Source organism: Marinomonas sp. G8-14 (genome assembly GCF_055808935.1).
In genome coordinates this window covers 3,205,475-3,252,500 of sequence record NZ_CM147891.1, presented here as the reverse complement: position 1 = coordinate 3,252,500, position 47,026 = coordinate 3,205,475, and the positions used below count along the sequence as shown (strand labels likewise).

Sequence of the window (47,026 nt, the reverse complement as noted above, 5' to 3'; positions counted from 1 at the left end):
AAGCAAGACACTAAACAAAGCGTCACGCAAGTGATGGTTTAGTCTCTGACTTAGTGCTTTGCACTAAACTTGCTCTTTAACAATTCGAATTTTGAAATAGACGATAATCAAGCGTCAAACCGGTGGAAAGCATCTTTAACCTAGATGACTTTCTAAATCGTAAATCCAGAGGGGTACAAAAGCCCTTTGGTATGTGATCCGAAACTATTTTGGGTTATATGGTCAAGTGACCAAGCGTGCACGGTGGATGCCTTGGCAGTCAGAGGCGATGAAGGACGTGGTAATCTGCGAAAAGGTTCGGGGAGTCGATAAACAGGCTTTGATCCGAACATGTCCGAATGGGGGAACCCACTCTACTTGTAGAGTATCCCACAGTGAATACATAGCTGTGAGGAGGCGAACGAGGGGAACTGAAACATCTAAGTACCCTTAGGAAAAGAAATCAACCGAGATTCCCTAAGTAGCGGCGAGCGAAAGGGGATTAGCCCTTAAGTGGTTTTGGTGTTAGTAGAAGGCTCTGGAAAGTGCCGCGATAGAGGGTGATAGCCCCGTATACGAAAACACCTTAATCATGAAAACGAGTAGGACGGGACACGTGTTATCCTGTCTGAATATGGGGGGACCATCCTCCAAGGCTAAATACTCCTGACTGACCGATAGTGAACCAGTACCGTGAGGGAAAGGCGAAAAGAACCCCTGTGAGGGGAGTGAAATAGATCCTGAAACCGTGTACGTACAAGCAGTGGGAGCGGACTTGTTCCGTGACTGCGTACCTTTTGTATAATGGGTCAACGACTTATTTTCAGTAGCAAGGTTAAACATGTAGTGGAGCCGTAGGGAAACCGAGTCTTAATAGGGCGTTTAGTTGCTGGGAATAGACCCGAAACCGGGCGATCTATCCATGAGCAGGTTGAAGGTTGAGTAACATCAACTGGAGGACCGAACCCACATCCGTTGAAAAGGCTGGGGATGACTTGTGGATAGGAGTGAAAGGCTAATCAAGCTCGGAGATAGCTGGTTCTCCTCGAAAGCTATTTAGGTAGCGCCTCGTATCTCACCATTGGGGGTAGAGCACTGTTTGGGCTAGGGGGTCATCCCGACTTACCAACCCCATGCAAACTCCGAATACCAATGAGTGCAATTACGGGAGACACACGGCGGGTGCTAACGTCCGTCGTGGAAAGGGAAACAACCCAGACCGTCAGCTAAGGTCCCAAAGTTACAGTTAAGTGGGAAACGATGTGGGAAGGCTTAGACAGCTAGGAGGTTGGCTTAGAAGCAGCCATCCTTTAAAGAAAGCGTAATAGCTCACTAGTCGAGTCGGCCTGCGCGGAAGATATAACGGGGCTAAAACTGTACACCGAAGCTACGGATGCTTAGTTTACTAGGCATGGTAGAGGAGCGTTCTGTAAGCCGTTGAAGGTCAAGCTGTAAGGCAGGCTGGAGGTATCAGAAGTGCGAATGTTGACATGAGTAACGATAAGGGGAGTGAAAAACTCCCCCGCCGGAAGACCAAGGTTTCCTGTCCCATGTTAATCAGGGCAGGGTGAGTCGGCCCCTAAGGCGAGGCAGAAATGCGTAGTCGATGGGAAACAGGTTAATATTCCTGTACTCGTGCATATTGCGATGGAGAGACGGAGAAGGCTAGGCCAGCACAGCGATGGTTGTCTGTGTTTAAGGCGGTAGGTTTAGGGCTTAGGCAAATCCGAGCCCTTTTAAGACCGAGAACTGATGACGAAGCCCTCTTTTGGGCGAAGTGGTTGATGCCATGCTTCCAGGAAAAACTTCTAAGCTTCAGATATGCAGGAACCGTACCCCAAACCGACACAGGTGGTCAGGTAGAGAATACCAAGGCGCTTGAGAGAACTCGGGTGAAGGAACTAGGCAAAATGGTACCGTAACTTCGGGAGAAGGTACGCCGGCCGGTGTGAAGGACTTGCTCCGTAAGCACTAGTCGGTCGAAGATACCAGGTGGCTGCGACTGTTTATTAAAAACACAGCACTCTGCAAACACGAAAGTGGACGTATAGGGTGTGACGCCTGCCCGGTGCTTGAAGGTTAATTGATGGGGTTAGCGCAAGCGAAGCTCTTGATCGAAGCCCAAGTAAACGGCGGCCGTAACTATAACGGTCCTAAGGTAGCGAAATTCCTTGTCGGGTAAGTTCCGACCTGCACGAATGGCGTAACGATGGCCACACTGTCTCCACCCGAGACTCAGTGAAATTGAAATCGCAGTGAAGATGCTGTGTATCCGCGGCTAGACGGAAAGACCCCGTGAACCTTTACTATAGCTTCACAGTGAACTTTGAACCTACTTGTGTAGGATAGGTGGGAGGCTTTGAAGCGGTGACGCCAGTTACCGTGGAGCCACTCTTGAAATACCACCCTGGTATGTTTGAGGTTCTAACTCAGGTCCGTAATCCGGATCGAGGACACTGTGTGGTGGGTAGTTTGACTGGGGCGGTCTCCTCCCAAAGAGTAACGGAGGAGCACGAAGGTGTGCTCAGCATGGTCGGAAATCATGCATAGAGTGTAAAGGCAAAAGCACGCTTAACTGCGAGACAGACACGTCGAGCAGGTACGAAAGTAGGTCTTAGTGATCCGGTGGTTCTGTATGGAAGGGCCATCGCTCAACGGATAAAAGGTACTCCGGGGATAACAGGCTGATACCGCCCAAGAGTTCACATCGACGGCGGTGTTTGGCACCTCGATGTCGGCTCATCACATCCTGGGGCTGAAGCCGGTCCCAAGGGTATGGCTGTTCGCCATTTAAAGTGGTACGCGAGCTGGGTTTAGAACGTCGTGAGACAGTTCGGTCCCTATCTGCCGTGGACGTTTGAGATTTGAGAGGAGCTGCTCCTAGTACGAGAGGACCGGAGTGGACGAACCTCTGGTGTTCCGGTTGTCACGCCAGTGGCATTGCCGGGTAGCTATGTTCGGACGGGATAACCGCTGAAAGCATCTAAGCGGGAAGCCTCCCTTAAGATAAGATCTCACTGGAACATAAGTTCCCTAAAGAGCCGTTCGAGACTAGGACGTTGATAGGTTGGGTGTGTAAGTGCTGTGAGGCATTGAGCTAACCAATACTAATTGCTCGTGAGGCTTGACCATATAACACCAAAGTGGTTTTTAAAGCGGAAACGCTACAATCACAGACACAGATTACGATAAAGCATCAGCAATGATGAGCATCGGTTTGATACTTGGTTATCACTATTTCAAAATGAATTGTTAAAGATCCAAGCACGTATTCGCGTGTTGTGGTGAGACGAAAAGAGTCCAGCCAGAACAAAACGCAAAACGAATTGCTTGACGATCATAGAGGCGTTGAACCACCTGATCCCATCCCGAACTCAGAAGTGAAAAGCGCCATCGCCGATGGTAGTGTGGGAGATCCCATGTGAGAGTAGGTCGTCGTCAAGCTTTATATTAAGAGAAACCCCATCCTACTCAGTAGGGTGGGGTTTTTTCGTTTCAGGGACGTAGCATGACCCTTCCCACGTGCGTGTGGGGCTCTTTATCAAAGACACGCATGTGAGAGTAGGTCGTCGACAAGCTTTATATTAAGAGAAACCCCATCCTACTCAGTAGGGTGGGGTTTTTCGTTTCAGGGACGTAGCATGATCCTTGCCACGTGCGTGTGGGGCTCTTTATCAAAGACACGCATGTGAGAGTAGGTCGTCGTCAAGCTTTATATTAAGAAGGCCCTGATAGCTAACGCTGTCAGGGCTTTTTTTCGTCTCAAGGAAAGGGGCCGAGGTGCATCACCATCACCTTAGTATTCGCTTCGCTTTTGACGGCCTAAAGGCCGACAGGTTATTCGATTTTTGTAGGTCGTGGCCTTAGCCCGATAATATAGGCCGTTTTTTCGTTAAATTCGTTTTGTTACGATCAAAAAACAAATGAAATGAACAAAAGAGGGCTATGGGACTTTGAAAACTAAACTTAGCTCAAACACAAATTATGGTTGATCCGCTAATTGTCGGGGTCTAATAAAATCGCTTAACTTGATGAATTAAACAAGTTTATGGAGATAGCGCTCAAGAGTTTGATGAGGCCTGAGCGATCCGCCTACCTTGAATCTGCTCAATCTAGTAATAAAGCCAATGGTTATCGTGCTATTAATGGATTCAGTATTGGATTTATTGGGACTACAAATACAAATTGACTGTCTGAGTCTATTTAAAACGAGGCTATTCTATATTAATCATGAAGGACTAAAGTGATAGAATAGGTTTTACTCATTTATCTAATCATTGCTTAATGAATGTTTTGTTAACACTTATTTTGTCTAAAAAAACGGCCCATTTAGGACCGTTTAATTTGAACTGTTTCTTATCAAAGCGCTAGTTTTCTATTTGTGCTTTATCGACGATATGGTTATCACCGATATCTTTTGGCAGTATTAAGTTCAATACAATGGCGACGATACCGCAAAGACTGATACCTTGAAGGCTGAACTCACCAATACCAAATGCCATACCACCAATGCCGAATACTAATGTAACACCAACAATGATGAGATTACGTGATTTATGCAAGTCGACTTGATTTTTGATTAGGGTGTTTAAACCCACAGCAGCGATAGAACCAAACAATAGAATCATAATGCCACCCATGACAGGTAATGGTATCGTTTGCAGGGCCGCGCCCAGTTTCCCTACCCAAGCCAGTACGATAGCGGCAATGGCGGCCCATGTCATGATGACAGGGTTGAATGCCTTCGTGAGCATCACGGCACCAGTGACTTCACTGTAAGTCGTATTTGGTGGTGCGCCTACCATAGCGGCCGCCATGGTAGCGATACCATCACCGGTAATGGTGCGATGTAGTCCCGGCTTTTTAAGATAGTCTTTTCCCGTTACGTTCGAGATGGAAAGAATATCACCTACGTGTTCAACCGCTGGTGCAATTGCAACAGGTAGCATGAATAATATCGCGTTAATGTTGAACTCGGGTGCGGTAAAGTTTGGCATGGCAAACCATGCTGCATTATGAATGGGCTGGAAGTCGACAATGCCGAAAAATAAACTTAATGCGTAGCCAACGATAATACCTCCGAAAACAGGCAGTAGCCTAAAAAGCCCTTTTGCGAATACACTAATCAAAATGGTAGTTAGCAAGGAGGCTAAGGCAATCCAGATGGCAATATCGGCGTCAATAACTTGAGTGTCTCCTGCTTTGCCAAGTGCCATATTGACCGCAACAGGCGCCAGACCAAGACCTATTACCATAATGATCGGGCCAATAACAACGGGAGGTAGTAGGGTGTGAATGAAGCCTGCACCTTTAAGTCGAATCAAGCCACCCAGTACAACATAAACAAAGCCTGCTGCAATCAATCCTCCCATGGTAGCGGGAATTCCCCAAGTTTGAACGCCATACATAATAGGAGCAATAAAAGCAAAAGAAGAGGCAAGAAAAATGGGGACCGTGCGTTTTGTAGTTAATTGAAATAACAGCGTTCCAACGCCAGCACCAAAAAGAGCAACGCTAGGGTCCAAGCCAGTTAATAGCGGGACAAGTACAAGAGCGCCAAATGCAACAAACAGCATTTGAATGCCTAAGACGGCATTTTTCATAATTTTAATCCTTGGAATGGTTTAAGTGCGAGAATTTTATAGACAAGTAGATGCGAGCGCCATGGTGATTTAACCTCAGCCGTTACTTCTTGGATTTTAGATTTTTTTAAGAAAATGGCGGGTAAATTCGTCTGCAGGAATGGGACGACTAATGTGGTAGCCTTGAATGTCATCACAGCCAAGTTGTTTGAGTAAATCGAGCTGTTCTTGGTTTTCAACGCCTTCTGCAATGGTGGTCATCTCTAACTGTTGAGCCAGAAGAATAATGATGCCAACAATGACATAGTCATTTCTATTGGTTGTCATGTTGCGTACAAAAGATTGATCTATTTTGAGTTTATAAACAGGGAAGCGTTGTAGGTAGCTTAAGGATGAGTAGCCAGTGCCAAAATCATCAATGGCGGTTTTTATTCCGTATCGTTGGAACGACTCTAGTATTGTAATAGTGTGCTTGGGATTTTTGGTGGCAATATGTTCTGTTAGTTCCAATTCTAGATATTCTGCAGGTACGTCGTATTCATTGAGAATAGCGTTCACAATCAAAGGAAGATCATTTGCTTGGAATTGGGCATAAGATAGGTTGACTGCTATTCTAACAGGCTCGATTCCGTCGTCGAGCCATCGCTTAATCTGGCGGGCTGTTTCTCGTAACACCCATTCACCAATGGCTAAAATTTGTCCGCTTTCTTCTGCAAGAGGAATAAATTCAGCAGGGCTGACGTTGCCAAGTGTCTTGCTGTGCCATCGAATAAGAGCCTCTGCACCGATTATTTTACCTGTTGAGAGGGATACTTGTGGTTGATAATGCAAGTAAAACTCTGATTGCTCTAAGGCGTCATGGAGAGCATTGCCTAGGGAGAGGGCACGTGTGGAAATAGCCTGCATTTCTTCGCTAAAAAAAACGAACTGATTTCGGCCTGAATGTTTTGCATAGTACATTGCAGTGTCAGCTCGTTTATACAAGGTATCGAAATCTTTGCCGTTTCTTGGGTACAGGCTCACGCCAATCGAAGGCGTGATGAAAAACTGATGCTGATCAATATGATAGCGAGCAGCCAAGCCCTCTTTGATTAGAGTGATTCTTTTGGTTAGTTGTGCTTCTTGCTCAGCGGGTAGCAGGATAATAAACTCATCTCCGCCTTGTCGAGCAACATAGCCGTCAGAAGCTACTAAGGTACGCATTCGGTCTGCTACGGCAAGCAGCAGTTGATCACCGATCGAATGGCCAAGGGAATCGTTGATGTTTTTAAAGTGGTCCAGATCAATAAACAGTAATGCCAGCTTGGTATCGGGCGTCATAATCTTATGGAAGGTCTTATGGAGTGCGACTCTATTGGAGAGTTTGGTTAGAGGGTCATGATGAGCCAGCCACTCTACTTGAGAGTGCGCTTTTTGAATGTCGTCAATGTCGATACGAACACCCAGCATACGTGATGGTTTATCCTCTTGATCAAACTCAGTCACGATACAGCGTACACCAATCCAGCGGTAGTCTCCGTTACTGTGTCGAATACGTGCTTCGTACTTGTAATAGTTCGTAGTGGTTTTACTGTTTAAGATACTTTTAATGGTATTTAATACGTACTCACGATCGTCGGGATGAATTTTTTCCAATTCTGCTTGGCGGTCTGCTGGGCCTTCAACCGGTACATAACCAAGCATGGTGAAATAAGAAGGTGTAGCAAACCAAACATCTGTTGCCACGTTCCACTCCCAAATGCCAACTTTGGTGAGTTTGAGTGCTTCATTTACTCGAATCTCGGCTTCAATAAGTTCACTTTCTCTTTCTTTGAAAGAGGTGGTTCTTTGAGCATGTCCGATTGATGAAAAAAATTGTCCCGATGTATTGTATGTTAGAGCGCATTTTATTTGAAAATAATCTATTCTTCCGCAGGGTAAGCAGACATATTCTTCTGTTGTGCCTGTTGTCTTTTTTGAAGTTATATTAGGAATGATGTGTTGGTTGTGCTGGGCGTGAATGTCTTCGTCTTTATAGCCGATTATCTCGGCTTTTGAGAGACCGAGTAGGCGTTCAAATGACGCGTTACAATATAGATAGGCTTGTTCTTCATCTTTGATCCAAATCGGATCAGGGAGACTATCGAGAGACGATGTTAATTGGTTTGCATAACGCTCGCAGAGCGCAAGCTTTTGCAGAATAATACCATTGCCAGCCTTCATCCTAAGGTAGGTTTTTACAAATTTGAGTATAAGACATAAGGCTAAAAAGGAACCGAGTATTGCTACCCAATGATAAAGCGTCATTTGTCACCTTAATAATCTGATTATGTAGTAGAAGCCGTTTTTGAAGCTCCTACATGAGTGCTGTTGTGAGCATTCTAATCTAAAGCAGACTTGTCGGCTGTATAACATGTGATGCTACTCTGTAGTCTTATGTAATCAACCTGAGAGGCTGTTTTAAATTAAAAAGAGCGTGCTGTCATAGCAACATAATATTGATTAGCACAGGTTCAGATCTCAAATAAACTGTAAGGTTTTATGCTGAGTTTTCCATATGAATATATTAAATATTTACTCTATCTGAACACTCGGTATGGTCGTAATTAGCTAATATAGATATTAATTTTTTAATTGATAGGGTCATGTTATATGCTTCCTCGTTGTTTTTCTGAGTCCATGAAGGGTTCAAACTTGGTTGTGCCACAGACAATGCACAATCCCCATAAAATAGATGCCTCTCATCGCTTACAAAGATTAGTGAGTCGATCACTGGTCGCTGTTGGCGTGTTGTTTAGCCTCACGGCTTGTGCCGCCCAGTCACAGACGTCACCGTCTCAGGCCACACAATCTGCTGCTCAGCCGGAAGAAGGACAGGCGTTCAGCTATGCTTGGTTAAAAGGATATGCGCGCCAATTGGCGACAACGCCTTATAAAAGTCATCAAGGTGAATTACCTGAGAGCTTAAAACGCCTTGACTGGGATGATTACCAAGAAATTCGTTTTAATAAAGACGCGGCCTTGTGGCGTGATCAAAAATCGGAGTTTCGTACAGAGCTTTTTCATCTTGGGTTAGGTTTTGACACGCCCATTCATATGAATGAGTTGGAAAATGGTAAATCAACGCCTATTCCTTACATGCCTTCTGAATTTACCTACGGTAAGTCCAAGGTAGATGGTAATAAGCTTCCTAAAGATCTTGGTTTTGCCGGATTTAGAATGCAATTTGCGACAGACTGGCAGCGTGATGTTGTCGCTTTTTTAGGGGCGAGTTACTTCCGTGCGGTAGGTAGCGAAATGCAATATGGCCTTTCTGCTCGTGGTCTAGCGATTGATACGGCGATGCCGCACCCTGAAGAGTTTCCAATTTTTACGGACTTTTGGTTAGAGAAGCCAACGCCAGGCTCGGATCTAGTGACGGTGTACGCATTAATGGACTCTCCAAGTGTGACAGGTGCCTATCGTTTTGATATGTCACCAGGTGAACCGTTTAAAATGCGAGTAGATTCGGCCGTTTACCCACGTAAATCGGTTGAGCGTTTGGGTGTTGCGCCAATGACCAGTATGTTTATGGTCGGCGAAAATGATCGTAGAACCAATTACGATTGGCGCGCTGAAATTCATGACTCTGATGGCTTGGCCATGCAAACGGGTAACGGAGAGTGGATCTGGCGCCCTTTAAGCAACCCTGCTAATTTGCAGTTTAATGCTTACAGCGATGAGAATCCAAAGGGCTTTGGTTTGCTACAGCGTGATCGCAACTTTGACCACTATCAAGATGACGGTGTTTTTTATGAGAAGCGCCCAAGCTTATGGATTGAACCGATTGGTAACTGGGGTAAAGGCTCTGTACAATTGGTCGAGATTCCAACTCTTGATGAAACATTCGATAACATCGTTGCTTTCTGGAACCCCGCGGCACCAGTTGAAGCGGGTCAAGAGCTACTGTATAGCTACAACATGTATTGGGGAAGCCATCCTCCGGTGCAATCTAATCGAGCGCGTGTCGTTGATACCTTTACGGGCATTGGCGGTGTGATTGGTAAGAAGCGTCAATATTATAGCAAGCGCTTTGTGGTCGACTTTGCTGGTGGTTCTTTAGCAATGCTAGGCAATGATACGAAAGTAAAAGCCGTCATTACCTCTTCGGAAGGAAGAGTAGAGATTGAGTCTGCTCGACCACTGCATTCTATTGATGGTTATCGAGCAATGTTTGATTTGGTGCCACCAAAAGGCGAGCCTAAGCCGATTAACTTACGGGTTTATTTAGAAGCTAATGGTCAGCCGTTGACTGAGACTTGGCAGTATCAGTGGACTCCGCCAGCAGAGAGTGATAGAGAGCTTCATAATGCCGGCCATTTGAAGTAGTTTTCTATTAAATACTCGTCGCTAATGAAGTGATAAATAAAAACGCCCGATGTTATACGTCGGGCGTTTTTTATTCAATAATATGTGCCTAAATTGCTAACCTTTGCGGCTATTTAGAAAATCACGGTATGCATAACCACTCTGTTTTATGGTTCTTTCCTGAGTTTGATAATCAACGTAGATGAGACCAAAACGCTTGCTGTACCCCTCAGCCCATTCAAAGTTATCCATCAAGCTCCAAGCAAAATAACCTCGAATATCAACACCATTTTCAATGGCTTTATTAACCGCGTTTAAATGGCTATCTAAATAGCGTACGCGTTGCTCATCGTTGACTTCGCCATCCACGATGTGATCCGCGCAAGCGGCGCCATTCTCGGTAATGTACATAGGCGGTAAGTGATATTGTTTGTGTAAATTCACTAATAGTTCGGTAAAAGCGTGTGGTGCGATTTCCCAGCCGATATCAGTGTACTCAACCGCTTGGCTATTTTTTACATTTTTGAACAGGTTATCCGCGTCGTAAGCGTTATGATTACAGGTGTAGAAGTTCATGCCCAAGAAATCAATCGGTTGAGCAATGATGTCCATGTCACCTGGCAAAACCGTTGGTAGGTACTGCGGTGCGACGGTTTTGAGTAATTTGGGATACTGGCCGGTCATCAGAGGCTCAATAAAGAATTGGTTGTCCAAAGTGTCACGCATCAAGCAAGCGAATTGATCTTCGGCCTTTTCGCTGGCGGCATAGGAGCGATTCATATTGAGCACAATGCCCACTTGTGAGTTTGGGGCGTTTTTACGGATGACGGGTAAAGCCAAACCATGGGCCAGTAAAATATGGTGAGCGGCTTGTCTGCCGTATTCTGGCTTGCTTAAACCAGGGGCGTGTATGCCCAGTTCATAACCTAAAATTGCAGCGCAGAAAGGTTCATTGAATGTCGCCCAACTGTCGACCCATTCAGCGAGTTCTTGGGTCACTAAATCGGCGTATTTTTTGAATTGATAGGCGGTTTCTCTATTTAGCCAGCCACCTTTGTCTTCTAAGTGTTGTGGTAGGTCCCAATGGTAGAGAGTGACAAAGACGGTTAGTCCTTCTTCTTTAAGTTTTTTGAGTAAATGGCGATAAAAGTCGAGTCCCAGCTTGATTCGCTTTGCCGTTTTCGTCCATGACGCGAGGCCATGCAATCGAGAGTCGATAAGCATCAACACCGAGTCGTTTGATCAACTGGATATCTTGCTCCCACAATTGGTAGTGATTGCAGGCTATGTCGCCATTATCCATGTCTTTTACTTTGCCAGGCGTAGCGCAAAACGTGTCCCAAATAGAGGGCAGACGATTATCAGATTGGGTCGCGCCTTCGATTTGAAACGCCGCTGTCGCTACGCCAAAAATAAAATCTTGGCTTAGCATTTTCGAGTTTGTAGGTAAGGTGATAGACATGATTTCCTCGGTATTCTTATTGGTTTCTTATGGCAAGGTCAGTAATGTTCTCAAAGGTACTGGAGGATAGGAAAAAGGGTCAACAATGATCGAAGTATTTTAGTAATTTAAGGTATTTTAAGTGCTTTTTAAGTCTGTTTTAGCGGAGAATATAGTGCATAGGTGTAATGCTTCTGCCTTGAGATGTGTAGGCTTGAAAACGTTTTTGGAGTTCTGCTGGTAACATTTCGACGCTGATAGTCGTAAAATGATTTGCATGATAAAAAGGCACCAAATGGGTGAAGGCAAAGCAATAAGTCGGTCTGTCATTTAATGCGGAATGAATGTTGTTGATTAGGTGACTGCCGAGGCCGATGTTTCGATGGCTTGGTTCGGTCACCATGGCGGTGAGCAGTTGATATTCTGCAATCCGTTTGAGCCGAAGGGCACAAAGAATGGCGTTTTTATGGTTGCGTATGACCCAAATTGGATCTGCTTTATTAGGTTTTCCACTTGGGTAATGGGACTGGTAAAATTTTTTCACCAGTGGAAACCAAAGAGAAAGTACTTGTTCAGCATCAGGGTAAGGTCTTTTCATATGGAATAGATGTGACGATCAAATATTGAATGTTAGCATAGTTTGCTGTGTGTAAAAAAACATGGGTTAGATTGAATTACTTAATAATGAGAGGATTGGTATGTGGCAAAAAGTTATGTTGTGGAGCGTGTGTCTTTTGACATTGCCCATTTCTGGGATGTTAAATGCGGCGGAGAAACAAACAGCATTTGTTTTTGCAGCAGGCGAGTCATTTGAGCAATACCTAGTGCGTGCAGAGGAGTATCTTGTAAAAAATAAGCGATGGCTTAATCCTGCCAATAAGTTTAGAGAGCTGGATGCGGTGATGCCTTTTGAATTGTTGCCGGATCCAGAAGCGTGTGCCGGACGAGCTAATATTGGTGTGCTTTTGTCTCATGGCTTATCGGACTCTCCTTTTTCTATGCGCGACCCTGCCATGGCGTTACAAGCGGCTTGTTATCACGTTCGTGTGATTTTATTGCCAGGACATGGTACGAAAGCGGAGGATTTATTGGATATATCCCGTGACGATTGGCGTGCTACCTTCCGAAATGCGGCTAATGGGTTCAGTCAAGAAGTGGATACCTTATATGTAGGCGGCTTTTCTACAGGTGGCGCATTGGCAACAGAGTACGCTTGGCAGCATGCTGATCAAGTTGCAGGGGCCATCTTGTTTTCACCTGTATTTAAAGTAAACAGCGGTATAGATTGGCTTGCACCTTGGTTGGCGTTAGTGACAGACTGGTTAGACAATGATCCTAGTGATGATTTTGCGAAATACGCTTCAATCCCTCTACCAGCGATTGCCGAGGTGTACGAATTAGCAGCGGAAGTGCGTGATTTAGTATTGGATCAGCCTAAGCGTTTACCCGTATTTATTGCCTTGTCTGAAGACGATCAGACGGTTGATTCCTCTGTCACGGAGGAGGTATTTAAGGAAGGGATGATAGGCTCCAAGAGTCAAATGGTGCTGTACAGTAAAGATCAAATGAGTGTGAATACTGACCGAATCAAGGTTTACAATACCAATTGGCCTAAGGATAGAATTCTCGGTCTGTCGCATATGGCTGTACATGGTAATCCTGAGAACACTTATTATGGCGAGTCTGGTATCTATCGTGTTTGTGGTTGGTATGTGTCAGATGAGGACTTATATGAGAGTTGTCGTACTGATCAAGCGAATTGGTTTGGCGAAAAATCAGATGCTTTGCTAGAAAAAAGCCCCCATGCCGCAAGGGTTTCTTGGAATCCTCATTTTAACACATTAATGCAAGAAATCGTGTTCTTCATAAGAGCCAATGCAGACAGCAATGGGTAAAGGGAAGGTATATGATGAATCAAATAGATCTTAAGCTTAACACTATTGAACTTACTCAATTGCAAGTGGATCAATATCATAATAACGGATACTTGGTATTGGAATCGGTTGTACCTGAGTCAATTTGTAATGCATTGAAATCCCGCATGACGCAGCTAATGGCAGCATTTGAGCCAGAAGTGGTGCGCTCTATTTTTACAACGAATGAACAGTCTCGTCATACTGATCGTTATTTTATGGAGTCAGCCGATAAGGTGTCTTTTTTCTTCGAAGAGGAAGCCTTTGATGAAACGGGAGAGCTGAAGCAGCCGCTCGAATTGTCTATCAATAAAGTGGGTCATGGTTTGCATTCCCAAGATACCTTGTTTAGCGAGTTTTCATTGTCTCCAGTATGGTCTGCACTGTTGCAACGGTTAGGCATGAAAGATCCGCGAGCCGCACAATCTATGTACATCTTTAAGCAGCCTGGAATTGGGGGAGAAGTTAATTGTCATCAAGACAGCACGTTTCTTTATACCTCGCCAATGAGTGTGATTGGGCTGTGGTTTGCTATCGAAGAGGCGACACTGGAGAATGGCTGCCTTTGGGGAATACCAGAGGGGCATAAACAAGGGCTATTAAAACGATTTGAGCGTATGCACCCTAGGGCAATTGAGACCCAAATGGTCACTCTGAAAGAGCATAGTTGGGATTCTGATGCCCTAGTGCCACTACCTGTCCCTAAAGGGTCTTTGGTTATCCTCAATGGCGAGTTTCCACATCTTAGCTATGCAAACCGTTCCGATCGCTCTCGTCATGCTTATGCTATACATGCCGTTGATCAAGTTTGTGAATACCCTGAATTGAATTGGCTACAGGCGCAACAGGGTCAGTCGTTTTTGCCCTTTCGGCAGGTTTAGCCCTTAATATATAGACAAATTGGAGAGCGTCGATGCATGCCGTTTTAGCGCTGCTTAGTGATAACGAATTTCACTCTGGTGAAGAGCTTGGAGCCGTATTAGGCGTGACTCGTGCTGCTGTATGGAAAAAACTGAAAAAGCTTGAGTCTATAGGGGTGAACGTTCACTCCGTAAAGGGACGTGGCTATCGGCTGCCATCACCTTTTGAATTATTGTCGGAAGAGGCGCTGCGTAAGAATGGTGTGCCGGATGAGGTCGCGATTAACCTAGCGTTTGAAACGGAATCTACAAATGGTGATGCAAAGCGTTATATTTCACAGGGGGCTTCATTACCTGTGTTGATTTCGGTTGAGCGTCAGACTCAGGGAAAAGGGCGTCGTGGTCGCCAATGGGAATCGGGTGTTGCTAAAAACATTACCTTTTCGTTTGTGTGGCGTTTTGATAATGGTCCAAGCGTTGTGGAGGGGTTAAGCCTTGCGACAGGAGTGGCTGTTGCTCGGGTATTAAAAAAACTAGGCGTGCCAAACCCTGGGCTAAAATGGCCAAACGATGTGCAGGTTGATGGCCAGAAAATCTGCGGTATTTTACTAGAAATGGTTGCGGATCAGGATGTTTGCCATGTCATTATTGGCATCGGTCTTAATGTCGAGATGGATAAGAGTGTTATGACGCACGTTGATCAGCCATGGACAGACCTTGTGTCTCGATTAAAGTCAAGGCCTAGCCGAAACCTGATATTGGCTGAGCTTACTAGGGAGCTTATAGAGGTTTGTAGACTCTTCGAAGATGGCCATGGCATGAAGCACTTCCAACATCATTGGCAGGCGTATGACGTGTTATTTAATCAATCAGTCACAGTAAGCAGTGTGTCTCAGCAACGCCAAGGTATTGCTCGAGGGATTGATCAAAAGGGGGCGCTGTTATTGGAAGAAAATGGTGAGCTGGTGGCGTTGCATGGGGGAGAAATTAGTGTCCGTCGAGTCTAATTTACTGGTGGTTGACGCAGGCAATACGAGTATTAAATTTACTGCTTTATTGGGTGAGCAAGTATTATGGGTTAGTCGTGGTGACACTTATCCTGTTGATACAGACTTTGTGCCAGATGTGATCTATTTTGCCAGTGTTCGTTCCAAAGAGTTGAGTGCTTTGTTGCGCGCAGATATTCAAGCAGAGTTTCCGCAAAGTCAGTGGTTGACATTAAAAAGTCAGGATTACGCGTGTGGTGTGCGCAATGCTTACATTGAGCCTGAACGCTTAGGGATAGACCGTTGGTTAGGTGTTATTGCAGCGCATCATTTGGTGAAAGGCGATGTGGTTATCGTCGATGCAGGAACGGCGATTAAAGTGGATGTAGTAAACCAGGCTGGTGTGCACCTTGGCGGCTACATAGCTCCAGGGCTCGCTATGATGGAGGATGCCTTGCTTTCTAAAACGGCGCGTATTCGTTATGAGGCGCATGAAGTGGTCGCTGGGCAAGGCTTACCTAACTCAACGGCCAGGGCGGTAACGGAAGGGTGTCATGAAATGGCGCTGGGTTTCTTGGAGCGTATTTATCGCCGTTACTCTACTTTCAAATGGGTTGTGACGGGTGGGGATGCGCGAAGATTGCTGGATGTATTGGGTATTGCGTTGGAGTGTCAGCCCAATCTTGTCGCTTTGGGTGCGAAGCTGGTGGGTGATGAGCGTTTGAGAGGCGACAAATGAAGTGGCTATTTTTGTGTGTGGTGTTGCTTAATGCAGGATTTCTCGGCTGGCATGGTTTTGTAAAAGATAAACCAAAGGTGGCTCAAGAATCCATTTACGCCCCTCCTGTAAGTGAAAAGATCCATTTGTTGTCCGAGGTGCCAGCAATTAACGAACAAAACCTCAAGGTGAATACGTCATCGAATGAAAGTTTAGAAGAGGCGCTGAATCGAGTCATAGATCAAACGGTTGCTAAGTCACCTGCATTATTATGTCCACGTCTGGAGACAGAGCGACAAGAGGATAAAAAACAAATCACCCAAGTGCTGACAGATTTTGGTTGGGCTTACAAAGAGCAGGAAGTGACAGGTAAGCGCCCTAAATTTTGGTTGTACATTGCAGCGCCTGACACGCCTGCCACGGCGGCAAAAATTGTCAAAGATCTTGCGTCTAAATCGGTTGATAGTTTTGTTATTAACCGTGCTGAGATGAAAAATCGCATTTCATTAGGTCTGTATTCTTCGCAGGAGAGGGCTGATCAAGCGAAGCAGCGAATACAAAATATTTCCGGTTATACTGTTGATGTCTATGAACATATGCGAAATGTGTCGATTCAGCAGATTGATATAGCTCAGCCTGTTAGTGAGAAAGACTGGGAGCGGTTTGTCTCACGCTTTGATCTGACCAAGATGATGATAAAATTAGAAAAAAATCCTTGCTAGTGCTTGCAATTGGCAAAGCGATTCATATAATGGCTCCCACCTTTTGGGGTGTTGCGTTGTAGCGCTGAGTACGTGGAGGGGTTCCCGAGTGGCCAAAGGGAGCAGATTGTAAATCTGCCACGAGAGTTTCGGTGGTTCGAATCCACCTCCCTCCACCAATTGCGGGTATGGTATAGTGGCTATTACCTCAGCCTTCCAAGCTGAAGAGGCGGGTTCGATTCCCGCTACCCGCTCCAAGCTCATGTAGCTCAGTTGGTAGAGCACACCCTTGGTAAGGGTGAGGTCGGCAGTTCAAATCTGCTCATGAGCCTCCAGCATTTTCAATGCAAAAGATAGGTGGGTTAGCCGCCTTTTTTATTGTCTGTTTTTTGGGCAGATACCCTTGCTAAGTTTAGCTTGTTCAGGTATCATCCTCCGCCCATACGAATGTAGGCCAATAGTTCAATTGGTAGAGCACCGGTTTCCAAAACCGGCTGTTGGGGGTTCGAGTCCCTCTTGGCCTGCCATCTTTCGTATCCTATTTCTTAGTTAGGGATCACCTGAAGTATGAGTTCGAGTACTGAAGCTCAAGCGTCTCGCGGAGATGTGTTTAAGTGGGCGATTGTTGTTCTGCTAGTTGCGGTAGGCGTGATTGGTAATAACTATTATTCTGCTGAGTCACTATTGTATCGTTTAATCGCTATTTTGGTGTTGGCCGGTGTCGCTGGTTTTGTTGCGTTACAAACTGTTAAAGGTAAGGCTTTTTTTACTCTTGCAAAAGAAGCTAAAACCGAAATTCGCAGAGTTGTATGGCCAACGAGACAAGAAACCGTGCAAACGACCTTGATTGTGTTAGCGGTTGTTGTTTTTATGTCTCTCGTGCTATGGGGGGTGGATTCGCTCCTTGGCTGGATCGTTTCCTCGGTAATTAGTTAGGAGTTGCTCGTGACCAAACGATGGTATGTAGTACAGGCGTACTCAGGGTACGAAAAGCACGTAATGCGTTCGCTTATTGAGCGAGTGCAGGTTATGGGGCAGGAAGAGAATTTTGGTGACATCTTGGTGCCGACCGAAGAAGTGGTTGAAATCCGAGATGGTAAAAAGCGCAAGAGTGAAAGAAAATTCTATCCAGGTTATGTGTTGGTTCAGATGGATATGAATGATGCCTCTTGGCATTTGGTTAAAGGCACCTCTCGTGTATTGGGTTTTATTGGTGGTACGGCTGATAAGCCATCACCCATTACCAGTCGCGAAGCGGATGCCATTCTGCAGCGTGTTAGTGACGGCGTCGATAAGCCTCGTCCTAAAACCTTGTTTGAAGTGGGTGAAGTGGTTCGTGTTAACGAGGGCCCGTTTGCCGACTTTAATGGCGTTGTGGAAGAAGTGGATTACGATAAAAGTCGAATCAAAGTGGCGGTGCTTATTTTTGGGCGCTCAACGCCAGTTGATTTGGAATTTAGTCAGGTTGAAAAGGCCTGATTTTGTTGAACGGGTAGCCTTAGGGCAGTGACCCAATTGGAGTTAAAAAATGGCTAAGAAAGTCCAAGCTTATATCAAGCTGCAAGTTAAAGCGGGTCAAGCGAACCCAAGTCCACCAGTTGGTCCAGCACTTGGTCAACACGGTGTGAATATTATGGAGTTCTGTAAAGCGTTCAATGCGAAAACTCAAGGTCTAGAGCCTGGTCTTCCAACGCCTGTTATTATCACTGTATACAGTGACCGTAGTTTTACGTTCGAAACTAAGTCTACTCCAGCGGCTGTATTGCTTAAGAAAGCAGCAGGCTTGAAGAGTGGTTCTCCACGTCCAAACACCCAAAAAGTTGGTACGGTTACTCGTGCTCAACTAGAAGAGATTGTTGTTGCTAAGCAGGCTGATTTGACTGCTTCTAACATGGATGCAGCAGTTCGTACTATTGCTGGTAGCGCACGCGCTATGGGTCTAGAAGTTGAGGGTGTTAACTAATGGCTAAATTAACGAAACGCGCTCGCTTGATCGCTGAAAAAGTAGAAGCGACTAAGCTTTACTCTGTTGAGGAAGCGGTTGCTCTATTGTCTGAGCTTTCTACTGTTAAGTTCAAAGAATCTATCGACGTATCTGTTAACCTAGGCGTTGACCCACGTAAATCTGATCAGGTTGTTCGTGGTTCTACTGTATTGCCTCACGGTGCAGGTAAAAATGTTCGTGTTGCTGTGTTTGCGCAAGGTGCAAACGCTGAGGCGGCGAAAGCGGCTGGCGCGGATGTTGTTGGTTTTGAAGATTTGGCTGAACAAGTTAAAGCTGGTAACCTTGATTTTGATGTTGTTATTGCTTCTCCAGATGCAATGCGCATCGTTGGTCAACTAGGTCAGGTTCTAGGCCCTCGTGGTCTAATGCCTAACCCGAAAGTTGGCACAGTAACGCCTGACGTTGCGACTGCGGTTAAAAACGCAAAAGCAGGTCAAGCTCGTTACCGTACAGATAAAAATGGTATCATCCACGCTGCTGTTGGCTCTATTGAGTTTGCTGCGGATGCTATCAGAGGTAACCTTGAAGCGCTTTTGACCGACTTGCGTCGTGCGAAACCTGCGTCTTCGAAAGGTGTTTACCTTAAGAAAGTGACTTTGTCCTCTACAATGGGGCCTGGTCTACAAATTGATCTAGGTGCGCTTAACGCTACTAAGTAAGCATATTTAGATCATGAGCTTTGGGGTCTGCCTTCATTAATTTGTTGAGTAGGCCGTCAAAGACCGCAGGAACCTCACGGTTTAATAACAACGTTGAAAAATGTTTGTCCTGCGCAGATGGTGTGGCCCGATTCAGATATACTTGGATCTAACTCACCAGCAAGTACTTCGAGCAATCGGAGAGTTGGTAAAAATAGGGGAATTTATTCCCTGCTAATCCAGGAGAAAACCAGTGGCATTAGGTCTAGAAGACAAAAAAGCCATTGTCGCCGAAGTTAGCGAAGTTGCTAAAACTGCGTTGTCTGCGGTTGTGGCTGATTCTCGCGGTGTTACCGTGAGCAGCATGACTGCACTACGTAAAGAAGCGCGCGAAGCAGGTGTTTATGTACGTGTAGTACGTAACACTTTGGCTCGCCGTGCAGTTGAAGGCACTGACTTCGAATGTCTAGCTGAGAGCTTTGTTGGTCCTACGCTAATTGCTTTTTCTAACGAGCACCCAGGTGCGGCGGCTCGTTTGTTGAAAGCGTTTGCAAAAACGAACAGCAAGTTTGAAGTAAAGGCGTTGGCGTTCAACGGTGAGTTGATCCCAGCTGGCGACATTGATCGTTTGGCAACACTGCCTACATACGACGAAGCTATTGCGAAACTGATGAGTGTTATTCAGGGCGCAACAAGCAAGTTGGTACGTACTCTTGCAGCGGTTCGCGATCAAAAAGAGCAAGAAGCGGCTTAATACGGTTTACCGTATCCCTTCTTGATAAATATTTTGTTTTATTACCTTCGGGTAATTTTAAAGAATGCTAGGAATCTGAGTCATGGCTCTAACTAAAGAAGATATCATCAATGCAGTAGCAGAAATGTCTGTGATGGACGTTGTTGAACTAATTTCTGCAATGGAAGAAAAATTCGGCGTATCTGCAGCGGCTGCTGTAGCGGCAGGTCCTGCTGCTGACGCTGGCGTTGCTGCTGAAGAACAAACTGAATTTGACGTTGTTCTGACTGCTGCTGGCGATAAGAAAGTAAACGTAATCAAAGCTGTTCGTGCAGCGACTGGCCTAGGCTTGAAAGAAGCTAAAGCAATCGTTGACGGCGCTCCAATGACTGTTAAAGAAGCTGCTTCTAAAGAAGATGCTGCTGCTCTTAAAGCGGCTCTTGAAGAAGCTGGTGCATCTGTCGAAATCAAGTAATGATACTTGCATTTCCAGATTTCGACCAATAGTCGAAATGGCTGGTGACATTTTTGTCACCGGCCTTTTTGGGTTTCTGAAACTCAAATAAACCTTAAAAGAATTTTCAAATGGGAGATAATGCTCCCATATATGGTAAGGCCTGATTTGGGCCTTTTGCGTCAATGTGCACAAGCTGGGGAATGCTGATGGCTTACTCATACACTGAGAAAAAACGTATCCGTAAGGATTTCGGTAAACTGCCGCCCGTTTTGGATGTGCCATACTTGCTGGCAATTCAGCTTGAATCCTACCGTAATTTTCTGCAGGAAGGTAAAAGTCTTGCGGAGCGTGGGGAATTAGGTCTGCATGGGGCCTTTAAATCTGTCTTTCCAATGGTCAGCTTTTCCGGCAATGCGGCGCTTGAATACGTCGATTACCGTTTAGGCAAGCCAGTCTTTGATGTTAAAGAGTGTCAGTTGCGTGGTGTTACTTACGCGGCACCTTTACGTGTTCGTGTTCGACTCATCATTTATGATAAAGAGTCGTCCAACAAGGCAATCAAAGACATTCGCGAGCAAGAAGTCTACATGGGCGAAATTCCGCTGATGACAGACAATGGTACCTTTGTAATTAACGGGACTGAGCGCGTTATTGTATCTCAATTACACCGCTCTCCTGGTGTGTTCTTTGACCACGATCGTGGTAAGACACACTCTTCAGGCAAGTTACTACATTCTGCTCGTATTATTCCTTACCGCGGTTCATGGTTGGATTTCGAGTTTGATCCAAAAGATTGCGTATTTGTTCGTATTGACCGTCGTCGTAAGTTGCCAGCAACTATTTTGTTGCGCGCTTTGGGTTACGGAACTGAGCAAATTCTAGATACTTTCTTTGAGTCTACTCGTTTTTATTTGAAGCGTGATGGTTTTGAAATGGATCTAGTGGCGAACCGTCTACGTGGCGAGACGGCGCTATTTAATATTGCTGATGCGAATGGCGAACTGATTGTAGAAGAAGGTCGTCGTATTACGGCTAAGCATATTCGTGTAATGGAAAAATCAGGTCTTGAGCGTCTTTCTGTACCGCTTGAGTATATGCTTGGTAAAGTCACGGCGAAAAACTTGGTCCACCCTGCGACGGGTGAGTTGATTGCGGAAGCAAACACTGAGTTGTCGGTTGATTTGCTAGAAGCGTTGGTTTCTTCCGGTATTACCGAAGTGGATACGCTTTATACGAACGATTTGGATAATGGTCCATTTATTTCTGATACGCTTCGTATTGATCCAACCAGTAATCAGTTAGAAGCTTTGGTTGAAATTTACCGCATGATGCGCCCTGGTGAGCCACCGACCAAAGAGTCGGCTGAAGGCTTGTTCCAAGGTCTGTTCTTCTCAGAAGATCGTTATGATTTGTCGAACGTTGGTCGAATGAAGTTCAACCGCCGTTTGGGTCGTGAAGAAGATACGGGTCCAGGTGTTCTTGATAATAATGACATCGTAGATGTATTGAAAACCTTGCTAGATATCCGTAACGGTAACGGCATGGTCGATGACATCGATCACTTGGGTAACCGTCGAGTTCGTTCTGTTGGTGAAATGGCCGAGAACCAATTCCGTGTTGGTCTTGTGCGTGTTGAGCGTGCCGTAAAAGAACGTCTATCTATGGCAGAGGCAGATGGCCTTATGCCGCAAGATCTTTTGAATGCGAAGCCTGTGGCTGCTGCAATCAAAGAGTTTTTTGGTTCCAGCCAATTGTCTCAGTTCATGGACCAAAACAACCCGCTTTCTGAGGTTACTCACAAGCGTCGTGTTTCTGCGTTAGGCCCTGGCGGTCTTACACGTGAGCGCGCAGGCTTTGAGGTTCGTGACGTGCATGCGACTCACTACGGTCGTGTTTGTCCTATCGAAACGCCAGAAGGTCCAAACATTGGTTTGATCAACTCGCTATCAACTTATGCGCGTACTAACAGCTACGGCTTTTTAGAAACGCCATACCGTAAGGTTATTGATGGCAAGATGACTGACGAAACGGTTTATATCTCTGCGATTGATGAAGCGAAATATGTTATTGCCCAAGCGTCTGCTAACGTGGATGCGGAAGGTCGTTTGGTTGATGAGTTGGTTCAGGTTCGTCACATGCACGAAACTACTCTGATTCCAAAAGAGAAAGTAAACCTAATGGACGTGTCTCCTCGTCAGGTTGTTTCTGTGGCGGCGTCTTTGATTCCGTTCCTAGAGCACGATGATGCTAACCGTGCATTGATGGGTTCGAACATGCAACGTCAGGCTGTACCGACGCTTAAGGCTGATAAGCCTGTTGTAGGTACGGGTATGGAGCGAAATGTAGCAAAAGACTCTGGTGTTTGTATCGTTGCGAATCGTGGCGGTGTGATTGAGTCAGTTGATGCAAGTCGTATCGTTGTGCGTGTGAACTCAGAAGAAACGATTGCTGGTGAGGCGGGTGTAGATATCTACAACCTAACCAAATACGTGCGTTCTAACCAGAACACGTGTATTAACCAGCGTACTTTGGTGATGAAAGGTGAGAAGGTGGCTTCTGGCGACATTATGGCCGATGGTCCTTCTGTTGATATGGGTGATTTGGCGCTTGGTCAAAACATGCGTATCGCTTTCATGCCTTGGAATGGTTATAACTTCGAAGACTCGATTCTGGTTTCTGAGCGTGTGGTTGAAGAAGATCGATTCACGTCTATTCACATTCAAGAGTTAACGTGTGTTGCACGTGACACTAAGCTTGGGCCTGAAGAGATTACAGCCGATATCCCTAACGTGGGTGAAGGCGCGCTTTCTAAGTTGGATCAGTCTGGTATCGTTTACATCGGTGCTGAAGTGGAGCCAGGCGACATTCTAGTTGGTAAAGTAACACCTAAGGGTGAAACTCAACTGACGCCTGAAGAGAAGCTTTTGCGTGCTATCTTTGGTGAGAAAGCGTCTGATGTAAAAGATACGTCGCAGCGCGTTAAGACGGGGACTCGCGGTACCGTTATCGACGTTCAGGTCTTTACTCGTGATGGCATCGAGAAAGATGAGCGAGCTAAGTCTATCGAGAAATCGCAACTTGATCAGGTCCGTAAAGACTTGAATGAAGAGTTTCGTATTGTCGAAAAGGCAACGTTTGAGCGTTTAGCTGAAGCCCTAATTGGCCAACAAGCTGAGGGTGGTCCTGGTCTAGCTCGTAATGCGATCATTACAGAAGAGTTCTTGGCGAATTTAGATCACCCTGAGTGGTTCAAAATTCGTGTTGCGAACGAAGAAGCGAGTGAGCAACTTGAAAAAGCACAAGCCGCTTTGATTGAACGCCGTAAAGAGCTTGATGCTAAATTTGAAGATAAGAAACGCAAGTTACAAACAGGTGATGATCTAGCGCCTGGCGTTCTTAAAATCGTTAAAGTTTATGTTGCCATTAAACGTCGCATCCAGCCAGGTGATAAAATGGCCGGTCGTCATGGTAACAAGGGTGTAATTTCTAAAATTATGCCAGTTGAAGACATGCCGTACGATGAAAACGGTGATCCAGTTGATATCGTATTGAACCCACTAGGTGTTCCTTCACGTATGAACGTTGGTCAGGTCTTGGAGACTCACTTAGGTGCAGCATCTAAAGGCTTGGGTCGTAAGATCAACGAAATGCTTGTTGCAGAGCGTGAGAAAGCTGAAGCAGTTGCAGAATTGCGTAGCTTCCTTGATGAAATCTACAACGGCTATGAAGGCGATTTGCGCTGTGCTCGTACAGAAGATTTAGACAGCTTTACAGATGAAGAAATTTTAACCTTGGCATCCAACTTAACCGGTGGTGTTCCAATGGCGTCTGGTGCCTTTGATGGTGCAAAAGAGTCTGAAATCAAACGTATGTTGCGCTTAGCTGGAATCAACGAAAGTGGCCAAGTTAAATTGTTTAACGGTCGCACTGGTGATGCTTTTGAACGTCCTGTAACCGTTGGTTACATGTATATGCTGAAGTTGAACCACTTGGTTGATGACAAAATGCACGCACGTTCTACTGGTTCTTACAGCTTGGTTACTCAGCAACCGCTGGGTGGTAAAGCTCAGTTCGGTGGTCAGCGTTTCGGGGAGATGGAGGTATGGGCACTAGAAGCATACGGTGCTGCTTACACGCTTCAAGAGATGTTGACTGTTAAGTCCGATGACGTGAATGGCCGTACTAAGATGTACAAAAACATCGTAGACGGTGACCACCGTATGGAACCTGGCATGCCTGAGTCCTTCAACGTGTTGGTGAAAGAGATTCGTTCTCTTGGTATCGATATCGAGCTGGAAAACGAATAAGCACGAATCACATTTGACCTGCTGGGGAGCAAGACTCCCTGGCCTTACGAGTGGGGCGAATATCCATGAAAGACTTATTAGGTCTTCTAAAATCACAGGGACAATCTGACGAGTTTGATGCGATCCGCATTGGCTTGGCATCACCAGATATGATTCGTTCATGGTCTTACGGTGAAGTTAAAAAGCCAGAGACCATCAACTACCGTACGTTCAAACCAGAACGTGACGGTTTGTTCTGTGCAAAAATCTTTGGTCCTATTAAGGACTATGAGTGCTTGTGTGGCAAATACAAGCGCTTGAAACACCGTGGTGTTATCTGTGAGAAGTGTGGCGTTGAAGTGGCTCTGTCTAAAGTGCGTCGTGAACGCATGGGTCACATTGAGCTTGCATCGCCTGTTGCACACATTTGGTTTTTGAAATCTCTTCCGTCTCGTATCGGTCTTATCTTAGATATGACGTTGCGTGACATTGAGCGTGTTTTGTATTTTGAATCTTTCATCGTGATCGATCCAGGTATGACGACGCTTGATAAAGGCCAATTGCTAAACGATGAACAGTATTTTGAAGCGCTAGAAGAGTTCGGTGACGAATTCGATGCCCGTATGGGTGCGGAAGCGGTTCAGATGTTGCTTCGCGATCTAGACATGCCTGTAGAAATCAACAGCATGCGTGAAGAGCTAAACAGCACGAATTCAGAAACTCGCATTAAGAAGCTTTCTAAGCGTCTTAAGCTGGTTGAAGCATTCTATCATTCTGGTAACAACCCAGAGTGGATGGTGCTTGACGTATTGCCTGTTCTTCCGCCAGATCTTCGTCCATTGGTGCCACTTGAAGGTGGTCGTTTTGCGACGTCTGATTTGAACGATCTTTACCGTCGTGTGATTAACCGTAACAACCGTCTAAAGCGCCTGTTAGAGCTTTCTGCTCCAGATATCATCGTACGCAACGAAAAGCGTATGTTGCAAGAATCTGTTGATGCATTGCTTGATAACGGTCGTCGTGGTCGCGCCATTACAGGTTCGAACAAACGTCCTCTAAAATCTTTGGCTGATATGATCAAAGGTAAACAAGGTCGTTTCCGTCAGAACTTGCTAGGTAAGCGTGTTGACTATTCTGGTCGTTCTGTAATCACAGTAGGTCCATCACTGCGTCTACATCAGTGTGGTCTACCTAAGAAAATGGCACTTGAGCTATTCAAGCCATTCATTTTCTCTAAGCTTGAACTTCGTGGCATGGCGACGACGATCAAAGCAGCGAAGAAAATGGTTGAGCGTGAAACGCCTGAAGTGTGGGATATCCTTGATGAGGTTATCCGTGAACATCCAGTGATGTTGAACCGTGCGCCAACACTTCACCGTTTGGGTATCCAAGCGTTTGAACCAATGTTGATCGAAGGTAAAGCGATTCAGTTGCACCCACTAGTGTGTGCGGCATACAACGCTGACTTCGATGGTGACCAAATGGCGGTTCACGTTCCGTTGACGATTGAAGCACAGCTTGAAGCTCGTGCCTTGATGATGTCTACGAACAACATTCTATCGCCTGCAAACGGCGAGCCGATCATCGTACCTTCTCAGGACGTTGTATTGGGGCTGTACTACATGACGCGTGAGAAAATTAATGCCAAAGGCGAAGGCATGGCATTTTCTGACATTAAAGAAGTACACCGTGCGTATGGTGCGAAACAAGTTGAATTGCATGCCAAAGTAAAAGTACGTATCAGCCAAGTTGATACTACTCTAGATGGCGAAAAAGTGCCGTCTACTTTCATTGCGGATACAACAGTTGGTCGCGCTTTGTTGTTTGATATTGTTCCTGATGGTCTACCGTTCTCTGTGGTTAACCAAACCATGAAGAAGAAGGCAATCTCTAACTTGATCAACGAGTGTTACCGTAAAGTCGGCTTGAAAGAGAGCTGTATTTTTGCTGACCAATTGATGTACACGGGTTTTGCTTACGCAACAGCGTCAGGCTCTTCTGTAGGTGTTGATGACTTTGTTATCCCACCAGAAAAAGCAGCGATCATTGCCAAAGCCGAAGCCGAAGTTAAAGAAATTGAATACCAATACGCTGACGGTCTTGTAACGCAAGGCGAGAAGTACAACAAGGTAATCGACTTGTGGTCTCGTACTAACGAAACCGTAACTGAAGCCATGATGAAGAACTTGGCGAAAGAGATGACTGTCAACAAAGCAGGTGAAACGGTTGAGCAACAATCTTTCAACTCTGTTTATATGATGGCCGACTCTGGTGCTCGTGGTAGTGTGGCTCAGATGCGTCAGTTGGGTGGTATGCGTGGTCTAATGGCGAAACCAGATGGTTCTATCATCGAGACACCAATCACTGCAAACTTCCGTGAAGGTCTGTCTGTACTTCAGTACTTTACTTCTACACACGGTGCTCGTAAGGGTCTTGCTGATACGGCGTTGAAAACAGCGAACTCCGGTTACTTGACGCGTCGTCTAGTAGACGTAGCGCAGGATTTGGTTATCACTGAAATTGATTGTGGCTCGACAAATGGTATTTCCGTTGCGGCTATGATTGAAGGTGGTGATGTCGTTGTGCCACTGGGTCATCGCGTATTGGGTCGTGTAGTGGCTCAAGATGTTATGGACGCAAAAGGTGGGCTAGTACTTGAGGCTGGTAAGCTAATCGATGAGCACGATGTGCGTACTATCGAAGCGGCCGGTGTGGATGAAATGATCATTCGTTCTGTTATCACTTGTAATACACGTCATGGTGTATGTGCTAAGTGTTACGGTCGTGATCTTGCTCGTGGTCATCAGGTTAATATTGGTGAGGCGATTGGTGTTGTTGCAGCACAGTCCATCGGTGAGCCTGGTACACAGTTAACAATGCGTACCTTCCACATCGGTGGTGCGGCATCTCGAGCATCTGCTGTAGATAGTGTTCAAGTGAAGAGTGCAGGTACGGTTCGTTTTAATAAAATGAAGAGTATCGAGCGTCACACTGGGCACCTAGTGGTTGCCTCTCGTTCTTCTGAATTAGCAATTGCTGACGAAGCAGGTCGTGAGAAAGAGCGTTATAAACTTCCTTACGGTGCGGTATTGAGTGTACGTGAAGGTGACCAAGTAACGGCGGGTCAAATCGTCGCTAACTGGGATCCACATACACACCCAATCGTATCTGAAATGGAGGGTCGTCTTGAATTCAGTGGTATGGAAGAGAACGTGACTATTCGTCGTCAATCTGACGAAATGACGGGCTTGACTACGATTGAAGTTATGGAGATGCGTGACCGTCCTGCTGCTGGTAAAGACATACGTCCGATGATTGCCGTTGTTGATGCAGAGGGTAACCCTGTATTGATTCCTGGTACTGAATCACCAGTACAGTACATGCTTCCTGAAAAAGCATTGTTAAGCCTAGATCATGGTGCGACAGTGAAATCCGGTGAGGTTCTTGCGCGTATTCCTCAAGAATCTATTGGTAACAAGGATATTACCGGTGGTTTGCCACGTGTGGCCGACCTGTTCGAGGCGCGTCGTCCGAAAGATCCTGCTGTTATGGCAGAGACAAGCGGTGTGGTTAGCTTCGGTAAAGAGACAAAAGGTAAGATTCGTTTGGTGATCACGCCACAAAATGGTGATGAGCCAGTTGAGACATTGATTCCTAAATGGCGTCAAATCAACATCTTTGATGGTGAAGAAGTGGCAAAAGGTGAAATTATCGCCGATGGTCCATTGAGTCCTCATGACATTCTGCGTCTTCAAGGTGTAGAGGCTTTGGCTGATTACATCACAAATGAAGTGCAGGAGGTTTACCGCTTACAAGGCGTTGTGATTAACGATAAGCATATTGAAGTTATTGTTAACCAAATGTTGCGTAAAGTGGAAATCACAGATTCTGGTGATACGGATCTTATCCAAGGTGATCAGGTTGAGTTTACTCACCTGCTAGATGCAAACGAAAAAGCTCTCGCTGAAGGTAAGTTTCCAGCGAAGTATGAACGCGTGCTTCTAGGTATCACGAAAGCTTCTTTGGCTACTGAGTCCTTTATATCAGCAGCATCTTTCCAAGAGACAACTCGAGTTCTTACGGAAGGTGCGGTAACTGGTAAGAAAGATCACTTGCGTGGCTTGAAAGAAAACGTTGTTGTAGGTCGTTTGATACCAGCAGGTACGGGCTTGGCTTACCACAATGAGCGCAAGAGAAAGAAAGAGCTTGCGCAAGCAGCAAAAGAAGGAAGTTCAACAGTGAGTGCATCCGATGTGGAAGAAGCATTGAGTGCGGCACTGAAAGACTAGTTATTTGCTGTTAAATCGTAAGGGAGGTGATTTTTTAGTCGCCTCCCTATTGACTGTTTTATAGGCGCAAATTAAACTTGCGCCTCCTTAATTTTGGCGATTTCCGTCATAAGAATTGGATTTGTGGAGCTTGTCTAATGGCAACCGTTAACCAGTTGGTTCGTAAACCACGTAAACGTAAAGTGGCAAAGAGTGACGTTCCTGCGTTACAAGCTTGTCCGCAACGCCGCGGTGTCTGCACTCGCGTATATACTACTACTCCTAAGAAGCCTAACTCGGCTTTGCGTAAAGTATGTCGTGTTCGCTTGACCAACGGCTTCGAAGTTACTTCCTACATCGGTGGTGAAGGTCACAACCTGCAAGAACACAGCGTCGTGCTGATTCGTGGCGGTCGTGTAAAAGACCTTCCTGGTGTTCGTTACCACACAGTACGTGGTAGCTTGGATACTTCAGGCGTACAAAAACGTAAGCAAGGCCGTTCTAAATACGGTACTAAACGTCCTAAGTAAGCAGAAGCTACTTAATTCATCGTTTAGACATAATTTTTTAATACAGTAAGGCCGAGCAATAATTAAATTGTCTCGGGCGAACCTGAAGAGGATGTAGATATGCCTAGAAGACGCGTCGTCGCTAAGCGTGAAATCCTTCCGGATCCTAAACACGGAAGCCAACTTCTCGCTAAATTTATTAACCATGTAATGGTTAGTGGTAAAAAATCTGTAGCAGAAAGCATTGTGTATAATGCATTGAATACTGTTGCAGCACGCGCTAAAACAGAAGAGCCAATGGCTATCTTCGAAAAAGCACTAGAATCTATCCAGCCAATGGTTGAGGTTAAATCTCGCCGTGTTGGTGGTGCGACTTACCAAGTACCTGTTGAAGTACGTCCTGCTCGCCGCGCTGCATTGTCTATGCGTTGGTTGGTTGATGCTTCACGTAAGCGTGGTGAAAAATCCATGGCTTTGCGTCTTGCAGGCGAAATTTTAGATGCTGCCGAAAACAAAGGTTCTGCTGTTAAGAAACGTGAAGACGTTCATCGCATGGCAGAAGCTAACAAAGCATTCTCTCACTACCGTTTCTAATCATCCAGAGAAGGATACACAGTGGCACGTAAAACCCCTATCAACCGCTACCGTAATATCGGTATTTGTGCGCATGTTGATGCAGGTAAGACGACGACAACTGAACGCGTTCTTTTTTACACTGGTCTGTCTCATAAAATTGGTGAAGTGCACGATGGTGCTGCCACCATGGATTGGATGGAGCAGGAGCAAGAGCGTGGTATCACGATAACTTCAGCGGCAACAACTTGCTTCTGGAGTGGAATGAACAAGCAGTTTGAAGAGCACCGTATTAATATTATTGATACGCCTGGGCACGTAGACTTTACTATTGAAGTAGAGCGTTCTTTGCGTGTGCTAGATGGTGCTGTTGTTGTGCTTTGTGGTTCTTCGGGTGTGCAGCCTCAAACTGAGACAGTTTGGCGTCAGGCGAATAAATATGAAGTGCCTCGTATGGTCTTTGTTAACAAGATGGATCGTACGGGGGCTAATTTCTTTTCGGTTGTGCGTCAATTAAAAACTCGTCTTGGTGCAAACGCTGTTCCTATACAGATTAATATTGGCGCTGAAGAAGACTTTAAAGGTGTTATTGATTTAGTCTTGATGAAGACAATAATGTGGAACGAAGAAGATCAGGGTATGACTTTCTCTTTGGAGGAAATTCCTGAAGATCTGCTTGATGAAGCATTAGAGTGGCGCGAACAGATGGTAGAGGCGGCAGCAGAAGCAAATGACGAATTGATGGATAAGTACCTTGAAGAAGGTGAGTTATCTGTTGAGGAGATTAAAAGCGGCCTGCGAGACTCGTACACTGTCTAATGAGATAGTGTTGGTAACCTGTGGCTCAGCCTTTAAAAATAAAGGCGTGCAAGCTGTTTTGGATGCGGTTGTTGAATATTTGCCTTCTCCGCTTGAAGTTAAAGCGATTGAAGGGACGCTTGAAGATGGTGAAACTGTTGTGACTCGTATTGCGAATGATGAGGATCCGTTCTCGTCGTTGGCGTTTAAGATAGCGACAGACCCATTTGTAGGTACGCTGACATTTATTCGTGTCTATTCCGGTGTATTGCGTTCTGGCGATGCGGTTTATAATTCTGTTAAGCAGAAGCGTGAGCGTATTGGTCGAATGGTTCAAATGCATGCGAATAACCGTGAAGAGATTAAAGAAGTATTGGCGGGCGATATTGCCGCTGTTGTGGGTATGAAATACGTGACGACAGGCGATACGCTTTGCGATATGAATGATGTCGTTGTGCTTGAGCGCATGGAGTTTCCTGAGCCTGTTATATCTGTTGCGGTTGAGCCTAAATCTCAGGCGGATCAAGATAAAATGGGTGTTGCGCTGAGTAAATTGGCGCAAGAAGACCCGTCTTTTAGAGTGGAAACACATGAGGAGACTGGGCAAACAATTATTTCCGGTATGGGTGAGCTGCATCTTGATATTCTCGTTGACCGTATGCGTCGCGAGTTTAAGGTGGAGGCGAACATTGGTAAGCCTCAGGTTTCCTATCGGGAGAAAATTCGCAAAGAAGTGGTGGTTAATCACAAGTTTGTGCGTCAATCCGGTGGTCGTGGTCAATACGGTCATGTCGTGATGAAGTTGATTCCAACCGATAAGGATGGACTTGAGTTTGTTAACGAGATTGTTGGTGGTGCTATTCCTAAAGAATACATCCCTGCAGTAGAAAAGGGTGTTTCAGAGCAAATGAAGAATGGCGTGATCGCTGGTTACCCTTTATTGGGTATCAAGGTTGTGCTGATCGATGGTTCGTTCCATGATGTTGACTCTAATGAAATGGCCTTTAAAATTGCAGCTTCTCAGGGCTTAAGAAAAGGAGCGGCTGACGCTGATCCTTGTGTTCTTGAACCTGTAATGAAAGTGGAAGTTGTAACCCCTGAAGAATACATGGGCGATGTAATGGGTGACCTGAATCGTCGTCGTGGTCTTGTTCAGGGGATGGACGATTCCCCGTCAGGGAAGATTATTCGTGCTGAAGTTCCTCTTGGGGAAATGTTCGGATATGCAACTGACGTGCGTAGCTTGTCGCAAGGGCGTGCAAGTTATGCAATGGAGTTTGAGAAATACGCTGAAGCACCGGCTAGTGTGGCAGACGCGATCATCAAAAATGAAGATTAATCATCATACTTACTAATTCTTAAGGTGTATGTATCATGGCAAAGAGTAAATTCGAACGTAATAAACCACACGTTAACGTTGGCACTATCGGTCACGTTGACCATGGTAAAACAACGCTAACAGCAGCATTGACTCGTGTATGTGCAGAAGTGTATGGCGGTACAGCCGTTGCTTTTGACGGTATCGATAATGCTCCTGAAGAACGTGAGCGTGGTATCACTATCTCTACTTCTCACGTAGAGTACGATTCTCCAGTTCGCCACTATGCGCACGTAGATTGTCCTGGACACGCCGATTATGTTAAAAACATGATCACTGGTGCTGCTCAAATGGACGGTGCGATTCTAGTTTGTGGTGCGACTGACGGCCCAATGCCTCAGACTCGTGAGCACATCCTTCTTTCTCGCCAAGTAGGTGTTCCTTACATCGTTGTTTTCTTGAACAAGTCTGACTTGTTGGCTGAAGATTGTGGTGGTGCGGATTCTGAAGAATACGCAGAGATGCTAGAATTGGTTGAGATGGAATTGCGTGACCTTCTATCTGAATACGACTTCCCAGGTGATGACACTCCAATCATCCCAGGTTCTGCGCTAATGGCGTTGAAAGGCGAAGACGACAACGAAATGGGTACAACGGCTGTTCGTAAACTAGTTGAAACGCTAGACTCTTACATCCCTGAGCCACAACGTGCTATCGACGGTGCATTCTTGATGCCTATCGAGGACGTGTTCTCTATTCAAGGTCGTGGTACGGTTGTTACTGGTCGTGTTGAGCGCGGTATTATCAAGATCCAAGAAGAAGTTGAAATTGTTGGTATCGTTAATACTACCAAGACTACTTGTACTGGTGTTGAGATGTTCCGTAAGCTTCTTGACGAAGGTCGTGCTGGTGAGAACTGTGGTATTCTTCTACGTGGTACTAAGCGTGAAGACGTTCAGCGTGGTCAAGTATTGGCTAAGCCTGGTTCAATCACTCCTCACACTCAGTTCGAAGCTGAAGTATATGTGTTGGGTAAAGATGAAGGTGGTCGTCACACTCCATTCTTCAAAGGTTACCGTCCACAGTTCTACTTCCGTACAACTGACGTAACTGGTGCATGTTCTCTTCCTGAAGGCGTAGAAATGGTTATGCCTGGTGATAACATTCAAATGACTGTTGAGCTAATTCACCCAATCGCGATGGACGAAGGTCTACGTTTCGCGATTCGTGAAGGTGGTCGTACAGTTGGTGCTGGTGTTGTAGCTAAAATCCTTAAGTAATTAGATAGTAATATCTGCTTACTTTGATTTGGAAAAGGCCACTCGCATATCGGGTGGCCTTTTTATTTTATGGTTTATTTTGTTTGTTCAGAAATTGGTTACTTGACAACCAGTTTTTGAATGGCTAATATTCGCCGTCCTTAAAAAAGGATTGTGGCTTAATAAATGTACAGTTAAGTCATTAAAACATTGTATTTGGAGTTGGAAATGCAAAGCCAAAAAATCCGTATTCGTCTGAAAGCGTTTGATCATCGTCTGATCGATGCTTCAACACAAGAAATTGTGGACACAGCGAAACGTACAGGTGCGCAAGTGCGTGGACCGATTCCACTTCCTACTCGCAAAGAGCGTTATACAGTATTGATTTCTCCACACGTAAACAAAGATGCGCGTGATCAGTATGAAATCCGTACACACAAACGTGTTCTAGACATTGTTGAGCCAACTGAAAAAACAGTTGATGCTCTAATGAAGTTAGATCTTGCGGCAGGCGTGGAAGTACAAATTTCTTTGGGTTAATAGCTCAAAGTTTGGGGTGCGACAACCGGCTGGTTATCAGTCGGCTATATGCACAATAGTGGAATGATCTGGAATGATCAGCCGTAGCGGGTGATAGCCCCATACACAACTGGCAAATGAGGTAAAAAATGGCTATTCAATTAGTCGGACGCAAAGCCGGAATGACACGTATCTTCACTGAAGAAGGTGTATCCGTGCCAGTAACCGTCATCGAGGTTGAACCGAACCGCGTTACTCAGGTGAAAACAGCAGAAACTGACGGCTACCAAGCTGTTCAAGTCACTGTTGGTACTCGCCGTTCGAGCCGCGTTAACAAAGCTGCTGCAGGTCATTATGCAAAAGCAAATGTTGAAGCAGGTCGTGGTTTGTGGGAGTTCCGCCTGTCAGGTGATGAAAAAGAAATCAATGTTGGTGATGAGCTAACTGTAGCTGATTTCGAATCTATCCAAATGGTTGATGTAACTGGTCAATCAAAGGGTAAAGGGTTTCAAGGTGCCATTAAGCGTCATAATTTCCGTACGCAAGATGCTACACATGGTAACTCATTGTCTCACCGTGCACCTGGTTCTATCGGCCAATGTCAAACACCTGGTCGTGTTTGGAAAGGCAAGAAGATGGCTGGCCATATGGGTGCTGCACAAGTCACTACGCAATCACTAGAAGTGGTTCGTGTAGACACAGAACGTAACCTTATCCTAGTGAAAGGTGCCGTGCCTGGTGCTGTAAATGGTGATGTTATTCTTCAATCAGCTGTTAAAGCTCGCTAAGAGGGGTAGACAATGAACTTGAATCTAACAGGCGCGGAAGGAACGGTAGAAGTTTCTGATGTAGCCTTTGCTCGTGAATACAACGAAGCGTTGGTTCACCAAGTAGTTACATCTTACTTGGCTGGCGCTCGTCAAGGCTCACGTGCACAGAAAACACGCTCTGAAGTAGCAGGTGGTGGACGCAAACCTTGGAAACAAAAAGGTTCTGGTCGTGCGCGCGCAGGTACTATCCGTAGCCCTCTATGGCGCTCTGGTGGTGTTACTTTCGCTGCTAAACCACAAGATCACTCTCAGAAAGTGAACAAGAAGATGTACCGTGCAGCAATGCGCACCATCTGGTCTGAACTTGTACGTCAAGACCGTCTTGTTGTTGTTGAAGAACTTAAATTGGAAGCTCCAAAAACTAAGCTCTTCATAGCAAAAATGGCAGAATTGAATATTGAGAACGCTTTGATTGTTTCTGATCAATTGGATGACAATTTATTCCTAGCGGCTCGCAACATTCCTAACGTAGATGTACGTGATGCAGCGTCTATCGACCCTGTTAGCTTGATTGCTTACGACAAAGTGTTGGTGACAGTTGGTGCTCTGAAACAAGTTGAGGAGGCACTAGCATGATCGGCGAACGTATTTATAAAGTTCTGTTGGGTCCGCACATTTCCGAAAAAGCAACGATCGTGGCCGAAGGCAATGGTCAGTATGTTTTTCGTGTAACTGGTGATGCAACGAAACCTGAAATCAAACAAGCTATCGAAGCGCTTTTTGAAGTCAAAGTTGAGTCTGTTCGCACGTTGAACCATAAAGGTAAAACAAAGCGTACAGTTCGTGGTCTAGGTAAGCGTAAAGACGTGAAAAAAGCGTATGTACGTTTGGCTGAAGGTCAAGACATTGATTTCATGGTCGCTGAATAAGGGGAGATAGGTCAATGGCTGTTGTTAAAAGTAAGCCAACGTCTGCAGGCCGTCGTCACGTTGTTAAAGTTACCAACAACGATTTGCACAAAGGCGCGCCATATGCACCTTTGCTAGACACAAAAAGCAAATCTGGTGGACGTAACAATAACGGACGCATCACTACGCGTCACGTAGGTGGTGGTCATAAGCAGCATTACCGTATGGTTGATTTTCGTCGTAACAAAGATGGAATTTCTGCGGTAGTTGAGCGTTTGGAATATGATCCAAACCGTTCTGCAAATATTGCATTAATTAGATATGCTGATGGTGAGCGTCGTTACATTATCGCTTCCAAAGGTATGGTTGCTGGCAATGTTGTTTTTAGTGGTGCAGATGCGCCTATCAAATCAGGTAATACTTTGCCTCTGCAAAATATTCCAGTTGGTAGTACCGTACACTGTGTCGAGCTTAAGCCAGGTAAGGGTGCACAAGTTGCGCGTTCCGCTGGTGCTTCTGCTCAGCTAGTTGCTCGTGAAGGTCGTTACGTTACTCTTCGCCTACGTTCAGGTGAAATGCGTAAAGTATTGACAGAATGTCGCGCTACTTTAGGTGAAGTATCAAACTCTGAGCATAGCTTACGAGTTCTTGGTAAAGCTGGTGCTACGCGTTGGCGTGGTGTTCGTCCTACCGTTCGCGGTGCGGCGATGAACCCAGTGGATCACCCACATGGTGGTGGTGAAGGTCGTAGCAAAGGTGGTCGTCACCCAGTTACGCCATGGGGTGTGCCTACTAAAGGGTACAAAACGCGCAGCAACAAGCGTACTGATAAACTTATTGTACGTCGCCGTACTAAGTAATAAGAGGAAACGACTGTGCCACGTTCACTAAAAAAAGGTCCTTTTATCGACCTTCATTTGTTGAAAAAGGTAGAGGCTGCGGTAGAGAAAAATGATCGTCGTCCAATTAAAACTTGGTCACGCCGTTCTACTATCTTCCCTGATTTTGTAGGGTTGACTATCGCTGTCCATAATGGTCGCCAGCATGTTCCAGTTCTAGTAACTGAAGATATGGTCGGTCATAAATTGGGTGAGTTCGCTCCGACCCGTACATATCGTGGTCATGCTGCGGACAAGAAAGCCAAACGGTAATAAGGGGTATTAACATGAGTGAAGTAAGCGCTTCATTGAAGGGTGCTCGCCTCTCAGCGCAGAAGGCCCGTTTGGTTGTAGATCAAATCCGCGGCAAATCTGTTAGCGAAGCACTGAACATTTTAACGTTCAGTCCTAAAAAGGCGGCAGTAATTGTCAAGAAAGTACTAGAGTCTGCTATAGCTAACGCTGAGCATAACGAAGGTGCTGATGTAGATGACTTGCGTGTGTCTACGGCTTACGTTGATGAGGCTATGACTCTGAAACGTATTATGCCACGTGCCAAAGGCCGTGCTGACCGTATTCTAAAACGCGGTTGCCATATTACAGTTAAAGTCGCTGACTAATTAGGAGAAACCCAATGGGTCAGAAGGTTCATCCAACTGGTATACGCCTAGGGATAGTTAAAGATCATACTTCTACTTGGTATGCGAATAATCAAAACTACTCTAAGCTGTTATTAAATGATCTTCGAGTTCGTGAGTACTTGGAGAAAAAATTGGTTCAGGCTTCTGTTTCTCGTATCGAGATTCAGCGTCCTGCTCAGACAGCCCGTATTACAATTCACACTGCCCGTCCGGGTATCGTGATTGGTAAGAAAGGCGAAGATGTTGAGAAACTACGTAATGCAGTTTCTGAAATGATGGGCGTACCTGTCCACATTAACATCGAAGAAATTCGTAAGCCTGAAATGGATGCGAAATTGGTTGCGCAGAATATTGCAAGCCAACTTGAGCGTCGCGTTATGTTCCGTCGTGCTATGAAGCGCGCAGTACAAAATGCTATGCGTGCAGGCGCAAAAGGGATCAAGGTTCAGGTAAGTGGTCGTTTAGGCGGTGCAGAGATTGCACGTGCTGAGTGGTACCGTGAAGGCCGCGTGCCTCTACACACTCTACGCGCTGACATTGACTACGCTACTTATGAAGCATCTACAACTTACGGCATCATTGGCGTTAAAGTGTGGATCTTCAAAGGCGAAATCTTGGGCGGTATTGAACAAGTGCGAGCTGATAAAGGCGCACAAAAGAAGAAGTCTAAGTAGGGGGTAAGTCATGTTACAACCGAAACGTACTAAGTTCCGTAAGATGCAAAAAGGCCGTAACCGCGGTCTTGCTCTTCGCGGAAACCAAGTTAGCTTTGGTGAATTCGGATTGAAGTCCACTGAACGTGGTCGTCTTACTGCTCGTCAAATTGAAGCGGCGCGTCGTGCAATGACTCGTCATATCAAACGTGGCGGTAGAATCTGGATTCGTGTGTTCCCTGATAAGCCGATTACTCAGAAGCCTCTTGAGGTTCGTCAGGGTAAAGGTAAGGGTAGCGTAGAATACTGGGTTGCGCAGATCCAACCAGGAAAAATGCTTTATGAAGTTGAGGGTGTTTCAGAGCAGTTAGCACGCGAAGCGTTTGCGTTAGCTGCAGCTAAGCTTCCTCTGTCCACAACTTTCGTAACGCGTACGGTGATGTAGATGAAAGCAAAAGAAATGCAAGAAAAGTCTGTAGCTGAGCTACAAGCGACCTTGATTGAACTACTACGTGAGCAATTTACTCTGCGTATGCAGAAGGCCACTGGTCAGTTAGCGCAAACTCATTTGCTCTCGCAAGTTCGCCGCAATATCGCACGTGTTAAAACCGTGCTTAATGATAAGGCAGGTAACTAAGATGGCAGAAACAAAAGCGCGTACCGCTACTGGTAAAGTAGTTAGCGACAAGATGGATAAAACCATTACGGTACTTGTTGAGCGTACAGAGAAACACCCTTTATACGGTAAGTTTGTTCGTCGTTCGACTAAATTACACGCTCATGATGAAAACAATGAATGTCAGATCGGTGATACCGTTAAGGTTGTGGAAACACGCCCTTACTCTAAGTCTAAGACTTGGAATCTGGTTCAAGTTGTTGAGAAAGCAGCAGCTGTATAAGCTGCTCCTTCCTTCGTGAGACTTGTTATCTAATTTGATTGGAGAGCAGAAATGATTCAAACAGAATCGATGCTTGATGTTGCAGATAACAGCGGCGCAAAGCGTGTTCAGTGTATTAAAGTACTGGGTGGCTCACATCGTCGTTATGCTGCTATCGGTGACATTATTAAGGTCACAGTGAAAGAAGCGATCCCTCGTGGTCGTGTTAAAAAAGGGCAGGTTCTTAACGCAGTTGTCGTTAGAACTAAGAAAGGTGTTCGTCGTTCTGATGGCTCAGTAATCCGTTTTGATGTAAACTCTGCGGTTCTATTGAATGCTTCAGGACAGCCTATTGGTACTCGTATCTTTGGCCCTGTAACACGTGAATTGCGTACAGAGCAGTTCATGAAAATTGTTTCTCTTGCACCTGAAGTGCTGTAAGAGGGAGAGGGGACATTATGCGTAAAATCAAACGTAACGACGAAGTTATCGTGATTGCTGGTAAAGATAAAGGCAAACGCGGTAAAGTTGTTAAGGTAGTAGACGAAAACCGAGTTCTTGTTTCTGGCATTAATACTGTTAAGAAACACGAGAAACCAAACCCTATGAAGGGTTCAACTGGTGGTATCGTTGAACAAGAAGCACCTATCCAGGTTTCCAACGTAGCCATTTTTAACAGTGCTACAGGTAAAGCGGATCGCGTCGGCTTTAAATTGAACGAAGACGGTACGAAAGTGCGTGTTTTTAAATCAAATAGTGAAGCGATCGACGCCTAAGAGCGAGAATTATAGCCATGGCGAGACTTAAGCAAGTTTATAAAGATCAAGTTGTAGCAAAACTTACAGAAGAGTTTGGTTACAAAAACGTGATGGAAGTGCCTAAAATCACTAAAATCACTTTAAATATGGGTGTTGGTGAAGCAATCGCAGACAAGAAACTTCTTGAGCATGCGGTAAATGATCTTCAAGCACTTAGCGGCCAGAAAGTAGTAGTAACTAAGGCTCGTAAATCTGTAGCAGGCTTTAAAATCCGTGACGGTTACCCGATCGGTTGTAAAGTGACGCTACGTGGCGACCGTATGTGGGATTTCTTTGACCGTTTGGTTGATGTAGCTATCCCACGTATTCGTGACTTCCGTGGACTTAATCCTAAGTCTTTTGACGGTCGCGGTAACTACAGTATGGGTGTTAAAGAGCAAATCATCTTCCCTGAAATCGACTACGATAAAGTAGACCGTGTACGTGGTATGGATATTACCATTACAACGACTGCTCGTACCGACGAAGAAGGTCGTGCTTTGCTAGCCGCCTTTAGTTTCCCTTTCAAGAAATAAGAGGTAGGAATCATGGCTAAAGTATCAATGATTCAGCGCGAAGCAAAACGTACCAAATTAGTAGCTAAGTTCGCTGAAAAGCGTGCTGCTCTAAAAGCGATCATTAGCGACGTTAATGCATCGGACGATGAAAAGTGGGAAGCGACGCTTAAATTGCAAGCGCTTCCACGCGATTCATCTTCTTCTCGTCAGCGTAATCGTTGCCAAATCACAGGTCGTCCGCACGGTGTATACCGTCGCTTCGGTCTGTCTCGTATCAAACTGCGTGAAGCAGCGATGCGTGGTGACGTACCAGGCTTGAAGAAAGCTAGTTGGTAAGCAAGTAGAGCGCGATCATAATACATGGCAGTGAGTGGGGTGTCTAAATACTGGACATTCTGCTCGCTGCTGTGTACTATGCGCGAGCCTCTATTTGCTGCACAATGGTTTTTAAATTAGGAGCCTCTTAAATGAGTATGCAAGATACCCTTGCGGATATGTTTACACGTATTCGTAATGCCCAGATGGCTGCGAAGTCTTCTGTGAGTATGCCTTCATCAAAAATGAAAGCATCTATTGCTGCTGTTCTACGCGAAGAAGGTTACGTAGGTGACTTCTCTGTAGACGAAGCAGTGAAACCAACGCTTACAATCGAGTTGAAATACTACGAAGGTAAGCCAGTTATCGAACAAATCAAACGCGCATCTCGCCCAAGTTTGCGTCAATACAAAGGCACAGCATCACTACCTAAAGTAGAAGCTGGTCTTGGTGTTGCAATCATCTCTACCTCTAAAGGTGTGATGACAGACCGTGCAGCTCGTGCTGCTGGTATCGGTGGCGAAGTAATCTGCACAGTATTCTAGGAGTTAGTATGTCTCGAGTTGCTAATAGTCCCGTGACGCTTCCTAGTGGTGTAGATTTAACCCTAAATGGACAAACTGTCGTTGTTAAAGGCGGTAAAGGTTCTTTAGAGTTTAATGTTCACACAAGCGTACAAGTGTCTAAAGAAGAAAATGTTATTACCTTCGCTGCGCGCGATGGTGCAAAACAAAGCCGTGCCTTAGCTGGTACAACTCGTGCTTTGGTTAACAACATGGTTGTTGGTGTTAGTCAGGGTTTTGAGAAAAGATTGCTTCTTCAAGGTGTTGGTTACCGTGCTGCGCTTAAAGGCAACGTGCTTAACCTATCTCTGGGTTTCTCTCACCCAGTTGATTATGAACTACCTGAAGGCATCACAGCTGAATGTGCTTCTCAAACAGAAATCGTGATTCGTGGCATTGATAAACAAGCCGTTGGTCAGGTTGCTGCAGAAGTTCGCGGTTTCCGTCCACCAGAGCCATATAAAGGCAAAGGTGTTCGCTATGCTGACGAGATTATTCGTCGTAAAGAAGCTAAGAAGAAGTAGGTAGACATTCATGAACACTAAAAAACAATCTCGGATTCGTCGTGCACGTCGTGCTCGTTTGCATATTCGTGACTTAGGTGCGAATCGTCTTACTGTACATCGCACACCACGCCATATGTATGCTCAAGTGATTTCTCCTTGTGGAAGTAAAGTGCTAGCAAGCGCTTCTACACTTGAAGAAGCTCTTCGTGGCTCAGCGACTGGTAACAAAGCAGCGGCTAAAGAAGTCGGTACTTTGATTGCTGCTCGCGCTAAAGAAGCAGGTGTCACTTCGGTCGCTTTTGACCGTTCTGGCTTCAAATATCATGGTCGCGTTCAGGTTCTTGCTGACGCTGCACGTGAAGCCGGTCTAGAGTTCTAAGGGGTAGCAAATGGCAGTTAATGATCAACAAACTAGCGACCTCCAAGAGAAGCTAGTACAAGTAAACCGCGTTGCTAAAGTAGTGAAAGGTGGTCGTATCTTCTCTTTCACAGCTTTGACAGTCGTTGGTGATGGTAAAGGTAAGGTTGGCTTCGGTCGCGGTAAAGCGCGTGAAGTTCCTCAAGCAATTCAAAAAGCTATGGAACAAGCTCGCCGTAACATGATTTCTGTTAAGCTTGATGGCGATACACTTCAGTATCCAGTTAAAGCAAATCATGGTGCGTCTAATGTTTACATGCAGCCTGCGTCTCAAGGTACTGGTATCATAGCCGGTGGTGCAATGCGTGCGGTTCTAGAAATCGCTGGCGTTCACAACGTATTGGCAAAATGTTACGGTTCTACAAACCCAGTAAACGTAGTTCGCGCTACGATCAAAGGTTTGCAGGATATGAAAGCACCTGAACAAATCGCGGCTAAACGCGGTAAGTCAGTCGATCAAATTTTGGGGTAATGTGTTATGGCGAATAATACCATCACAGTTCAACTAACCCGCAGCCCGATCGGTCGTCTTCCAAAGCACCGTGAAACTGTTAAAGGCTTGGGTTTGCGTAAAGTTGGCCAAACTCGTCAGTTGGAAGATACTCCTTCTGTACGTGGTATGGTTAATAAAGTTTATTACATGGTTAAAGTGGTAGGGGAATAACATGTTCTTAAATACACTTCGTCCTGGCGAAGGTAGCAAGCATGCTCCTAAACGTGTTGGTCGCGGCATTGGTAGCGGCTTGGGCAAAACCGGCGGACGAGGCCATAAAGGTCTTAAATCTCGCTCTGGTGGCTCAGTAAAACCTGGTTTTGAAGGTGGTCAAATGCCTTTGCAGCGTCGTCTGCCAAAATTCGGTTTTACTTCACGTCAGGCAAAGTATGTTGCTGAGGTTCGTTTAAACGAGCTTGCTGCTGTAAATGCTGAAGTTGTAGATTTGGCTGCTCTTAAAGGCGCCGACATTCTTGGTCATCAGATTAAGACAGCTCGTGTAATCTTGTCAGGCTCAATCGACAAAGCGGTTACCGTTCGTGGTCTTAAAGTGACTAAAGGTGCTCGTGCCGCTATTGAAGCAGCTGGCGGAAAAGTCGAGGAATAAATGGCAAAGCGTGGCTCACTACCAGCTGGAATGCAAAACGGATTAGGCGAGCTTTGGGCATCGTATCCGTTTCGTGTTTTTGGCAATTATTGTATACCGAATTGGTGCACATATTCCTGTTCCGGGTATTAACCCTGATAGGTTATCAGCCCTGTTTGATCAAAATGAAGGCACTATTCTGAGTTTATTTAACGTATTCTCAGGGGGCGCGCTCGAACGCATGAGTATTCTTGCGCTTGGGATTTTGCCCTATATTTCTGCTTCAATTATCATGCAGTTATTGACGGTTGTGAGTCCGCAGCTAGAGCAGCTTAAGAAAGAGGGTGAAGCGGGTCGTCGTAAGATTACTCAGTACACTCGTTACGGTACGGTGCTTCTTGCTCTTATTCAGTCTGCCAGTATGGCGGTTGGTTTGGCAAGCCAAGGTATCTCGTTTAGTAGCGGCATTGAGTTCTATGCTGTTGCTGTCGTGACGCTTGTTGCTGGTACTGTTTTCTTAATGTGGTTAGGTGAGCAAGTTACTGAGAAAGGGATTGGTAATGGTATTTCCATATTAATCTTTGCAGGTATCGTTGCTGGCTTGCCTTCTGCTTTAGGTCGTTCGTTTGAATCGGCTCGTCAAGGCGATATAAATATTTTAGCTTTGTTGTTGATTGGTATATTGGCCATTGCGACGATTGCGTTTGTTGTTTTCATCGAACGTGGTCAGCGTCGTATAACGGTTAATTATGCTAAGCGTCAGCAAGGCAAAAAGGTGTTTGCCGCACAAAAGAGTCATTTGCCGCTTAAGGTGAATATGGCCGGGGTTATTCCGCCTATATTTGCTTCAAGTATCCTTCTTTTTCCAGCTTCGATTGGACAATGGTTCGGTCAAGGTGAGGGGATGGAATGGTTGCAAAATACCTCTTTGGCTCTAGCTCCTGGGCAACCGCTCTATGTGCTGTTGTTTGCGATAGCAATTGTATTCTTTTGCTTCTTCTATACAGCGCTAGTGTTCAATCCTAAAGATGTGGCAGATAACTTGAAAAAATCCGGTGCTTTTTTACCGGGTATTCGTCCAGGCGATCATACAGCTCGATATATTGATGGTGTAATGACTCGTTTGACACTGTTTGGTGCTTTATACATCACGCTTGTGTCACTGATGCCTCAGTTCTTTGTTGTTGCGTGGAATGTTCCATTCTACTTTGGCGGTACCTCTATGTTAATCGTAGTCGTTGTTGTCATGGACTTTATGTCGCAAGTTCAAAGTCATTTGATGAGTCAGCAATACGAATCATTAATGAAGAAATCTAATCTGACTGGTTATGGTCCAAATGGCCTAATGCGCTGAGCGTAAGGTTGGAGTTGAACATGAAAGTACGTGCATCTGTAAAGAAAATCTGTCGTAACTGCAAAATCGTTCGTCGTAACGGTTCAGTTCGAGTGATTTGCGTTGAACCTCGTCACAAACAGCGTCAAGGTTAATCGCGAGTTTGCTTGATGACAGGAAAGGGTGGTTGATTTATGGCCTAAAGATAGGCATAATCAGCCGCCCTCATGAAAGTAAAGTGATGAATTATCATTTAATCATCAATAACAACGGAGTAAAATGAATGGCTCGTATAGCCGGTGTCAATATTCCTGACAATAAACATGCGGTCATTTCTCTGACTTACATCTTCGGAATTGGTCGCACTCGTTCACGCGCAATCTGCGCTGCTGCGGGTGTAGCTGAAACTGCGAAAATTGGTTCATTAAGTGACGAAGTCCTTGATGAGCTTCGTGGCCAAGTTGCTAAGTACACTGTAGAGGGTGACTTACGTCGTGAAGTCAGTATGTCTATCAAACGTTTGATGGACCTAGGTTGTAATCGCGGGATTCGTCATCGCCGCAGCCTACCTGTTCGTGGTCAACGTACCAAAACGAACGCTCGTACACGAAAAGGCCCACGTAAGCCTATTCGTAAGTAATATAAACGCGTTTCGCTCTAGCCACAAAGTTTGCTAGAGCTGAGCATTAAATAGGAAAAGTGCAATATGGCTAAGCCAGCTACGCGCAACACCAAGAAAAAAGTCAAAAAGACGGTCGTCGACGGTGTTGCTCATGTACACGCGTCATTTAACAATACGATCGTGACTATCACTGACCGCCAAGGCAATGCTTTGTCTTGGGCTACTGCCGGTGGTTCTGGTTTTCGCGGATCTCGTAAAAGTACTCCTTTCGCAGCTCAAGTAGCCGCGGAACGTGCCGGTGCTGTCGCACAAGAGTTCGGCCTTAAAAACGTTGACGTAATGATTAAGAGCACAGGTCCTGGTCGTGAGTCCGCAGTTCGTGCATTGAATGCATTGGGCTTGCGTATCAATAACATCACAGATGTGACGCCAATTCCGCATAACGGTTGCCGTCCACCTAAGAAACGTCGCGTTTAATTGAGGAGACAGATACATGGCTCGTTATATAGGTCCAACTTGTAAGTTGTCTCGTCGTGAAGGTACCGACTTGCAATTGAAGAGCGGTTCACGCGCTCTTGAGTCGAAATGTAAAGTAGAGACGGTTCCTGGTGTGCATGGTGCACGTCGTGGTCGTCTTTCTGATTACGGCTTGCAATTACGTGAGAAACAAAAAGTACGTCGTATGTACGGTATTCTAGAAAAACAATTCCGTAACTACTACAAATCTGCAGCTCGTCTTAAAGGTGCAACAGGTGAAAACCTTCTGCAACTTTTAGAATCACGTTTAGACAACGTTGTATACCGCGCAGGTTTTGGTTCTACGCGTGCGGAAGCTCGTCAGCTAGTAGGCCATAAAGGTATTCTAGTAAATGGCGCTACGGTTAACATTCCGTCTTACCAAGTTAAAGCTGGTGACGTCGTGTCAATTCGTGAAAAAGCTAAGAAGCAATTGCGTGTACAAAGCGCATTAGAGCTATCTAAAGGTCGTGCACCGATCCATTGGATCGAGGTTGATTCAACTAAACTGGAAGCAACTTACAAAGCTGTTCCAGAGCGTGCCGATTTATCAGCTGAAATTAATGAGAACCTAATTGTCGAACTTTACTCTAAGTAAGTTGGCAATTAGGATTAAGAAATAGGTGGATCTATGCAGCGTTCAGTGAGCGAATTGTTAACCCCACGCAACATTGAAGTTCAGGAACTAGGCAACTGTCGCGCTAAAGTTACACTACAACCGCTAGAGCGTGGTTTTGGTCATACTTTGGGTAACGCTTTGCGCCGTATCCTGCTTTCTTCAATGCCAGGTTGTGCGATTGTTGAAGTTGAAATCGACGGTGTATTACACGAATACAGCGCAATCGAAGGGGTTAAAGAAGATGTAATTGAAATTCTTCTTAACCTGAAAGGAGTTGCGATCGCTCTACACGGGCAAGATGAAGCAACTCTTACTCTAAGTAAAAAAGGTCCCGGTATCGTAACAGCTGGAGATATCCAGTTAGTTGCTGATGCAGAGATCGCTAACCCGGATCATGTTATTGCGCACTTAGACGATACTGCTGAGTTAACGATGCAGATCAAAGTCGCTCGTGGCCGTGGTTATGAGCCTGCTGATGCTCGTGTTGCTGGCGACGATGAGACTCGTCCAATCGGTCGCTTGCAACTGGATGCCTCATTCAGCCCTGTTCGCCGTGTTGCGTACAGTGTCGATAATGCTCGTGTTGAGCAGCGTACAGATTTAGATAAGTTAGTCTTAGACATCGAATCTAATGGTACAATCGATCCTGAAGAAGCAATCCGTCGTGCAGCGACTATTTTGCAACAGCAAATTGCTGTGTTCGTCGCCCTTGAAAGCGAGAGCGAAGCACCTGTTGTAGAAGAAGAGGATGAGATTGATCCAATTTTGCTACGCCCGGTTGATGATCTTGAATTGACCGTTCGCAGTGCTAACTGTTTAAAAGCAGAGAACATTTATTACATCGGTGATTTGATTCAACGCACTGAGGTTGAGCTTCTTAAGACGCCTAACCTAGGTAAGAAGTCGTTAACTGAAATCAAAGATGTTTTAGCACAGCGTGGTTTGTCTTTGGGAATGCGTTTAGAGAATTGGCCACCGGCTAGTTTGAAAGACGATAGCAAAGTTCTAGCTCGCTAGGTCATTGTTCCCTGACCACCGTAGTTTGGTAAGGAATGTAAAATGCGTCATCGTAAGAGTGGACGTCACTTAAACCGTACTAGCTCACATCGTAAAGCGATGTTTAAGAACATGGCTGCTTCTTTG

The 47,026-nt window shown here is 45.5% G+C and carries 49 protein-coding genes, 4 tRNA genes, 2 rRNA genes and 2 pseudogenes (1 of these 57 only partly in view); 52 read left to right on the top strand and 5 right to left on the bottom strand.

Translation table 11 applies throughout. The features are described from left to right. Positions 1 to 220 precede the first annotated feature (220 nt). Together AC0L6V_RS16640 and rrf are read left to right on the top strand one after the other, a co-directional pair. Positions 221 to 3,111 (top strand): 23S ribosomal RNA (locus AC0L6V_RS16640). Positions 3,112 to 3,308: 197 nt separating this feature from the next. Then, positions 3,309 to 3,423 (top strand): 5S ribosomal RNA (rrf, locus tag AC0L6V_RS16635). 923 nt (positions 3,424 to 4,346) lie between these two features. Here rrf and AC0L6V_RS16630 read toward each other — a convergent pair. Both AC0L6V_RS16630 and AC0L6V_RS16625 read right to left on the bottom strand, forming a co-directional pair. Then, a complete protein-coding gene (locus AC0L6V_RS16630; protein WP_265219487.1) occupies positions 4,347 to 5,582 on the bottom strand; it encodes a uracil-xanthine permease family protein in 1,236 nt (411 codons plus the stop codon). Positions 5,583 to 5,678: 96 nt separating this feature from the next. Beyond that, positions 5,679 to 7,847 carry an EAL domain-containing protein gene (locus AC0L6V_RS16625; protein ID WP_418138440.1) on the bottom strand — a complete coding sequence of 723 codons (2,169 nt, stop codon included), beginning with the start codon at positions 7,845 to 7,847 and terminating at the stop codon, positions 5,679 to 5,681. 345 nt (positions 7,848 to 8,192) lie between these two features. On the opposite strand from AC0L6V_RS16625, the gene AC0L6V_RS16620 reads away from it, so the two are divergent. Beyond that, positions 8,193 to 9,908 (top strand): OpgD/OpgG family glucan biosynthesis protein, encoded by a 1,716-nt coding sequence (locus AC0L6V_RS16620; RefSeq protein ID WP_265219484.1) that lies wholly within the window; start codon positions 8,193 to 8,195, stop codon positions 9,906 to 9,908. A 96-nt stretch (positions 9,909 to 10,004) separates the two neighbouring features. Here AC0L6V_RS16620 and AC0L6V_RS16615 read toward each other — a convergent pair whose 3' ends face one another. From AC0L6V_RS16615 to AC0L6V_RS16605, 3 genes are all read right to left on the bottom strand, one after another. Continuing rightward, the gene (locus tag AC0L6V_RS16615) at positions 10,005 to 11,111 is read right to left on the bottom strand and encodes a family 1 glycosylhydrolase (RefSeq protein WP_418138439.1); all 1,107 of its coding nucleotides are present in this window, start codon (positions 11,109 to 11,111) and stop codon (positions 10,005 to 10,007) included. Beyond that, positions 11,008 to 11,349 (bottom strand): family 1 glycosylhydrolase, encoded by a 342-nt coding sequence (locus AC0L6V_RS16610; protein ID WP_418138438.1) that lies wholly within the window; start codon positions 11,347 to 11,349, stop codon positions 11,008 to 11,010. Before AC0L6V_RS16610 ends, AC0L6V_RS16615 begins: the two co-directional genes overlap by 104 nt. A 139-nt stretch (positions 11,350 to 11,488) precedes the next feature. After that, the gene (locus AC0L6V_RS16605) at positions 11,489 to 11,872 is read right to left on the bottom strand and encodes a GNAT family N-acetyltransferase (RefSeq protein WP_265219482.1); all 384 of its coding nucleotides are present in this window, start codon (positions 11,870 to 11,872) and stop codon (positions 11,489 to 11,491) included. A 154-nt stretch (positions 11,873 to 12,026) separates the two neighbouring features. Here AC0L6V_RS16605 and AC0L6V_RS16600 point away from each other — a divergent pair, with 154 nt between their 5' ends. From AC0L6V_RS16600 to rplQ, 49 genes and pseudogenes are all read left to right on the top strand, one after another. Continuing rightward, positions 12,027 to 13,223, top strand: coding sequence for an alpha/beta hydrolase (locus AC0L6V_RS16600; RefSeq protein WP_265219481.1), 1,197 nt, complete (start codon positions 12,027 to 12,029; stop codon positions 13,221 to 13,223). 11 nt (positions 13,224 to 13,234) lie between these two features. Next, the gene (locus tag AC0L6V_RS16595; RefSeq protein ID WP_265219480.1) at positions 13,235 to 14,122 is read left to right on the top strand and encodes a phytanoyl-CoA dioxygenase family protein; all 888 of its coding nucleotides are present in this window, start codon (positions 13,235 to 13,237) and stop codon (positions 14,120 to 14,122) included. A 32-nt stretch (positions 14,123 to 14,154) separates the two neighbouring features. Further along, positions 14,155 to 15,108, top strand: coding sequence for a biotin--[acetyl-CoA-carboxylase] ligase (locus tag AC0L6V_RS16590; RefSeq protein WP_265219479.1), 954 nt, complete (start codon positions 14,155 to 14,157; stop codon positions 15,106 to 15,108). Further along, positions 15,092 to 15,826 (top strand): type III pantothenate kinase, encoded by a 735-nt coding sequence (locus AC0L6V_RS16585; protein ID WP_409418799.1) that lies wholly within the window; start codon positions 15,092 to 15,094, stop codon positions 15,824 to 15,826. The genes AC0L6V_RS16590 and AC0L6V_RS16585 overlap by 17 nt, the downstream gene beginning before the upstream one ends. Continuing rightward, positions 15,823 to 16,527 carry an SPOR domain-containing protein gene (locus AC0L6V_RS16580; protein ID WP_265219477.1) on the top strand — a complete coding sequence of 235 codons (705 nt, stop codon included), beginning with the start codon at positions 15,823 to 15,825 and terminating at the stop codon, positions 16,525 to 16,527. Before AC0L6V_RS16585 ends, AC0L6V_RS16580 begins: the two co-directional genes overlap by 4 nt. 74 nt (positions 16,528 to 16,601) lie before the next feature. After that, positions 16,602 to 16,685 (top strand) — tRNA-Tyr (locus AC0L6V_RS16575). Between the two features lie 3 nt (positions 16,686 to 16,688). Beyond that, a tRNA-Gly gene (locus tag AC0L6V_RS16570) sits at positions 16,689 to 16,763 on the top strand. Between the two features lies 1 nt (position 16,764). Further along, a tRNA-Thr gene (locus AC0L6V_RS16565) sits at positions 16,765 to 16,837 on the top strand. 120 nt (positions 16,838 to 16,957) lie between these two features. Further along, positions 16,958 to 17,033, top strand: a tRNA-Trp gene (locus AC0L6V_RS16560). Positions 17,034 to 17,073: 40 nt separating this feature from the next. Continuing rightward, the gene (gene secE / locus AC0L6V_RS16555; protein WP_111608617.1) at positions 17,074 to 17,442 is read left to right on the top strand and encodes a preprotein translocase subunit SecE; all 369 of its coding nucleotides are present in this window, start codon (positions 17,074 to 17,076) and stop codon (positions 17,440 to 17,442) included. 9 nt (positions 17,443 to 17,451) lie between these two features. After that, the gene (nusG, locus tag AC0L6V_RS16550) at positions 17,452 to 17,985 is read left to right on the top strand and encodes a transcription termination/antitermination protein NusG (protein WP_012071948.1); all 534 of its coding nucleotides are present in this window, start codon (positions 17,452 to 17,454) and stop codon (positions 17,983 to 17,985) included. 49 nt (positions 17,986 to 18,034) lie between these two features. Then, positions 18,035 to 18,469 (top strand): 50S ribosomal protein L11, encoded by a 435-nt coding sequence (rplK, locus tag AC0L6V_RS16545; protein WP_111608618.1) that lies wholly within the window; start codon positions 18,035 to 18,037, stop codon positions 18,467 to 18,469. Then, positions 18,469 to 19,170 carry a 50S ribosomal protein L1 gene (gene rplA, locus AC0L6V_RS16540; RefSeq protein WP_265219475.1) on the top strand — a complete coding sequence of 234 codons (702 nt, stop codon included), beginning with the start codon at positions 18,469 to 18,471 and terminating at the stop codon, positions 19,168 to 19,170. The genes rplK and rplA overlap by 1 nt, the downstream gene beginning before the upstream one ends. Before the next feature lie 232 nt (positions 19,171 to 19,402). After that, complete coding sequence (gene rplJ / locus AC0L6V_RS16535) at positions 19,403 to 19,903, top strand: 50S ribosomal protein L10 (RefSeq protein ID WP_265219474.1); 501 nt, start codon at positions 19,403 to 19,405, stop codon at positions 19,901 to 19,903. Between the two features lie 82 nt (positions 19,904 to 19,985). Further along, positions 19,986 to 20,357 (top strand): 50S ribosomal protein L7/L12, encoded by a 372-nt coding sequence (gene rplL / locus AC0L6V_RS16530; RefSeq protein ID WP_012071944.1) that lies wholly within the window; start codon positions 19,986 to 19,988, stop codon positions 20,355 to 20,357. A 188-nt stretch (positions 20,358 to 20,545) separates the two neighbouring features. Continuing rightward, on the top strand, positions 20,546 to 24,646 hold the full coding sequence (gene rpoB, locus AC0L6V_RS16525; protein WP_265219473.1) for a DNA-directed RNA polymerase subunit beta: 4,101 nt from the start codon (positions 20,546 to 20,548) through the stop codon (positions 24,644 to 24,646). 65 nt (positions 24,647 to 24,711) lie between these two features. Further along, entirely contained in the window at positions 24,712 to 28,914 is a 4,203-nt protein-coding gene (gene rpoC / locus AC0L6V_RS16520; RefSeq protein ID WP_409418798.1) for a DNA-directed RNA polymerase subunit beta', read from the top strand. Positions 28,915 to 29,051: 137 nt separating this feature from the next. Beyond that, positions 29,052 to 29,423, top strand: coding sequence for a 30S ribosomal protein S12 (gene rpsL, locus AC0L6V_RS16515; protein WP_111608624.1), 372 nt, complete (start codon positions 29,052 to 29,054; stop codon positions 29,421 to 29,423). A 99-nt stretch (positions 29,424 to 29,522) separates the two neighbouring features. Beyond that, the gene (gene rpsG / locus AC0L6V_RS16510; RefSeq protein WP_110577361.1) at positions 29,523 to 29,996 is read left to right on the top strand and encodes a 30S ribosomal protein S7; all 474 of its coding nucleotides are present in this window, start codon (positions 29,523 to 29,525) and stop codon (positions 29,994 to 29,996) included. 21 nt (positions 29,997 to 30,017) lie between these two features. Further along, a pseudogene (gene fusA / locus AC0L6V_RS16505) lies at positions 30,018 to 32,112 on the top strand (elongation factor G). A 35-nt stretch (positions 32,113 to 32,147) separates the two neighbouring features. Continuing rightward, positions 32,148 to 33,371, top strand: a complete 1,224-nt coding sequence (tuf, locus tag AC0L6V_RS16500; protein ID WP_265219472.1) for an elongation factor Tu — start codon at positions 32,148 to 32,150, stop codon at positions 33,369 to 33,371. Positions 33,372 to 33,578: 207 nt separating this feature from the next. Continuing rightward, positions 33,579 to 33,890 (top strand): 30S ribosomal protein S10, encoded by a 312-nt coding sequence (gene rpsJ / locus AC0L6V_RS16495; RefSeq protein WP_012071937.1) that lies wholly within the window; start codon positions 33,579 to 33,581, stop codon positions 33,888 to 33,890. Between the two features lie 128 nt (positions 33,891 to 34,018). Then, positions 34,019 to 34,657, top strand: a complete 639-nt coding sequence (gene rplC / locus AC0L6V_RS16490; RefSeq protein ID WP_111639792.1) for a 50S ribosomal protein L3 — start codon at positions 34,019 to 34,021, stop codon at positions 34,655 to 34,657. Between the two features lie 12 nt (positions 34,658 to 34,669). Further along, positions 34,670 to 35,275, top strand: a complete 606-nt coding sequence (rplD, locus tag AC0L6V_RS16485; RefSeq protein ID WP_111608629.1) for a 50S ribosomal protein L4 — start codon at positions 34,670 to 34,672, stop codon at positions 35,273 to 35,275. After that, complete coding sequence (gene rplW / locus AC0L6V_RS16480) at positions 35,272 to 35,568, top strand: 50S ribosomal protein L23 (RefSeq protein WP_012071934.1); 297 nt, start codon at positions 35,272 to 35,274, stop codon at positions 35,566 to 35,568. Before rplD ends, rplW begins: the two co-directional genes overlap by 4 nt. 14 nt (positions 35,569 to 35,582) lie before the next feature. Continuing rightward, a complete protein-coding gene (rplB, locus tag AC0L6V_RS16475; RefSeq protein WP_111608630.1) occupies positions 35,583 to 36,407 on the top strand; it encodes a 50S ribosomal protein L2 in 825 nt (274 codons plus the stop codon). Positions 36,408 to 36,422: 15 nt separating this feature from the next. After that, a complete protein-coding gene (rpsS, locus tag AC0L6V_RS16470; protein ID WP_012071932.1) occupies positions 36,423 to 36,698 on the top strand; it encodes a 30S ribosomal protein S19 in 276 nt (91 codons plus the stop codon). Positions 36,699 to 36,712: 14 nt separating this feature from the next. Continuing rightward, entirely contained in the window at positions 36,713 to 37,045 is a 333-nt protein-coding gene (rplV, locus tag AC0L6V_RS16465) for a 50S ribosomal protein L22 (RefSeq protein ID WP_110577367.1), read from the top strand. Between the two features lie 14 nt (positions 37,046 to 37,059). Continuing rightward, positions 37,060 to 37,740 (top strand): 30S ribosomal protein S3, encoded by a 681-nt coding sequence (rpsC, locus tag AC0L6V_RS16460; protein ID WP_265219467.1) that lies wholly within the window; start codon positions 37,060 to 37,062, stop codon positions 37,738 to 37,740. 10 nt (positions 37,741 to 37,750) lie between these two features. Continuing rightward, the gene (gene rplP / locus AC0L6V_RS16455) at positions 37,751 to 38,164 is read left to right on the top strand and encodes a 50S ribosomal protein L16 (RefSeq protein WP_012071929.1); all 414 of its coding nucleotides are present in this window, start codon (positions 37,751 to 37,753) and stop codon (positions 38,162 to 38,164) included. Further along, a complete protein-coding gene (gene rpmC, locus AC0L6V_RS16450) occupies positions 38,165 to 38,356 on the top strand; it encodes a 50S ribosomal protein L29 (RefSeq protein WP_012071928.1) in 192 nt (63 codons plus the stop codon). It abuts the gene before it with no gap. A 1-nt stretch (position 38,357) separates the two neighbouring features. Beyond that, positions 38,358 to 38,618 carry a 30S ribosomal protein S17 gene (gene rpsQ, locus AC0L6V_RS16445; protein ID WP_013797833.1) on the top strand — a complete coding sequence of 87 codons (261 nt, stop codon included), beginning with the start codon at positions 38,358 to 38,360 and terminating at the stop codon, positions 38,616 to 38,618. A 51-nt stretch (positions 38,619 to 38,669) separates the two neighbouring features. Next, the gene (rplN, locus tag AC0L6V_RS16440) at positions 38,670 to 39,038 is read left to right on the top strand and encodes a 50S ribosomal protein L14 (protein ID WP_067020125.1); all 369 of its coding nucleotides are present in this window, start codon (positions 38,670 to 38,672) and stop codon (positions 39,036 to 39,038) included. Positions 39,039 to 39,055: 17 nt separating this feature from the next. Next, positions 39,056 to 39,373 carry a 50S ribosomal protein L24 gene (gene rplX, locus AC0L6V_RS16435; RefSeq protein WP_111608633.1) on the top strand — a complete coding sequence of 106 codons (318 nt, stop codon included), beginning with the start codon at positions 39,056 to 39,058 and terminating at the stop codon, positions 39,371 to 39,373. 17 nt (positions 39,374 to 39,390) lie between these two features. After that, on the top strand, positions 39,391 to 39,930 hold the full coding sequence (gene rplE / locus AC0L6V_RS16430) for a 50S ribosomal protein L5 (protein WP_111608634.1): 540 nt from the start codon (positions 39,391 to 39,393) through the stop codon (positions 39,928 to 39,930). Positions 39,931 to 39,942: 12 nt separating this feature from the next. Further along, positions 39,943 to 40,248: a 30S ribosomal protein S14 gene (gene rpsN / locus AC0L6V_RS16425; protein ID WP_012071923.1), complete on the top strand. Its 306-nt coding sequence runs from the start codon at positions 39,943 to 39,945 to the stop codon at positions 40,246 to 40,248. Positions 40,249 to 40,379: 131 nt separating this feature from the next. Beyond that, positions 40,380 to 40,772, top strand: coding sequence for a 30S ribosomal protein S8 (gene rpsH / locus AC0L6V_RS16420; RefSeq protein WP_265219466.1), 393 nt, complete (start codon positions 40,380 to 40,382; stop codon positions 40,770 to 40,772). 8 nt (positions 40,773 to 40,780) lie between these two features. Beyond that, positions 40,781 to 41,314, top strand: coding sequence for a 50S ribosomal protein L6 (rplF, locus tag AC0L6V_RS16415; RefSeq protein WP_265219465.1), 534 nt, complete (start codon positions 40,781 to 40,783; stop codon positions 41,312 to 41,314). A 10-nt stretch (positions 41,315 to 41,324) separates the two neighbouring features. Then, positions 41,325 to 41,675 carry a 50S ribosomal protein L18 gene (gene rplR / locus AC0L6V_RS16410; protein ID WP_111608637.1) on the top strand — a complete coding sequence of 117 codons (351 nt, stop codon included), beginning with the start codon at positions 41,325 to 41,327 and terminating at the stop codon, positions 41,673 to 41,675. Between the two features lie 10 nt (positions 41,676 to 41,685). Beyond that, positions 41,686 to 42,186, top strand: a complete 501-nt coding sequence (gene rpsE / locus AC0L6V_RS16405) for a 30S ribosomal protein S5 (RefSeq protein WP_111608638.1) — start codon at positions 41,686 to 41,688, stop codon at positions 42,184 to 42,186. Positions 42,187 to 42,192: 6 nt separating this feature from the next. Then, positions 42,193 to 42,378 (top strand): 50S ribosomal protein L30, encoded by a 186-nt coding sequence (gene rpmD, locus AC0L6V_RS16400; protein WP_111608639.1) that lies wholly within the window; start codon positions 42,193 to 42,195, stop codon positions 42,376 to 42,378. 1 nt (position 42,379) lies between these two features. After that, complete coding sequence (gene rplO, locus AC0L6V_RS16395) at positions 42,380 to 42,814, top strand: 50S ribosomal protein L15 (protein WP_111608640.1); 435 nt, start codon at positions 42,380 to 42,382, stop codon at positions 42,812 to 42,814. Further along, positions 42,815 to 44,147: pseudogene (secY, locus tag AC0L6V_RS16390) on the top strand (preprotein translocase subunit SecY). Positions 44,148 to 44,167: 20 nt separating this feature from the next. Further along, positions 44,168 to 44,281 carry a 50S ribosomal protein L36 gene (gene rpmJ / locus AC0L6V_RS16385; protein WP_012071915.1) on the top strand — a complete coding sequence of 38 codons (114 nt, stop codon included), beginning with the start codon at positions 44,168 to 44,170 and terminating at the stop codon, positions 44,279 to 44,281. Between the two features lie 128 nt (positions 44,282 to 44,409). Beyond that, positions 44,410 to 44,766, top strand: coding sequence for a 30S ribosomal protein S13 (gene rpsM, locus AC0L6V_RS16380; RefSeq protein ID WP_265219461.1), 357 nt, complete (start codon positions 44,410 to 44,412; stop codon positions 44,764 to 44,766). Between the two features lie 66 nt (positions 44,767 to 44,832). Further along, positions 44,833 to 45,225, top strand: a complete 393-nt coding sequence (gene rpsK, locus AC0L6V_RS16375; RefSeq protein ID WP_418138437.1) for a 30S ribosomal protein S11 — start codon at positions 44,833 to 44,835, stop codon at positions 45,223 to 45,225. Positions 45,226 to 45,241: 16 nt separating this feature from the next. Next, positions 45,242 to 45,862 (top strand): 30S ribosomal protein S4, encoded by a 621-nt coding sequence (gene rpsD, locus AC0L6V_RS16370; RefSeq protein ID WP_111608643.1) that lies wholly within the window; start codon positions 45,242 to 45,244, stop codon positions 45,860 to 45,862. A 33-nt stretch (positions 45,863 to 45,895) separates the two neighbouring features. Continuing rightward, positions 45,896 to 46,900: a DNA-directed RNA polymerase subunit alpha gene (locus AC0L6V_RS16365; RefSeq protein ID WP_111608644.1), complete on the top strand. Its 1,005-nt coding sequence runs from the start codon at positions 45,896 to 45,898 to the stop codon at positions 46,898 to 46,900. A gap of 42 nt (positions 46,901 to 46,942) precedes the next feature. Next, positions 46,943 to 47,026: the 5' portion of a 50S ribosomal protein L17 gene (gene rplQ / locus AC0L6V_RS16360; RefSeq protein ID WP_111608645.1), read on the top strand. The gene runs 294 nt beyond the window's last position; the window shows 84 of its 378 coding nt (coding positions 1–84); it begins with the start codon at positions 46,943 to 46,945; the stop codon falls past the right edge of the window.

Bases quoted from the DNA above. Each gene is read 5' to 3' on its own strand.
- AC0L6V_RS16630 (WP_265219487.1), bottom strand. From the start codon at position 5,582: ATGAAAAATGCCGTCTTAGGCATTCAAATGCTGTTTGTTGCATTTGGC.
- rplN (WP_067020125.1), top strand. From the start codon at position 38,670: ATGATTCAAACAGAATCGATGCTTGATGTTGCAGATAACAGCGGCGCA.
- rplK (WP_111608618.1), top strand. From the start codon at position 18,035: ATGGCTAAGAAAGTCCAAGCTTATATCAAGCTGCAAGTTAAAGCGGGT.
- AC0L6V_RS16590 (WP_265219479.1), top strand. From the start codon at position 14,155: ATGCATGCCGTTTTAGCGCTGCTTAGTGATAACGAATTTCACTCTGGT.
- rplA (WP_265219475.1), top strand. From the start codon at position 18,469: ATGGCTAAATTAACGAAACGCGCTCGCTTGATCGCTGAAAAAGTAGAA.
- AC0L6V_RS16600 (WP_265219481.1), top strand. From the start codon at position 12,027: ATGTGGCAAAAAGTTATGTTGTGGAGCGTGTGTCTTTTGACATTGCCC.
- rplD (WP_111608629.1), top strand. From the start codon at position 34,670: ATGAACTTGAATCTAACAGGCGCGGAAGGAACGGTAGAAGTTTCTGAT.
- AC0L6V_RS16620 (WP_265219484.1), top strand. From the start codon at position 8,193: ATGCTTCCTCGTTGTTTTTCTGAGTCCATGAAGGGTTCAAACTTGGTT.
- rpsM (WP_265219461.1), top strand. From the start codon at position 44,410: ATGGCTCGTATAGCCGGTGTCAATATTCCTGACAATAAACATGCGGTC.
- rpsE (WP_111608638.1), top strand. From the start codon at position 41,686: ATGGCAGTTAATGATCAACAAACTAGCGACCTCCAAGAGAAGCTAGTA.
- rplP (WP_012071929.1), top strand. From the start codon at position 37,751: ATGTTACAACCGAAACGTACTAAGTTCCGTAAGATGCAAAAAGGCCGT.
- AC0L6V_RS16365 (WP_111608644.1), top strand. From the start codon at position 45,896: ATGCAGCGTTCAGTGAGCGAATTGTTAACCCCACGCAACATTGAAGTT.
- rpsK (WP_418138437.1), top strand. From the start codon at position 44,833: ATGGCTAAGCCAGCTACGCGCAACACCAAGAAAAAAGTCAAAAAGACG.
- rpsD (WP_111608643.1), top strand. From the start codon at position 45,242: ATGGCTCGTTATATAGGTCCAACTTGTAAGTTGTCTCGTCGTGAAGGT.
- rplR (WP_111608637.1), top strand. From the start codon at position 41,325: ATGAACACTAAAAAACAATCTCGGATTCGTCGTGCACGTCGTGCTCGT.
- rplF (WP_265219465.1), top strand. From the start codon at position 40,781: ATGTCTCGAGTTGCTAATAGTCCCGTGACGCTTCCTAGTGGTGTAGAT.
- tuf (WP_265219472.1), top strand. From the start codon at position 32,148: ATGGCAAAGAGTAAATTCGAACGTAATAAACCACACGTTAACGTTGGC.
- AC0L6V_RS16610 (WP_418138438.1), bottom strand. From the start codon at position 11,349: ATGTCTATCACCTTACCTACAAACTCGAAAATGCTAAGCCAAGATTTT.
- rpoC (WP_409418798.1), top strand. From the start codon at position 24,712: ATGAAAGACTTATTAGGTCTTCTAAAATCACAGGGACAATCTGACGAG.
- rpoB (WP_265219473.1), top strand. From the start codon at position 20,546: ATGGCTTACTCATACACTGAGAAAAAACGTATCCGTAAGGATTTCGGT.
- AC0L6V_RS16625 (WP_418138440.1), bottom strand. From the start codon at position 7,847: ATGACGCTTTATCATTGGGTAGCAATACTCGGTTCCTTTTTAGCCTTA.
- rplV (WP_110577367.1), top strand. From the start codon at position 36,713: ATGAGTGAAGTAAGCGCTTCATTGAAGGGTGCTCGCCTCTCAGCGCAG.
- rpsL (WP_111608624.1), top strand. From the start codon at position 29,052: ATGGCAACCGTTAACCAGTTGGTTCGTAAACCACGTAAACGTAAAGTG.
- rplO (WP_111608640.1), top strand. From the start codon at position 42,380: ATGTTCTTAAATACACTTCGTCCTGGCGAAGGTAGCAAGCATGCTCCT.
- rplE (WP_111608634.1), top strand. From the start codon at position 39,391: ATGGCGAGACTTAAGCAAGTTTATAAAGATCAAGTTGTAGCAAAACTT.
- rpsJ (WP_012071937.1), top strand. From the start codon at position 33,579: ATGCAAAGCCAAAAAATCCGTATTCGTCTGAAAGCGTTTGATCATCGT.
- rpsN (WP_012071923.1), top strand. From the start codon at position 39,943: ATGGCTAAAGTATCAATGATTCAGCGCGAAGCAAAACGTACCAAATTA.
- rplW (WP_012071934.1), top strand. From the start codon at position 35,272: ATGATCGGCGAACGTATTTATAAAGTTCTGTTGGGTCCGCACATTTCC.
- rpsG (WP_110577361.1), top strand. From the start codon at position 29,523: ATGCCTAGAAGACGCGTCGTCGCTAAGCGTGAAATCCTTCCGGATCCT.
- rplC (WP_111639792.1), top strand. From the start codon at position 34,019: ATGGCTATTCAATTAGTCGGACGCAAAGCCGGAATGACACGTATCTTC.
- rpmJ (WP_012071915.1), top strand. From the start codon at position 44,168: ATGAAAGTACGTGCATCTGTAAAGAAAATCTGTCGTAACTGCAAAATC.
- rpmD (WP_111608639.1), top strand. From the start codon at position 42,193: ATGGCGAATAATACCATCACAGTTCAACTAACCCGCAGCCCGATCGGT.
- secE (WP_111608617.1), top strand. From the start codon at position 17,074: ATGAGTTCGAGTACTGAAGCTCAAGCGTCTCGCGGAGATGTGTTTAAG.
- AC0L6V_RS16615 (WP_418138439.1), bottom strand. From the start codon at position 11,111: ATGCTTATCGACTCTCGATTGCATGGCCTCGCGTCATGGACGAAAACG.
- rplB (WP_111608630.1), top strand. From the start codon at position 35,583: ATGGCTGTTGTTAAAAGTAAGCCAACGTCTGCAGGCCGTCGTCACGTT.
- rpmC (WP_012071928.1), top strand. From the start codon at position 38,165: ATGAAAGCAAAAGAAATGCAAGAAAAGTCTGTAGCTGAGCTACAAGCG.
- rpsH (WP_265219466.1), top strand. From the start codon at position 40,380: ATGAGTATGCAAGATACCCTTGCGGATATGTTTACACGTATTCGTAAT.
- rplX (WP_111608633.1), top strand. From the start codon at position 39,056: ATGCGTAAAATCAAACGTAACGACGAAGTTATCGTGATTGCTGGTAAA.
- AC0L6V_RS16580 (WP_265219477.1), top strand. From the start codon at position 15,823: ATGAAGTGGCTATTTTTGTGTGTGGTGTTGCTTAATGCAGGATTTCTC.
- rplL (WP_012071944.1), top strand. From the start codon at position 19,986: ATGGCTCTAACTAAAGAAGATATCATCAATGCAGTAGCAGAAATGTCT.
- rpsC (WP_265219467.1), top strand. From the start codon at position 37,060: ATGGGTCAGAAGGTTCATCCAACTGGTATACGCCTAGGGATAGTTAAA.
- rpsQ (WP_013797833.1), top strand. From the start codon at position 38,358: ATGGCAGAAACAAAAGCGCGTACCGCTACTGGTAAAGTAGTTAGCGAC.
- AC0L6V_RS16595 (WP_265219480.1), top strand. From the start codon at position 13,235: ATGATGAATCAAATAGATCTTAAGCTTAACACTATTGAACTTACTCAA.